The sequence below is a fragment of the Chishuiella sp. genome (genome assembly GCF_032109125.1).
Taxonomy (GTDB): domain Bacteria; phylum Bacteroidota; class Bacteroidia; order Flavobacteriales; family Weeksellaceae; genus Empedobacter.
In genome coordinates, this window is record NZ_DAMCLZ010000001.1 from 230686 (window position 1) to 288356 (window position 57671).

Sequence of the window (57671 nt, forward strand, 5' to 3'; positions counted from 1 at the left end):
AAGAAGGTTCTATTACAGATATAGACAAAGATGATTTAGAGTTATTAGAAGATAAACTTCATTTATTATCATATTACAAAAAAGACACTTATGTTGGAGTTGTTTTCTTAAAAAGAAATTTTAAAGAATTCTATAAAGCAGACCTTGTAGATAAATTAGCAAGCGAAGTTATAAAATCTAGTGCAGGAGAATTAGGAGGTAAAAAAGCAATGCTTATTATAGTGCCTTACACTTATAAAGTGGCACATGATACAGATTGTTTACCAATCGGATTCTCTCAAACAAAAGATAATGATATCGTAAAATATTCAGCTGTAAAAATAGATACCAAGAAAAAATGGTTAAGTAAAGTATTGGGTATTTATACTGAAATACCTAAGCCATTATTTGTAAATAGATATTATAAAATGGCTGATGGTAAAATTATTCAAAGAGCTGAAAGTTCGGTTAAAGATATTAAAGGTTATCCTTTTATTAACAATCTAACATTTTACGAGTCCAAAGGTTATGATGCTATTCGTAGCTTAAATGATGAGTATAAGAATACTAATTTCAAAGAATATCTAGGACTTTATGCTCAATATTTAGAAAAAGCGAATAAACTATACTTTGAGTACACAACAAAAGAAGAACAAGAAGGAAGTATTAACAATGCTAATCTTTGGAAAACTATTTCAACTGACGATTTAGGCAAGTTTAGAGAAATCTATATAGATGATGTAAAATTAACTAATAAATTATGGGAAAAATCTAAAGAATCATGGGCTTGGGGCAGTAAAGTAGAAATATCTTTAAATACTAGTCCAATATTATCAAAACATTTTTACAATTTTGATAAAATGGCGTTGGTTGACGATGTAGTTTATGGTGTAGTAGATGGTGTAGGGCTAATACCAGGTGTTGATACGTTTACCGATCCTTTTGGGGCTGTATATGCAGGTATCCGAGGCGATTATACCAATGCAACTATTTACAGTGCTTCATTTGCAATACCGTTAGCAGGTTCTGCATACATGAAGGGAGCTCTGAAAGTGGGCGAAGATGCTAGCCAGCTAGTTGGTATAGTAGCCAGAAAAGCAGACAATGCCAACGGTTATATCCTAGAAGCCAAAAAGATTAGCGAAATTGGAGCCAACGAAGTTCATGTATCTTCAGTTTATTATGGTGGCGATCAAAAGCTAACACAGAAAGTATTAGATGGTGTTAAAGCCGATTCTAAATATATTGATGGAGATTATGTGAGAAATGCACTGAAATACAGTGATGAAATTAGTCCACTTTTAAAAGATTCTAAAGAATTAATACTAAAAACCTTTGGTAGAGAAACCAAATTTGCGACAGATGATAATACAGTTCGCAAAGTTGCCGAATTTTTAACAGAAAAGAACAAAAAAGCATTATCATATATAGGAGGAGAACAAGGTTTACAAGATATTATCAAAGCCAATGTTCGTGCAGGATGTACTACCTGTGGTACAGCGACAACCAATTTCCTTAAAAATATGGATGAATATTTGGATGATGTATTAGATTTTTCTAATAAGTATTCTAAAAAAGATGGTTTTGATGATGTACTAAAAGAACTTAAAAAAGTTAATAGCGGAGGTTCACCGAACTATGCAATGGAAGGAGCACGTTTATGTTAGATAAGATTAAAAAGACTCCTGAGATTACTACAACTACAGTTAAAAAATTTGATGGAAAATTTGAAGGGGAGATTGATAATATCTGTGAAAAATGTAGATTTGATATTGAATTAAATAATGGAATTAAGTTCGAATACAAGAGTTACAGCGAAGCATCTATCAATAGAATATCAACCAGTGATGCATTCCTAAAACAACATCTGAGCTACCTACAAGATGCAGAAGGCATTAACAAAATAAGATATGAGTTTGATGCTAAAAAATTCGCTAATAGAGAAAAAATTGTAGAGCAGTTTAAAAAAATGTATGAGAAGAATTTAGATAATACATTTGATGTGATATGGAGAAACAAGAATATTAGAAATAGTATATTTGATATGTTATCATATCCAACAAACATCAGTGAAGGACAATTAAAGACTATTTTAATATCAGATTTTAAATCAATAATAAATAAGACAGATAGTAAACTGTATAATTTTATAAAATCAAACTAATGTTATTTAAACAAGTTAATATAATAGATAAAATTAATGATTTTTGTATTTCAAAAAAAAATGTCGCTTTTGAAGATAGTAATAGTCAAATATATTTCAATGGAAATTTGATAGAAATTGAGAACTCAGGATTTTTCTTCTATGAAGATAGTTTTTGTTGTTATACAAATGAAAATACCACGGAGTTTTTTGATATAAATGGTAAGGCTATATATGATATGGACATAGTATTTAAGCCAACTACATTGTATGAGAATAATTTTATTAGTTCTAAAAATATATTTAAGAATGAAAATGGACGTTGGGTAAGTGATTTATACAAATTTCAATTTAAGCCATTTGAGGAATTAGAAAAATTGAATTATACTATTGAAGGGAGTTTTCATAGAATTAATGATTTTTTATTGCAAATTCATACAAAACAAGTACAATTAAATTTTGTCAAAAATGGTTGTGAAATATGGAAATTCGACTTACAATCCATTCCAAACAATCCACATGACGACAATTATGACAAGGCTGCTGATTGGGAAGTAAAGAAGTTTATCGGATTATTGGAGGGAAAACTATGGATTACCTTGAATCATCACACTATCATTGCACTTGATGTGGAAACGGGAAAACTAATCTATCAAATACACGATATACCAAGTTTTCAATGCGAATGGTTACCCCCTGCCATTCCATTGTCTGAAGCCACTGTTATCGACGAGAAAAATAATACACTCATAGGTTTTATGTGGGAGTTCTATTGGGAAATCAATCCGAAAAATGGAGAAATTACTTTATTAGATTTTACAGAGGAATTTTTAGCTCAAAAAATTAGGAATGACTTAAAAGACTTTGTTTTAACTGATAACCACATCTATTTTGGAAGTCATCACGATGTAAAGGTTGCGGCATTTAATCGTCAGACGAAACAAATCGATTGGTTTCATGAGTTTGAAGACGATGGTAATGGATATCAATCACGTATCAGTAAGATAGATGGAAATGATGAAAAATTGGGTGTTTTAACGCAAGGTAAAGTTTTATATATTTTTGATAAAGATAGTTAAGTTTAGATTTCATCATTAGGAAAGGAACTTACAGAAAATCAATTAAACGTGGTAATTTATCATATTTAATGATATGTTTTTTTTTGAAAAGTTACGTTACTAAAAGTCAATGAAAATATTTAATCTAAAAATACAAAAGAGTAGAGATAATCTACTCTTTTGTATTTTTAGATTAAAGAAACAGCCTAAAATGATTAATTTTTCTACCTCGTGTATCAAAGTTAGTGATACTCAAATTTGTCCATTCTGTTATTCCAATAAAATAGTTAAAAATGGTCATACTAAAACAAAAAAGCAACAATTTTTCTGCAAAAAATGTAGGTGTAGATTTTTAGATTATTATAGTTATAAGGCTTATCATCATAGAATTAATAATTATATCGTAGAATTTATAAAAGAGGGATTAGGTATTCGGTCTATTTCAAGAGTCTTAAAACATATCTACCACAACTTTACTAAAAAGAATAGTCTTGATTGCTCAAAAAATCAAACGTCCAATATTAATTTATGGAAAAAGATATGAGATTGATGAAATGAGATTTTATATTCATAAAAAGAAAAATTTACAATGGTTGGTTTATGCTTTAGAACGAGAAACAAAAAAAGTGGTCGGATTTTCATTTGGTAAAAGGACAAATAAAACACTAAATACGGTTGTAAAAACGTTATTAAATGCTAAACCAGAAAGAATTTATACAGATAAACTTGCTAACTATAAATTTCTTATTCCAAAAAATTTTCATTTTACAAGGAAATATGGTACAAATCATATTGAAAGGAAAAATCTTACCATTAAAATATCTTTAAAAAGATTTCAAAGGAAAACAATCTGTTTTTCTAGGAGTATAACAATTACAACAGCTATTTTAAAAATTTATTTTTGGACGTGATTTCTTTTTGTATAATTCAAATTAATCTGGTTTTATTAAATTACTTTCATTTTCAATACGATTAAGTTCAGATTCAATGATACTTAAAGTATCTAGTTTTATCTGTGTATAATTTGCCTCAATTTCTAGCTTCATTTGATCCTTCCCGTTTTTATTTTTAAATGATTGGATTGATGGAATTTTCTGATAGTTTTTAGTTTCAGAAGCAACTTTTTCATTATCAACTATAATTTCAGCATGAAATATTTTTTGTTCAATACGCTCATCAAAATTATCCGAAACAGCTCCTACAAACATTCCTTGCGTAAGAGTAGAGATTTTAGAAGCTGGAATTAAACTATCTAACTGAGTAGAGATAGAAGTAGATTTATCACTTCGATTAATTGTCATGCTTTGACGTTTTTGTAATACTTTTCCAAATCGTTCTGATAAACTTTTAGCCGTTTCTCCAACTACTTGACCACTAAAAATATTTCCTACAGTATTTTGTATCACTTTTGCTTCCTTGTCTCCATAATCACGAATTAACTGAGAGAAATCTTGAAAACCTAAGCATACTGCCACTTTATTACTCCTTGCTGTTGCTATAAGATTATCTAACCCTCGAAAGTAAATTGTAGGTAGCTCATCTATAATAACGGAACTTTTTAATTGTCCTTTCTTGTTAATGAGTTTTACAATTCTTGAATTATATAAACCTAAAGCTGCAGAATAAATATTCTGACGATCGGGATTATTTCCTACACAAAGTATTTTAGGTTCTTTGGGATTATTTATATCAAGTGAAAAATCATTCCCTGTCATTACCCAATATAACTGAGGAGAGATCATCCGTGATAAAGGAATTTTAGCTGAAGCAATTTGACCTTGTAATTGATCTTGTGCACCACCTTGCCAAGCATCCATAAAAGGAGAAAGATAATTTTCTAAATCAGGATAAGATGTTAGAATAGTAAAAAGATCTGAATATTTTTTATTTAATAGCTCAATTGCGTGTGGAAATGTACAGTATTTACCATTTTCATAAATTTTAAGATACCAAATAATAGCTGCTAATAAAATAATCGGACTTTCTACAAAGAAATCCCCTTGTTTTTGTATCCAGCTTCTATTAAGGTTTAGCATAATAGTATATGCTGCTTCATAAGCATCTGAGATATCAGTCATAAAATCAGGATTCAGTGGATTACATCGATGACTTTTACTTGGATCATCAAAATTGATGATATAAAATTTTGGTTGTATTTCGTATTTATCTTGATGTTTTAATAAATGGTTATATGCAATAGTAGAAAGATCATCAAATTTAAAGTCGTAGATGTACATTGAAAATCCTTTTTCAATATGTTGCTTAATGTAGTTATTAATAACAGCATATGATTTTCCAGAACCAGGTGTTCCTAAAACAATAGTTGCTCTAAAAGGATTAACAATATTAATCCAACCCTTATTCCATTTTTCTTTGTAATAAAACTTTGTAGCAAGATTAACAGAATATTCATTTTCCATTAATTTAGTTTCCTGCATAAAGCTTTCGTTTTCATTATTAAAAACATCATTCATTAAATTATTTTTGAGTAATCTACTCATCCAAACTCCAGCAACCATAATAGCGATATAACCTAAACTTGTCGTGAGGAAATATGAAATTGTAGCTACTTTTTGATTGAATTTTAATAATGGAAAATTGAAGAAAAATAAAACAATACCTATAAATAAAAGGCAATATATTTTAGACCAAGTAATCTTTTCATTTTTAACACCTTTTGTTCCTAAACAACTTAGAGCGAGTAATAAAACAGCAAAAATTTTAGTAAAAATAATGGAGGAGAATAATCCTGCTGTACGATTGAAATTAATCAATATTTTATTGATAACTTCAAGAGTTAAACCATTATCTAAAAATAATGAATAGCAAAACCAATAAAAGTGCATGAGGACTAATATAATGCTTACTGCTCGCATAAAACCCATTATTTTAGCTAAACCTCTTAAGTCATCTTCTCCTTGCATGTATAGAATATTTAATATTAAGTTGAGTTAAACTTATATACTCAATGCTTTGATAATAAGATTTGGCATAAAATGGTTGCAATTGGAATGATTTGACAACGAATAAAATTATTGATTTCTTTTCCTTTTGCGTTTTCTATTTGGTTTAATAACAGAATCTAATTCTTCATAATCTTCGTTTTGTGCTTTAGGAAGTAATCCTATATAAATATCAGCTGAAGTTTCTTGTTGTTGAATGTTATCTAAAAAATCAAATAAATGATGATTTTCTTCATTTAGAAAATTAGCATCATCATAATTATAATTCATTGATTGTTGATGTTTATCACTAACATTCATTTCGGATGTATTTTTTTTCCAATAATTATTAAAGATGTTTGCTGAAAATTCTTTACCTAATTGTGAGCCATTGTAAACTATTCTTGAATTATGATCAATGAATGTTACTCCATAAATACGATTCTCACTATTTTTACGAACGATAACATTAATATTCTGCTCCGCTAATGATTCTTTGAAATTTTGTTCATTGTTCGTAGATTTAAAAGCACTTGAAATAGCTAGTTTTAATGTTAATTTACTTGGATGATTTTTTAATTTATTTTTATTCTTTTTAAAAAGAGTCTCTAAACCTATTAGTCCAGCATTTTTACCAAAGAGAGAGGCTTTAAATGGCATACCTATTTTTTCTTTATTTTCATTGATAGGAAAGTATAATAGTCCTTTTTGAATTTTTCCATTTATTTCTCCTTCAACTTTTTCAGCTGTAATATTAAATAATGAAAGTAGCGCATTGTACTCTCCAAAAGTTTGGTATTTATAATAACTAGGTAGATAACGTACCACTGAAGCAATTTGACTTTTTAAATCACCATCAGAATAATTTACGGGCTTGAAAAAATTATTATTTATTTTAAAATCTTTCTTTGTAGCAGGAATTAATCCAAATTTTTGTTCTATTTCTCTGCATATTTTCATAGAACGTTTTTTCTCAAATTTATCCGAAATTTTCTTTCCTTGTTTATCAATACAAACCGATACAATATGAATATGTGTTCTAGTTGTATCAGTATGTTTAAAAACAATAAAAGGCTGCTCACCATACCCCATTTGTTCCATATAGTGCTTTGCAATTTCTTGAAACTGCTTATCACTTACCTTATTTTTTGGATTTGGATTAAGTGAAATATGTAAAGTATGTTTTTCAGTTTTGCGATTAGCAATTAAATAAGATGAGAAAGATTGTATTAACTGACCGATAGAATATTTCCCATTTGAAGTTTCAATCATTTTACTCATATACAAAATCTGTCCATTTTCTTTTTCAACTTTCAAAGTATTGTAGGCTAAAGCTCCATAGAGATTACTACTTCTTCCAATTTTAGCAATCATTTAATCTTACTTTTTCAGATATTTTGTATCAAACTGTTCTGTTATTTGAATAATTTTTTGACATAATGATGCCAGTTCTTTTGTTTGTTTTTCTAATTTATATAAAGAAATAGCTGCTTTTTTTTCAGTAAAATGACTGTATAATATCTTCACAACTTGATTATAATTAACTCCAATAGCACGAAATTGACCGTGAAAAGTTGTTAATCGCATGTAAAAATCAAGTGTTCCTTTATCTATTTTAACTGTTTTTATCTCTTTATTAAACAAAAGAGAAATAATAAACTTTGCTTTATTAGACATTCCAGATTCCTTAAAAAGCGATAATAGTTTAATATTTTCCTCTTTATTTAATCTAAAAACATGGCGATGAATTCTAGGATTTACTTTAGGAATTCGTCCACCTTTGTTTTTACTTTTAGTATTATCCTTGTTATTTTCTTTTCTCATATATCCATTTTTAATTTATACAAAATCTGACTTCGGAAGATTTTCTAAGCCCCGTAGGGCAAGTTGTTTTGAGGCACAAACTTTGTTTTTAGTGCCTCAAAACACAACTTGCAGTGTTCTGATGAACACCTTTTTACACAAAGACTATTTATAACTTCTCTTTAAATAGTTTAATAGACGCTGTATTGTTTGTTAATAGTTATTATTTAACAAAGTAAAAAGTTGTTTACAAGAGTTTTATCATAAAACAACTAGACAAATTCTGCTTTTAAATGCCAAGTCCTACCAGAAATTGAAAGTCCATAAAGTCATTCATTTTATTTGTACATACAAAAGGATGTAGAAAAGTAAATAGGTATCTACGTCACTACGTAATTACCTTTTCAGATAGGTTTATAAGTAATGAGTTATCTATAAAAGTAAATATTGCTATACATGAAGAGGTAGTTAGATTGATACATTAATATATCGGTAGATACATAAAATGATAACCCCTTATAAAAGTACTTAAGTACATTTTTAATAATGCATATACAAACAGATGTAAATATCTAATTATTGACTAAAGTATGTACATGCTAAACCAGATAAGTAACTGTTAAAGTAATTATATATGAAGGCAAAACACGATACAATTTTTATAGCATTTTCTTCTCAAAAAGGAGGCATAGGGAAAAGTACATTTACAACACTTATTGCTAGTGAATTTCATTACCGTTTAGGCTATAATGTAGCAATATTTGATACAGATTTTCCTCAGCATAGTCTTACAAAGATGAGAGAACGTGATTTTAAAATGGTGATGAAAAATGAAGCTTTAAAAAAGCTTGCCTATCAACAATTTACAACGATTAATAAGAAAGCTTATGACATAATACAACATAAATCAGAAAATGTACTAGAAGCCGCTCAAAAGTACATTGATAATTCATCGGTCCCCATTGATGTCATATTCTTTGATTTACCTGGTACGGTAAATACTCCAGGAATATTGAAAGCATTAGCAGGTATGCATCACATTTTTACGCCTATTACAGCTGATCGTTTGATAATGGAAAGTACACTTATTTTCTCTCAAATCTTAAAAGATGTAATTATGAAAAAGGGAGAGACATCTATAAAAACAGTTAATCTATTTTGGAATCAAGTTGATGGTAGAGAAAGTACTTATTTATATGATATATATAATGGCATTATTGAGCAATTAGGATTAGACTTAATGAAAAATTCAATTAAAAACAGCGCTGGATTTCGGAAAGAAAGTGAAGATTATAGTAAAGTTATTTTTCGATCTACTTTACTTCCTCCTGATATTCGTTTGATGAATAATTGTAGATTAGACCTTTTCTTAAATGAATTTTTAAAAATTATAGAATTGTAAGTTGATGGAAAAAGAAAATAATAAAAAAATAACTCCTGAAATCAATGAAGAATTGATGATGAATATTATGGTTGATGGAGTAAAAAAAGATGGTTTAGAGTTACCTCAAGAATCAGTAATAGAAGTTTCTGAAGAACCAGAGAAAAAATCTATTGAAAAACAATCTGCAAAAACCTTTGTCAAAAGTAAAAACAGTTCAAGAAAAAATACTGAAATTGATTATGAAAAGACATTTTTCAGAAAAACTGATACTCATGCTCGCGATGGAAAAACTGTCTACATAAGACCTACTTTTCATGAAAAGTTAACAAGAATAATTCAAGTAATTGGTGAAGATAAAATCTCGATTTATAACTATTTAGATAATTTATTAATACATCATTTCGATGAATTTAGTGACCAGATTATTAAGAATTACAATGATAAACATAAACCAATATTATAAAAGATGGAAACACTAATAGTTTTATGCTTATTGATTATCATTGGTTTGCTTGTATATGATAAGCTACCATTAAATAGAAATCAAACAGCAAAAAAAGAAGATAATATTCTCAATTTACATAATATAATAGGGAAGCCAAAACACACACATTACCATTCAGTTCCAAAGACTACCAATGAAAGTCAAATTCAGGAATTAGAGATAAACCCCGATAATTTAGACATAGAATTTGATGAGAATGAAATTATTCATCATCAAAATTCTAATGAAGAATTGGATGATACTTTTAGTTACGTACCTGATTTTGAAGAGGAGGAAGAAGAATGGAGAAGGAATGAAATAGACAGTGACAATTACGGTCTTGCTCAAGGGGTTACCTTCGAAGAACTTAGTCAAATGGAAAGCTTTTTAGAAACAAATGGGGTTGAAACGTCTAAAAAAGAAACAACAGTTGCTATTGTTCAAAAACTACAAGGAACCGAATTATTCAATCTGTTGGAAGATTCTATAGAAAATGCTTCTACTACAATTTCAAAATTATTAGATAGTCGTGTTTCATCTGAAACTGATTCCAATTCTTCTATTTTAAGAAAACAGAATCTTGACGATTTTGATATAGGGGAGTTTATGTAAAAAAACTCCCTTTTTATATTTGTTCGTCAACTTCCTCTCCAATATTTTTCAAATAGGCATTAAGATTTATAGCTGGAATGGTTCCGATAGCTTGTTGCAAATATCTGGTTAATTGCATAAAGAAAGTTACAAATGAATGATCAGCTTCACTAAATTTCATTTTATTAAATTTACGATTTGCATAAAATTCTAAATAAGCATCTTGTCCAACTATCGTAATTTCTTCGCTTGGATTATAATCTATGTAAAAACTACCATAATCAGCAATACAACCTAAATCAATGCTCTGTAGATTATCTAATGCTTTGATGTGCTTTTCAATAGTATCATTATTCTTATGTGTAAAACCATTAGTGCTACATAGAATCCCACCTACTATTTTTGTTAAAGGACGAGGAGAGAACTTTACACCACCATTAATAAAGCTTGCGGCTTCTCTTTTGAGTACTCTTACACTTTCTATTTTTTCTCCTGTATATTCGATATAAGACTTTTCTCCAACATTCCCTTGTATATCAGGTTTAACTTCAAAAATAGCATATACTCCTTCTGCCGGAATATAGTGAAATCCATTTTGAGTAAAAATAAAGGGAGTAAACCAATTATCATAAATAACAATATCTATTTGTTGGCTAGTATTACCTTCATGGTCTATCACTATTGCTTTGTCAACACAATATCTGTTAGGTAAATATTTTCGCAACCAATCTATCCAAGCATTTTCTAAAGCATCACCTTTAGAACCTGGATGGTCTACAAACTCTCTGTTTGTATTTAGTTGGGCTGACATCTGTTGTTGTAATCCATTGAATAATTGTTTTAAATCTACTTTACTCATATTTATATAATTTATTTTCAAACCAAACGTAAAATCCAAAATCTACCGTTGTCTTTGAGTATCCTATTATCAATAAAACTGGATTTTCGATGGAAGTATTTTTGCTGTTTATAATTGTATTTATTGCGGAAATATCTGTTGCACTTGGTATAGGGCTATTATCTGGATGAGTATGCCATTCCCCGATGTAAATCTTTCTCGGATTCTCTGTGTAAAATTTTATAAGTACATTTTCTATTCCTTTTGTACTTCGTTCAAAAGAATGTTTGTATGCTTGATACTTCTTCGGAAGTATAGTATCTGTAATATGTAAATGCTTATTATCTTCTGAATAATATCCAATTAAAAATCCGCCAAATTCTTTAGGATAGTAAGTTTTACCTACAGCTAAAAGTTTATTTAACAGTTCTTTCTCAACTTCAATACTTAATCCTATTTGTTTTACTTTTAAAATCAAAATTCTTTTATATTAATGTTGAAATTATTTTTATCGTCTGTTTCAATAACAAAATTCCTTAATGTTTTTCCCTGCTTAAACTTTAAATTTATCTGCCTTATTGCTGTCTGTACAAGAACGTTTATATCATTATAAGAAGCTTTAAATGTTGGGCTCCAACAGCCTGTTGGATTATGTAAGTCGTCAACATCAAATTTGAGAATATTTCCACCAAATTGAGATGTTATAAAGTCATATCTATTATGTTCTACCGCACATACCAAATGTTTAGCATGGTTTGATATAGAAAGATTTAAAAGTGTTGAATTTATTTTTAATTGACTTAATATATAAAGCAAATCATTATCTGCAGAGCAGTCAATAATAATATCATAATCTTCAAAATTTTTTTCGATCTCGGATTTAATGCTATGGTCGGTTAAATGTGATTTTATAAAAAAATCTAATAATTCTGAGTATTCATATCCACCACTAATTGGTTCAAAGAAAGGTGAAATCAAACATAATTCGTTTATCAAATCATTTGTCTTATTAGTGATACCAGTAAAGAAAGAATATTCAGATCTGCAAACATTTTCGGGCTCTTTAACATCATACTCTATAAAACCTAATTTTCGACACCCACTTCTTACCAATGTTTTGGCAACTATGCTTCCTATTGCTCCGATTCCAATAATCAATATTTTGCTTTCTGTTATTTGATCGTTTAATTTTCCTCTACCAAAAAAGTATTTATATGAACAATTTCTTGTCATTCCCCATTCAATAGGGAGTTCTTCTTTTATATTTGTAAACCATTGTCTGTTTATTTTTTCACCGTAAATAGGAAAATTACCAATTTCTAATATAGCAGCTTGCCAATGCATTTCTGTTTCGGAAATATTGTATCCAAAAAATAAAGGAAGTGTTTTTCCTTTCTCTTTTATTAACTTTTCCTCGACATTATGAAGGAATTTTAAAAAATCTTGTGGTAATAAAGTCTCAAAATCTTTCCAATTATCAAAAATCCATCGTTGATTTTTACTTGGAATTTCTTTTATAAAAATGAATAAACCAACATTAGAAGGTAAATTTTTAAGTTGAAAATTCCAGTTTAAATCTATTATTTTTTTTCTATCCTTATCAAAAAAAGATTGTAGAATACTATTTTGAATATTCTCTTTAAGGAAAACTCCATTACTCATTATAGAATAGTCTACAAAACCATATTGATTTTGTTGAAAAGTATAATCTACTTCATTGAAAAAGTAAGCAAAATGGTTTTCATTAAATGCTTTTTGTGGGACAATTAAATGTTCATAATGAGTATCAGAATCTTTGTTGATGTAATATTTCTTAATCCAAGCCTTTACAGATTCAATATCATATATTAGTTTTTGGGACAAAACAGGAGTATGTCCTGTATGAATACAGATGGCTCCATTTTGCATAACATGTTTGTGTTCTATCAAATCATCGTTAGAAAACTTAATAGTTTCTGTTTCATGGCTTTTAAACGGGTATTGAGGATGGATAATAACATTGAATTCTAATGGTTTTTCCAACCCTTCAACAAAAACAGTAATACATCCCTCAATGTCAAAATCACCTTGTTCAAATGGCTTTACAATTTTTACATTGGGAATGTTTTCTACTACTGTATTGATTTCATTTACTCTTTGGTTCATTATAATTATCCAAAATTTAAATTCGGTGGAGGAATTGGCATACTGTTATTCTTTCCGTATTGATTATCATTGGTGTCGTCTTTTTTAAACTTCAAATTTTCAGGAAAATATGTTTTTAAATTCTCTTCATTATCCTCAATTCTTTCAAGCATATTTTTCATATCATCTGACAATTGCTGTTTTTCAGTTGAAGTCAAAGTATCAGCTAAATTATTAGAACTATTACCAGGGTCTTTTAAAGTAAACCCATCTTTTGTTACATTATCTCTAATATATTCTAATACAGTTTCTAACTTATCCCAAATACTGCCAGTAATATCTTTATAATCAAATGCTTTGATAGTGATAAGTTCCAAAAAGAAAGATTTAGTAGGGTAATTATATTTGGTAGTTTTCCAAACTTTCAAAAGACGTATTATTTTTCTTATCGAATCTTTTTCAGTTGAAGCTCTATCTTTAATATTATTGATTTGAGCTTTAACATTTGTCTTAATTCGTTCACTACCTGCATCAATATTTCCGTATTTGTAATAGACGTACAGATTCAAATTTTCATCTTCTTTATATTTGTCTTGAGATAATTCACGACCAGGTACAACATCTATCTTAATTATGTCTCCATCATTATCTTCATAAAACTCTAAACCAATTGAAACTTTCTGCTTTTTGACCTCTGCAACATTTTTATATTTTTCGTAAAGAAAATCATATACATCTTCATACATTTCTTTTAATGTTCCATTAGTGCCAAAAGCATTACGTTTGAATGGAGAAACCAAATCAAAATCAAATTTTGTATTGATAGCGGTGTTTTTGGCATACGAACCAGAATTAAATGGAGAATAAATATCGCTTGTGTATTTTTCTTCCAAAGCTTTTTTAATCTCGTTTTTCTTTTTGACATGTTTATCAAAAAGAGCTTCTTCTTTCGTTATTTGATGTGTAGAAATAACAGAATCCAAATGTTTATTTTTATCCATAGTTTATATAGTTTTTTACTAAATGCATCTATTTGCATTCGTAATTAAAGTTACAAAATGTGTACCAATTTATTAATTTGTCAACTAAAGTATGTCAATTGGGTAATTTATTGAAATATATGTCATAATGTCTTGTTAATTTAATGTTTATGATAATATAAATATGACATGAATAAATAAAATGATGTTAAAATGTCATAATTTATGTGTTTTGTAACTTTAAATTGTAACTTTACACTTTAATTATAAATAAAATGGAATCAAAATCACTATTCGCGGAAAGATTTAAATCTGCTCGTATGATGAATGGTTTTTCATTACAAGATGTTGCAGATGGGCTTAATGGTTTATTATCTCGTCAAGCTTTACATCGATATGAAAAGGGAGAGGTAGTTCCTGATCAGGAAAAAATTGAATTAATTAGTAAGGCTTTAAATTTATCTACTGATTTTTTCTACAGAGATACAAAAATTGAACTTGGAGAAATTGAATACCGTATTAATGCGAAAATTTCTCAAAAAGATGAAGCAATAATTAATGAAACGACGAAAGAGTATCTATCAAGATATTTAGAGTTAGAAGAAATTTTAAGTATAGACACAGTATTTAATAATCCAATAAAGAACTTTGGTAGTGTTACAACTTATGAACAAGTTAATCAGGCTGCAAATGAAGTACGTAAAGCATGGTGTTTAGGAACTGGTTCAATATTCAATGTTGTAGAGTTGTTAGAAGATCATAAAATAAAAGTAGTAAAACTAGATGTGTCAGATGATTTTGAGGGTTTGCAAACAGAAGTTATATATAATGACAATATAAAAGTTCCAATTGTCGCTTATAACATAAATAAAACTAATAAACCTGATAGAATTCGTTTAACACTTTTACACGAATTAGCCCATTTAATTTTAGAATTTGGCGATGTAACACATGCTCAAAAAGAAAAACTATGCTTTCAATTTGCTGGCGCAATGTTATTGCCTGAATCTATTATAAAGACTGAGCTTGGAGACCATAGGAATAAATTATCGATGAATGAATTAGGTAACGTTAAGAAACAATATGGCATTTCCATGCAAGCTATTACAATGCGAGCAAAAGATACTAGTATTATTAATGAACATTATACAAAACAGTTTTTCTTTTTATTCAAACAGATGAATTGGAAAATTGATGAACCATTTGATTATAATGGTGTAGAGGAAAGTAATCGTTTTGAACAGATTCTTTTTAGAGCCTTAATAGAAAACCAAATAGATACTCCTAAAGCAGCTTCATTAATGAATATGTCAGAAATAGATTTCAAGAATAAGTACCAAACTTTATTTTTCTAATAATGAATTCCAAACTTTGTCTACATAAGAAAAAATATGGCTTTATGCAGTAATCACTGTATAAAGCTTTTTTATTTTACCACTTAGCAATACGTAAAAAATATTATCTTACTCCTTAAATAGTAAATTAATGTTTTCTATAGTAAGTTAAATTTCATTTTACTAACCTTAAAATAGCTTTTATTTTTGATAGTATTTTATAAATTAATGAAGGTTTATCTTGTTTCTGATTTCTAGTAATTCGAATAGGAGTCTCATTTCTTATGAATTCTTCTAAATTTATCGTGTTAGCATAATCAACTATTTGTTCTGAATTACTTGCCAACGTATAACCTGTGTTCAATTCTACGTCAAATTTAGTAGGAATAGTTATTAAAGTTATACGTTCACAGTCTTCAATATCCATAGGAAAGAAGGCTCCACCAGGTTCTGAATGTAAATAAAAATCACCTTGAATAGCTCCGCAATTTTCACAATGATTTGCCCAATATTCACTCTTTATGGTTTTGGAATATCCTATTTTATAAAAAGGGAATAACTCGTTGATTATATTCTTGACTTCATCATTATTAATCATAGAAATATTATTAAAAAAAGAAAAATAATCATTCAGTAGCCATTTTTCACCGTCATCATCATTATCTAAATTATAAAAATTATTAGATGCTAAAGTAATTACCGTAGTTAGTACAGGGCAATTATAACATTGTCTTTTATTTACAGCGATAAAGAATGGGGATTTTACTATTATGGAGACTTTACTAGTATCAATCCATTGTAGAAAATAGTTAATATTCTTATGATGATCTGGTACAAACCAAGTCTTTTGTTTTGTATCCCAAAAAGCTCCTTTAGATTTTGCAAAATCTTTTTCATGGTATGGTACATTTATTTTTAATGGCATAGATAATCTTTCATTGCGTTTTGTTTTATAAAAATAGAAATAAATTATTAAATCTATACCTATATCTACCAAACACTTCCACCAACTACCATTCTTTAACCCTACTTCCATATTGCTAACATCTTTGTTTTTGAAAGTTCGCAACGTGTGAATATTAAGTAAAGAATTTCAATTATGGAAAAACAAAAAAGCAAGTTTTTATTCTCAGGAATAATTTTACTCTTGGGAATTTCAGTCTTTGCTCAAGGAAATGGAGCAGCTGGAATAAATGAAGCCACCCAAATGGTTACTTCCTACTTTGATCCCGCCACAAAATTAATTTATGCTATCGGTGCTGTAGTTGGACTTATTGGAGGAGTTAAAGTGTATAATAAATTTAGTTCTGGTGATCCTGATACAAGTAAAACAGCTGCTTCATGGTTTGGAGCCTGTATTTTCTTAATCGTTGCTGCAACTATTTTGCGTTCATTCTTCCTTTAAATCTTGATGTATGAAAAACTACAATATAAACAAAGGAATTGGAAGAACCGTAGAATTTAAAGGCTTAAAAGCCCAGTATCTCTTCATTTTTGCTGGTGGAATGCTCGCTATATTATTACTTGTTATGATCATGTACATGGCAAATGTAAATTCTTACATCTGTTTAACTGTAGGGATCACACTCAGTTTAATAATTACATGGTTGACATTCAGCTTAAATAAGAAATACGGAGAGTTTGGACTCATGAAATTAGGAGTTCAAAAAAAGCATCCTCAGTTTATTATTTGTCGAAAAGCGATCAAACGTTATGTGAAGTTTAATTCAAAAAATGGAAAACGATGAAAAATAAATCACGAATTACCACACTTGAAAATAAATTTCCACTTTTAGCTGTCGAAAACAATTGTATCATTTCCAAAGATGCTGATATTACAGCCTGCTTTGAAGTACGTTTACCCGAACTTTTTACTGTAGCTTCAGCAGATTATGAAGCCATTCATTCTGCTTGGCATAAAGCAATTAAAACATTACCCGATTTTACAATTGTTCATAAACAAGATTGGTACATCAAAGAAAACTATGAATCTAATTTAACAGAAGAAAACCAGAGTTTCTTATCAAAATCCTTTCAGCGTCATTTTAATGAACGTCCTTTCTTAAATCACTATTGTTATTTATTTCTAACTAAAACTACAAAAGATAGAATGCGAATGCAAAGTAACTTTAGTTCACTTTGTAAAGGTGTTTTAATTCCAAAAGAAATCCGAGATAAAGAAGTCATTCATCATTTTATGGAAGCTGTTGCTCAATTTGAGCGAATTGTAAATGATAGTACTCTTGTTTATTTAAGAAGATTAGATGAAGAGGAGATTATTGGAACAAATGAAAAACAAGGTTTACTTGAACAGTATTTTACCCTTTCAACAGAAAAAGCAACTTCTATGCAAGATATTGCATTAGCTGCAGAAGAAGTTCGAATAGGAAATAAACGATTAAGCTTACATACTTTATCGGATACTGATGATTTACCAAGCTCCGTTTCAGCAGATGTACGTTACGAAAAATTATCAACAGACAGAAGTGATTGCCGTTTATCTTTTGCCTCTCCAGTAGGATTACTTCTTAACTGTAATCACATTTACAATCAATATTTGTTTTTAGACAACAGCGAAGAAAATCTACAAAAATTCGAAAAGTCTGCACGAAACATGCATTCTTTAGCAAGATATAGTCGAGCAAACCAAATTAACAAAGAATGGATTGAAAATTATCTCAATGAAGCGCACAGCTTTGGACTTTCCTCAATTCGAGCACATTTTAATGTGATGGCATGGTCAGAAGATCCAAATGAGCTCAAACAATTAAAAAATGATTGTGGTAGCGCTTTAGCATTAATGGAATGTAAACCTAGACATAATACCACAGATGTCGCTACTTTGTATTGGGCTGCAATGCCTGGTAATACGGGTGATTTTCCAAGTGAAGAAAGTTTTTACACATTTATAGAACCCGCTTTATGTTTGTTTACAGAAGAAACTAATTACCACAATTCACCTTCTCCATTTGGAATTAAAATGGTTGATAGACTAACAGGAAAACCAATTCATTTAGATATTTCAGATTTACCAATGAAAAAAGGAATTATTACCAATCGTAATAAATTCATATTAGGACCTTCAGGTTCGGGGAAATCTTTTTTTACGAACCACATGGTACGCCAATATTACGAGCAAGGTACACACGTTTTACTTGTTGACACAGGAAACTCGTATCAAGGATTATGTGAGCTGATAAAAGGAAATACAAAAGGAGAAGATGGTGTTTACTTTACCTATACTGAAGATAACCCCATTTCTTTTAATCCTTTTTATACCGATGATGGTGTATTTGATATTGAAAAAAGAGAGAGTATAAAAACACTCATCTTAACATTATGGAAACGTGACGATGAACCGCCAACACGAGCAGAAGAAGTAGCACTTTCGAATGCTGTTAGTGGCTATATTGAACAAATCAAAAAAGAGAACATATTTCCATCCTTTAATGGTTTTTATGAGTATGTAAAAGGAGGTTTCAGAAAGATATTAGAAGAAAAAAACGTCCGAGAAAAGGATTTTGATATAGTTAATTTTCTTAATGTATTAGAGCCTTATTATAAAGGAGGAGAATACGATTACTTACTTAATTCTGACAAAGAATTAGATCTACTTTCAAAACGATTTATCGTTTTTGAAATTGATGCAATCAAAGATCACAAAATTCTTTTTCCTATTGTAACCATTATTATCATGGAAGTGTTTATCAATAAAATGAGAAGACTTAAAGGAGTTCGAAAACTCATTTTAATTGAAGAAGCTTGGAAAGCGATAGCCAAAGAAGGAATGGCTGAATATATCAAATATTTGTTTAAAACTGTTCGTAAATTCTTTGGAGAAGCCATTGTCGTTACACAAGAAGTTGACGACATCATTCAATCACCCATTGTAAAAGAAAGTATTATCAATAATTCAGATTGCAAAATCTTACTCGATCAGCGCAAGTACATGAATAAGTTTGATGAAATACAGGCAATGTTAGGATTGACAGACAAAGAAAAAGCACAAATACTCTCTATCAATATGAACAATGACCCCAACCGCTTGTATAAAGAAGTTTGGATTGGACTTGGAGGAACTCATTCTGCTGTATATGCCACAGAAGTAAGTTTAGAGGAGTACCTCGCTTATACCACTGAAGAAACAGAGAAAATGGAAGTACTACAACTTGCCGAAGAACGAGACAACGATGTCGAAATAGCCATTAAACATATCGCCATGCAAAGGCGGGATAAATCCAATCAATAAAATAATTATTAATCTAAAAAAATATAACAATGAATCTATCTAAAAAAGGAATTGTAGTGTGTTTACTGTTTTTTTTATCTGTAAAACATACAGTAAAAGCTCAATTTGTTGTAACAGATCCAACAAACTTAGCATCAGGTATTCTTAATTCAGCCAATGAAATCGTACAAACATCTTCTACGGTAAGTAATGTCGTGAAAAACTTCAATGAAGTAAAGAAAGTGTATGAACAGGGGAAAGAATATTACGACAAATTAAGAGCAATTAATCATCTTGTGAAAGATGCTCGTAAAGTACAGCAAAGTGTTTTACTAATTGGAGACGTATCTAAAATATATGTTCAGAATTTTGGGAAAATGGTCAATGATCCCAATTTCAAACCACAGGAATTGGTCACAATTGGTAACGGTTATGCTTCACTATTAAATGAAAGCACTGAACTACTAAAAGAATTAAAACAAATTATCACGGCTTCGAGTCTTTCCTTAAATGATAAGGAACGTATGGATATCATCGATAGGGTTTACAAAGAAGTGAAAGAATACCACAGTCTTGTTCGCTATTATACCAATAAAAACATTTCTGTAAGCTACCTGAGAGCAAAAAAGAAAAATGATGCTAAAAGAGTGCTTGATTTGTATGGAAGTTCGAACCAAAAATACTGGTAAAAATGGAATGGGATAATCTTCATGAACTTCTTCGTTCGCTTTACGATGATATGATGCCACTTGCAGCTGATATGTCAGCAGTAGCAAAAGGTTTAGCAGGTTTGGGTGCATTATTTTATGTAGCATTAAAGGTTTGGCAAGCATTAAGTCAAGCAGAACCAATTGATATATTTCCTCTTTTACGTCCTTTTGCACTAGGGCTTTGTATTATGTTTTTTCCAACAATTGTATTAGGAACACTTAATTCAGTATTACATCCAATTGTAACAGGAACACATAGTATTTTAGAAGGTCAAGTCATTGATTTAAATAAATTACAAGAACAAAAAGATATACTGGAATATGAAGCCACTATCCGAAATCCTGAAACAGCCTTTTTAGTTTCCGATGAAGCTTATGATAAAAAGCTTGAAGGCTTAGGATGGTTACCATCTGATATAGGAGCAATGGCAGGTATGTACATGGATCGAGCAACTTATCAGATAGGCAAAACCTTTAAAGATTGGTTTCGTAATCTACTGGAAATACTCTTTCAAGCAGCTGCTTTAGTTATCGATACCATACGAACATTTTTTCTCATTGTCCTTTCAATACTAGGTCCGATCGCTTTTTCAATTTCTATATGGGATGGATTTCAAATCACTTTAACGCAGTGGCTACGAAGATACATCAGCGTTTATCTATGGCTTCCTGTATCAGATTTGTTTAGTTCAATGCTTGCTAGAATACAGTCACTTATTTTAGAACGAGATATTCAAATGCTGTCAGATCCTACTTTTATTCCCGACAATTCCAATACCGTTTATATGATTTTTATGATCATTGGTATCATCGGGTATTTTACGATACCAACAATCACAAGTTGGATTATACAAGCTGGAGGAGCAGGAAACTTTATGAAAAATGTAACAAAAACAGCAGAGAAAGCTGGTAATATCGCTAGTGCTGGTACTGGATCAGTAGCAGGGAATATTGGTGGTCAATTACTAAAATAATCAACGATTAAATTCAAATACAATGGAATTCAAAACATTAAGAAATATAGAAAATAGTTTCAAGCAAATAAGGCTTTATGCGATTATGTTTGTTCTTTTTTGTTGTAGTGTTGTAGGATTTGCCCTGTGGCAATCCTATCATTTTGCAGAAAAACAACGTCAAAAAATATATGTATTAGATCAAGGGAAATCTCTGATGCTTGCTTTATCACAAGATATTAATCTTAATCGTCCTGTAGAAGCTAGAGAACATATAAGAAGATTTCATGAGTTATTTTTCACGCTTGCGCCAGATAAAAACGCGATTGAAGGTAATATGAAAAGAGCATTTTATCTTGCCGATAAAAGTGCGTTTAATTATTACAATGATTTAGCTGAAAAAGGATATTATAATCGAATTATATCAGGAAATGTACAGCAACGACTAGAAGTAGATAGCATCGTTAGTGATTTTAATAACTATCCTTATACAGTAAAAACTTATGCTAAACAGTACATAATTCGCTCGAGTAATATTACAAAACGGAAGCTAATCACATCCTGTGATCTTCTTAATTCAGTTCGATCGGATAATAATCCACAAGGATTCAATATTGAAAAATTTGAAGTATTGGAAAATCAAGATATCGAGATTGTAGAACGCTAAATTATTTAATGATGAAAAATATAAAATTGAAGCTATCATCTTTCTTTGAAACCGCAGAAAAAAAGTGGCAATTGTTGTCTTTAGAAAAGCAACATCAAGTATTATTAACTTTTTTACTAAGCTATGGACTTTTAAGTCTAAGTGTTTTTATAAAGATAGGTTATGATCTCTATACTTCGAATAAGCAATTTCAAATTGAACATATAAAAACTCCTATTCAAAAAAGTAGTGAAATAAGCGTCTTTACAGATTCGATCAACTCAATTCAAAAAAACAATTTGTATGAAAGAGAATAATGAAAAAAGAATCAGATTAATTGTAGGAAATGAATCTAGGAATAAAGAAGAGACATTAGAAAACTTGTCTGAAGAAAAAATCAAGCGATTAGAGAAATTTAAAAAACCGATTATTTTTAGTTTAATGACAATAGTTTGTATGGGATGTTTATACTTAATCTTTCGTCCCTCAGAAAATACAACTGAAATAGATGAACATGGTTTAAATGGAGCTGTTCCACAAGGTACAAATTTAGCAATGCCTTTAGATAAAGGAAAAGCATATGAAGAAGAAATGCTAGCAATTAAAAATCAAGAAAAACAAAAGGCGCTTACAACACTTTCAGATTATTTGAATAGTGAGGGTAATGAAAATGGTTTGATGAACACTTTAAATGAAGAGCAAAATGACGGTTATACAAGTAAAAAAATAGGTGGAAACAATCAAAATAATTCAACCATTAATAGTTACAGAAATATGCAATCAGAGCTCGGTTCATTTTATCAGCCCAGTAATACTGAAACAACAGATTTAAGAAGAGAAATCTCAGAATTGAAAACGCAATTAGCAAATAAAGATTTGCCAAAACCTATTACCATGAATGATCAGGTAGAACTGATGGAAAAATCATATCAACTAGCAGCTAAATATCTTCCAACGTCACAACAAGAACTTCCAGTTGAAAAAAAACAAGAAGCAAAAGAAGATGATATATCGACGGTAAATTCTAACACTCAAGAAAAACAAAATATTACAGCTGTTAGATCTATCAATAAGAATCCTGTATCAATGTTATTTCGAGAGCCAGAAAATCATTCTCTTTTAATTGAAAGTCGTGAATTTATAACACCAAGTAAACTATATGAAGCTGAACAATCAAAAAATAGCATTAGAGCCTGTATACATGAAACGCAAATTATAAAAGGTGATATGAACGTTCGATTACGCTTACTTGAATCAGCTCAAACATCACAGCATTATTTTCCAAAAGGAACGCTTGTTACAGCAAATGCTAAATTACTAAATGGACGTTTACAATTAAAAATCTCATCTATTGAATTAAACGAATCTATTATCCCCGTTGAACTTAATGTTTATGATCTAGATGGGCAACAAGGATTAAGTATTTCAGATTCCCAAGAGATAAGTGCGGTAAAAGAAATGGCTGCAAACATGAGTCAAAATTCTGGAGCTAGTATTATGATGACACAATCAGCAGGACAACAATTAGCATCAGATCTTAGTCGTGGTGTAGTACAAGGAGTTTCAGGTTATTTTTCAAAGAAAATTAAAACACCTAAAGTTACGCTTAAAGCTGGATTGCAAGTTTTACTTGTTGCTAAAAAGTAACTCAAATTATTAATCCTTTAAATTAAAAAAAAATGAAATTTCAATATAAAAACCTTCTATTTTTTCTACTTCTTTTAGGAGTGAGTAAACTTCTTTATGCACAAGAAAATATCCAATTACCACTTTCATTAGGTAAAATAGAACCTTATTTAATGAATGTTACCTACAATAAAACTTCTCATCTTATATTTCCATCTTCAATTCGATACGTAGATTTAGGAAGTGATTATTTAATTGCAGAAAAAGCAGATGATGCGGACAATGTTTTACGCGTTAAAGCTTCTGTGAAAGATTTTGAACCAGAAACAAATTTTTCAGTCATCACAAATGATGGAAACTTTTACAACTTCAATGTCTACTATAGCCAATACCCCGAAAATTTAAGTTTTAATCTTCTAACGATGGAAAAAAAGTTAAAGAAAACAGAGGCAAACGAAGTTCTTTTTAGTGAATTAGGAAAACAATCTCCTTCGTTAACTGCTTTACTGTTAGAAACTATTTACAAGAATAATAAACAGACAATTAAACATATTGGAACAGCTAAATTTGGTATTCAGTTTATATTAAAGGGTCTCTATAATCACAATGGTAAATATTACTTTCATTTAGAAATTAAAAACAGAAGTAATGTTCCATTTAATGTTGATTTCATTCATTTTAAAATAGCCGAAAAAAAATTAGCAAAGCGAACAGTTATACAACATCAACTATTGAAACCGCTCAGAAATTATCAATCTTTGGAGGTGATAAAAGGTAAATCAATTGAACGAAATGTATTTCTACTAGATCAATTTACACTAACAGATGATTATGTTTTATTTATTGAACTCTATGAGAAAAATGGTGGTCGACACCAAACATTACAAGTTGAAAATTCAGACTTAATTCATGCTCAATTAATTGATGAGATGCATTTAAAATTTTAAAAACTCTAAAACCAAATTACGATGATAAAAAAATATTGTTTAACCGTTTTTCTTCTTTTAACTGCGATTTCATATCTACAAGGACAACGAATGATTCCAAAAAAGAAAGGATTAGAAACCAGTTTTGGGCTACTATCCAATTCGAAAATAGGAAATGATTATTTCCTTAATTTAGGATTAACTGTAAATGGTAGAAACGGGAATTATCAGCTTTGGGCTTTTGAATATGCGCATCAATATTACAGCTATAGGGATATTCAAATTCCACATGAGACCTATACCGTAGAAGGTGGTTATAGTTTCTTTCTGTTAGGAGATACCTATAAAAATATTACACTGAATTTAGCTTTAACAGCTACTATTGGTTATGAAAATATTAATAGAGGCGAACAAGTCTTGTATGATGGAGCAAGAATATTGAATGAAGAAAACTTTATTTATGGAGCTGGAACCAGATTATCTTTTGAAACTTATTTAACTGATCATCTTGTTTTTATTCTACTAGGAAAAACTAAAGTTTTTTGGGGAACAGACTTAGAGCAGTTTCGCCCATCTATAGGATTAGGAATACGATTTAACTTTTAAAAACAATTAAAATGAAACTTTTATATAACAGATCAAGTATCACCGTACAATTATTAATTGCTTTAATGTTCATTATTTTAAATTCATGTAGTAATGATAATGAACTAGATATTCAGCAGAATTTTCCTTTTGAGCTTCAAGTGATGCCGGTTCCAAAAGAACTAATCAAAGGACAAACAGTTGAAATACGATTTACGATAATATCAACAGGAAATTTTAAAAATACTACTTATAAACTACGCTATTTTCAATTTGATGGAGAAGGTAGTCTTCAGTATTATGATAATTCTCCATATCAGCCGAACGATTTATATGAATTACCAACCAAAGAATTTAGATTATATTACACATCAACATCATCCGTTTCACAAGCTTTCGATGTTTGGATTTCTGATAATTTTGGAAACGAAAAACAAGTGAGTTTTCAGTTTAATAGTCGTGATAAAGAATAAGTCATAAAATCAAAAGAGTTGTTTTTCGATTAAGAAAATAACTCTTATAATTTGATTTAAAATTAAAAAAATCTAAAACAATAATTGTAGTACATTTAAAAATAAGCTAAATCAATTATGGCAATTAAATATGATATAGTTAGAATTGGAAAAATTCGAAAAGAGTCAAATGCAGAACGAATACTGCATCAAAATGTCAAATTTTTGAAATTTGATATTGAATGTTTTTTGGAAGATTTAGAACTAAAAGATTCCAATATTCTTCCCATTACATTAGTAATACCAGCTCGTGGTTATAATGTCCTTTTTGATATACGAGATATTAACAATAAGGAAGTTCAAACTGCTTTAAGTAAACAATTTAAATCAAGATTATTTGACCGAAACAGAAGTATATTAATTGATAATATTAATAATCAAATCATCTAAAAAATATTTTCAATCTATCGGATAATGGATATCCGAAGCAAAAAAATACAATCGCATGGATAAAAAACTATTTTATCGATGTGATTTTTTCCGTGTTTAGCAAAAATGCGTTTGCGACCATAGGGAGCAAAGGCATTTTTGCCGACCGATTTTTGATTGAGTTTACGTTATACTTTAAGAGGTTTAGTATGGTAATTTTTTAAATTAAGAAAGAAACCTCTGTTCTCAATTTTGCCATAACGAAACATTGACCAAAGTAAAAAACACCCTATTTGAGTGAGTGTAGAATTGATAAATAAATCTTGTTTTTCTAATGCTTCGGCTAAACTACAACTTGGAGTATTATCTAAGATTTCAGATTGTTTTAGTAATTCACCTTATTCATCTGTAATCATTGGCAGACTTGCCACCGTTTGATATTTTTCTGAAATTGGTTGTTTAATTTCTCCAATAGTAGATAATATAACCTGCCCAGTATGTTGACTATTTTCAAAATCTAACCAATATTTTGGAGTGTTTCGACATAATTTATTATCATTTACATCTTTCAGCATTTCTGCTATATCAAATCGAGTTTGTACAGTATCAACACAACTAATATAAATGGTTGCTTTCGTATTTTTGGGTAAATGCCCTAATTCATTACGTTGAAACTTTTGGATTTTAGCTTTGCAATTTGTTCCCATTGTACTTTCGAATTTATATTCGACTGTATCATCTTTAATTTCTGGGGCAGATACTTTTGCCGTTGTGAGTATAGGGTATAAATTAGCATAATAATTTAGTGCGGTTTACTCGCTGTTTCTTGTTCTATAGTTCCAAAAAGATTTGGATTAGAAAATTGGGCTGATAATTGCGATTTTCGTTTCCGTATTTCATCTACTTTTTGAGGAAATTCTGTTGATTCTGGAACTTTTTTCCACGCTTCTCTAAATTTTCCCTCTTTCTCTAATTTATTAACTTTTAACATAGTATCTTCATACTTTTTGTCTTTGGACTGCTTATCATTTTTAGTTTTTTCGGTCTTTTCTTTCTCCTTTGTTGATTGTTTTTTAACTTTTTCCATTTGTTTAAGAAACAGTTCCATATCTACCATTACACTCGAAACAATTTGAATAGGAGAAGATATTTGTTGAATTAATTCTTTGTCAAATTCTTGTGCAGTCGCATTAAATAATAAAGGAGGAATACTATTTTTAGCATTATCATTACAATTATCATTATTAAGTAGTACCGATACAATCAAATTATTTCCTACTCCTTTAGTGATGGTTAATTGAAGATTTCCGATGAAATCCAATTGTGCTATTTGATTAAAAAAATTGCTATTCATAATTTTAAGATTTTGTAAAGCAACCGCCTTGATAGGCGGTCACTTATAGATTTAATTAAAGTTTAAAATTTCAGCACCATTATGCGCAAAATCAGTACATAACTCGAATGCCTTTTGTGATTTTAGTTGAGCTGTCCCACCTAATACAATGCTTTGAAGTTTGGCTTCATTATTTTTATAATTGCGTACATTTTGAAAATAGCCTGTCACAGCGTTATATGCTCCGTATAAAGTTCCTTTTGTCGTGTCCATTTGTTGTGTATCACTTAACATCGCATATTGGAAAGCATCATCAATTGTATTTTTAAATACTGTAGACATTTCATCTTCTGCATCATTTTTAATTAAATCCAATGTTTCTTTGTTTGGACAAAGTGCTAATTGAATAAGTTTTTTAACCTCTTTGTCTGATACTCTAACCTTTGACCAATTGTTAAAAATATTTTCTAACTGTGTACTTAAAGTATTGGCTAATCCCATTATTTTATGAGCATTCTCAATACGTTGTTTTGCTCCCGAAGTATGTTTAATTCTTACAACGTTTGTCATATTTTTAAGTGAAGCATTTAAAGTATTTTGGCAAACGATACGAATAGGAGTAAATGCGGCTGTAATACTTCCGCTACCATCGTGAGAAGTGGTAAGGAAAATATATTTTTCTGTGACATCGTCACCATTTCCAACACGTATATAATCGGGTAATTTTGCCGTAATGAAAATACGTTCTCCATTTCCTAATGCTCCCGCAGTTTCATATAAAATTCCCTGGTCACCGCCTACAATTGCATCAAAGAAGTTAAAGGCTTCACGGTTTTGTACGATATGATAATCTTTTCCAACCACACCCAAAACAGTATTGTTATCGGTGCGAATGTTTGCAAAATACTTCGGAACTTCTAACATCTTATTAACTTCTGTAAATTCAGAATCTGTAATAATTTCAGAACCGTTTGTAAATAATGGCGATTTAATAACTTCATAATCTAAACCTGCATATTTTATCGCTTGTTCACTTGTAGGGTATTCGTTAACAATTTGCCCTAATCCGTGCCAAGCCTTCTCTTTTACACTAAAAAATGAATAACGTCCTGTTTGTTCATTAAAATTGATATTATGTGCCATAATTTTAAATTTTTATGATGAATACTAAATTGATTTTGAATAATTAAAATGGAAGGTCGTCCTCTGAATTTTGTTCACTAGCTTGTGACGTTTCCGTTTTTCTACTACCTCCATGTAACTTGATTTGTGAAGTATGAAAATTTAAACCCGCTCTAGGTTCTCCCTCTGAATTTGTCCACGCTCTTGGGCTTAACCGTCCAATAAGTTCAACTAAAGTTCCTTTGGTTAATAAACTTGCGACTTTAGTAGAAATCCAATAAGAACAATCAAAATAAATGGTTTGTTCTATTCTTTCGCCTTGTTTGTTTTTGTAACTATTATTTATAGCCACTGAGAAGTTTACGACTTGTTTGTCTTGTGATGTTGTTCGTACTTCTGCGTCTCTGGTCAGTCTTCCAATAATGTTCATAATGTTCTAATTTTTAAATTCTACATTTTGTTACTTTCTTCTCTTTAACTTTCTGTGCAAACTTGTAAGGATTTTTTAACCTCGCTTCGCGCATATTTTTCCAAAAGAAAAACCTGAAAAAAGAAAGCAGACTATCAAAGCGGTCAATAGAGAAAGACAAAAGGAAACGGAATAATTGGAGGGTACCTTTAGGGAGGAAGCCGTTTATGCTGTAGTCTTTTGGCAGGGGTGAAGTGTGGGATGGCCGCCATACATTGGCTGCCTTTTTACAGGTTGATGATGGAAAATATTATTACTATCTATTTATTTAAACCTAGATTCAACTAATAAATGCAACAAGGACATATAAAGTTTTTATATATCTAAAGAAAGGTCTTTAAGTAGACCTTTCAAACTAGGAATAAATAAACTTAATTAGCACCCTCTAATGTTGCAAAATATGAGTCATTTAACCTTTGAACAAAAATACACAATAGAAATATTACTTTGTAAAAATTATTCAACACGTAAAATATCTAGTATATTACACAAAGATAGAAGCGTTATTTACAGAGAAGTTAGAAGAAATAGAGATCGTGATAAAGTTTATAAAGCAGACTTAGCTCATCGTAAATATCTTCTTAGGCATAAACAAAAGCCCAAGTTAAAACGATTTACCTATGAGATAAAAGCTACAGTAAATAGATTATAGGCAAAGTACTACAGTCCTGAGCAAATAGTAGGTTATTGTAAAAAGAATAAAATAGCTTGTGTATCTATAGAACGTATCTATCAGTATATTTGGAAGGATAAAAGAATAGAGGAACATTGTACAAGTGTCTAAGAACACAGGGTAAGCGTTATAAGAAGCGAGGAAATACAACCCATTCAAGAGGAGTTTTAACAGATAGAGAACCAATAGAAAATAGACCTAAAATAGTTGAAGAAAAAACTCGATTTGGAGATTTTGAATTAGATACAATAATAGGCAAGAATCATCAGGGAGCAATCGTAACAATCAATGATAGAGCTACTGGATTATTTAGAATAAAGAAAGTTCATAGTAAAGATAGTGAACTTGTAGAACAAGCAATTCTCATGATTCAATTGTTTTAACTTCTAATTTAATTTCTAATCCTAATACATCACACATTTTTTGTAGTGTTTCTAGCGTTGGATTACCTTTGACACTTTCAAATTGTTTTAACGTACGTAAACCAACACCAGAAATCTCGGCTAATGTTTCTTGTGATATAGCTAAAACTTTACGTCTTTCTTTGATTTGCTTAATTATTGATAGTGTCATATAATGCACTTTTAAAGTAAATTTAGAAATAAATTTGATATTAAACAAGAAAAGTGCAATAAAAAGCACTTTTATAGATGTATTACTCTGGTTTTAGTATAAAGTGTAAAAATAGTGCTGTATAACGCACTATTTTGATTAATGATTAAAATCTAAATTGTTAAACTTTTTTATAAAATTGACTACATTAAAATTACATCTTTTCAATTATAAATCATTCAATTTAAATAGTTTGTTGAATTCGTGTCGGTGAGTAACTTAAAAAACACATAAATAATAGCGATAAACATTCAGTTTATCGCTTTTTTTATAAGAATTACTTCGAGAACCTCAGTTACCATTTTCGTTCCCTGAGGGACTCGAAGGGAAGAGAAATGAAATCATATAAAAATAATAACTTCGAGAACCTCAGTTACCATTTTTATAAAAGGATTCCCACTACTATTCCTAACGCAATTCTTATTTATAACGACTCATTCTGTCGTTACAATAAACTATATTTGTTATATCAAAAAAATAAAATTAAAAATGTGATATATATTACGGTTTTCCATAAGGTTTTATCCGTTAATATGTCTTTATTCGCATTTTAACATTTTGTATATTTACACAAACACAAATTATGGACAAACGTAAATTCTCAGAACAAGATATAAGTACAAAATTCATTACTCCAGCTATTGAATCTGCTGGTTGGGATAGAATGAAACAATATGTTGAACAAAAGACGTTTACAGATGGTCGAATTCATATACGTGGTAATTTAACAACTAGAGGAAAAAAGAAAAGAGCAGATTATATACTGTATTATAAACCAAACATACCAATTGGTATTATTGAAGTGAAAGAGAATAACCATTCTGTTGGTGCAGGAATGCAACAAGGCTTGGAATATGCTGAAATATTAAATTTACCATTTATCTTTTCGACGAATGGTGATCGTTTTTTATTTCATGATAAGACCAATACTTCTAAAATAGAAACCGAATTAGAATTAGACGAATTCCCTTCGCCTGAAACTTTATGGAATAAATACCTAAAATATAAAGGAATTGAAACAGAATCCGCAAAAGAAATTGTAGAACAAGATTATTTTTTTGATGGTTCAGGTAAAAGTCCTAGATATTACCAACAAAATGCAATCAATTGTACATTAGAAGCTATTGCTAGAGGGCAAAATCGTATTCTGTTGGTAATGGCAACTGGTACAGGAAAAACGTACACAGCTTTTCAAATAGCTCATAGGTTATGGAAATCTAAAGCAAAAAAACGAATCTTATTTTTAGCAGATAGAAATTCCTTAATCGATCAAACAAAACGTGGCGATTTTAAACATTTCAAAGATAAAATGACTATCGTTCAGAAAAGACAAGTCGATAAATCTTATGAAGTATATTTAGCCATTTATCAAGGTTTAACGGGAAATGAAGAAGATAAAAATATCTTCAAACAATTTAGTCCTGATTTTTTTGATTTAATCATTATTGATGAGTGTCATCGTGGAAGTGCAAAAGAAGAATCTGCATGGAGAGAAGTATTAACATATTTTGGTTCTGCAACTCAAATTGGTTTAACTGCTACACCAAAAGAAACAGAAGAAGTCAGCAATGAAGAATATTTCGGAGAGCCTATATATACTTATTCATTAAAACAAGGAATTTCGGATGGTTTTTTAGCGCCTTATCAAGTCATTAGAATAAGTTTAGATATTGATTTAGAAGGTTGGAGACCTAACGATGGAAAAACGGATAAGGAAGGTAATATCATAGAAGATAGAATCTACAACCGTAAAGATTTTGATCGTACAATGGTTGTAGATGAACGTACTGAAATTGTCGCTCAAAAAGTAACCGAATTCTTAAAAAATACAAATCGTTATAACAAAACCATCATTTTTTGCCGAGATATAGATCATGCTGAACGAATGAGAACTGCAATTGCAAATCTAAATACTGATTTAGTTGCTAAAAATCACAAATACGTAATGCGAATTACGGGTGATAATGATGAAGGAAAACGTGAATTAGATAATTTTATTGATCCTGAACAAACTTATCCTGTAATTGCTACAACCTCTGAGTTAATGACTACTGGTGTAGATGCGCAAACTTGTAAGGTAATTGTGTTAGATACGGAAATAGGTTCTATGACTAAATTTAAACAAATTGTTGGTCGTGGAACTCGGGTTAATGAAGAGTTTGGAAAATTATATTTTACCATTTTAGATTTCAGAAATGCCACAGATCTTTTTGCTGATCCAAATTTTGATGGAGATCCAACAAGAGTAAAAGTTATTGGAGATAATGAACCTATCGATGATGATTTTGAAAATGAAGATAATAATGATGAGTCAACGGATATAATTAATGATCCTAAACCACCTTACAATACTAATGATTCTCCTTTTACAGAAAAAAAGGAAAAACATAAAAAAATCTATGTCAATGGTGTAGATGTAAGTGTATTAAATCAACGTGAATTATACTTTGATAATAATGGAAAACCTATTACAATTGGATTAAAAGATTACACAAAGCAAGTAATTAATGAACAGTTTGAATCGATGGACAAATTTTTAAAAACATGGAGTGAAGCTGATCGAAAGGATGCAATTATAAAAGAATTAGAAGAACAAGGTGTTCCTGTAAATGAATTATTAGAAGCAGTAAACAAAGAATGTGATTTATTTGATATTATTTGTCACGTAGCATTTGAACAACCGCCCTTAACACGTAAGGAACGAGCAAATAATGTAAAAAAACGTAATTATTTTACAAAATATGGAGACAAAGCTACCAAAGTTATTGATGCCTTAATTGATAAATATGCAGATGAAGGAATTGAAAATTTAGAATCGATGGATGTTTTGAAAATCAATCCTATCTCAAGCTTTGGTTCTCCAATGGAAATTGTAAAATCTTTTGGCGGGCGTAATCAATATCTACAAGCCATTAAAGAATTAGAAAACGAAATTTACAGTATTGCGTAATGGATGAAAAAAGATTAAACGAATTGTACTCCAATTTATTAATAGATTCAGATTTTGAGAAGCTTGAGTTAATGAGAAATCAACCGAATATATTTGAAATTTTAGGAGTAAGTCATTTCGAAATACGCCATTCGCATTTTTTAGCTTGGTTGTTTGACCCTAAAGGAAGCCACGGTATCGGCGATTATTTTTTGAAAAGATTTTTGTTAGATATTTTACAGGATAATCGATCATATCTAAATGTTATTGATATTCATTCATTATTAAATGAAAATATTATTATACACCGTGAAAAATATAACATTGATATTTTAATAGAATTTGAAAATACTTTATTGGTAATTGAAAATAAGATAAATGCATCTGAAAGCAATAACCAATTACAGAAATATAAGGATTCTGTTTTAAAAAATTTCGCAAATAAAAAACCAATATTTGTTTATTTAACAAAATATGGAACTGAAGCTTCTCTTAATCAATTTTATATTGAAGCGTCTTATCAAAAACATATATTAGAGTATTTAAATGATTTGATACTGCTTAGAAGTGGAACAATCCAAGATCACGTTTTAATCTACATCAAAGATTATATAGACAACTTAAACAATAATGTTATGCAACAAAGTGAAGCCAACTCATTAGCTGAAAAAATATACCGTCAACATCAAGAGTTATTTGATTTTATTATTGCAAATAGACCTGATTCTATTGCAATCATCAAAGAAAAAATGAACGAATTATTAGTTGCAGATGGATTTATTTTAGGTTCTGATCACAAACATTTTTCAAGATTTTTACCAGTAGAAATTAATAATATAGTTCCCAAAAGCAAACAGAAAAGTGATTGGAAAGAAGGAGAAGCATTTTTATGGGAATTTAGATACCCGACTAATAATGAAGGAGTTGAATTTAAAATAGCTATTTCTCCATATTTTAAAATTCTTAGGAATAAGTTAATTGAATTATTCGAAAATGCTAATCTGAAAAAAGATTATAATAATGACTGGGCTGTTTATGAAATTAAACTCTATGATATTGAATACGCTAGAATTTATGAAGAAGACTACATTGAAAGTATTTATAAACAAATTATGGAGGAACAAAGATCCAAAATTGATAAGTTATCTCAAATTATTTTAGCTAACCAAAACATTTTTAACTAGAAATCATGCCATTAAATATCCTACAAGCGACAAAAAATTATATTCAGCATATTAATCAATTGAATAAAAAACTACTTGATTATTCAGAGGATATAAAATTTAACTCAATAGATTTAACAGAATCAATTAAAACTGGGAAATTAAATCCAGAAATAGGTATGCTTGAAAATTGTATCTATTTTATTCAACTCAATAATATAAAGAATAGTGATGTAGAAACAATTTGCGAACATATTACCAATTTAAAAACCGAAGACAAAACCACTAAATACCCTCGTGTTAATGGTAATATAGGTAATGGATTAAACAATATTTTGTATATCGGAAAATCAAAAGGAAAATTACAAAGCAGATTTAATTCTCATTTAAAACCAACTCCTAAAGGAACATATGGTTTGCATTTGGAAAATTGGCATGAGCAATTTAAACATATTGAATTTAAATTGTATTACGCTTCAGTAGATTTATGTGAGGAAGATAAAGACACTGATATTTTAGAAATACTTGAATCAGGCTTACATTTGCAAGTCAAACCACTTTTAGGAAGAAGTGGACATTAATTATATATATTAAAAAGAACAACAATACAACAATGAGTATATCAGGAATTTTAGATAGCATCAGAAAAACAATGAGGCAAGACAATGGACTAAACGGTGATGCACAACGTTTAGAACAATTAGGTTGGATGCTTTTCTTAAAAATTTTTTCCGATAAAGATCAAGAATTAGAGTTATTAAACGATAATTATATATCGCCTATACCAACAGAATACCGTTGGGAAAACTGGGCAAGTGATGATGAAGGTATCACGGGTGATGAATTATTAGAGTTCATCGACCAAAAGTTGTTTCCAGCTTTGCGCAACTTAGATATTAGTACGGGCAATAAACGTGCAGTGATTGTACGTGAAGTGTTTGAGGGCAACAACAACTACATGAAAAAAGGTGTGCACATTCGTCAGGTGTTGAATAAGTTGAACGAAATCGACTTCAACAGCACCAAAGACAAACACGCTTTTGGAGATATTTATGAAACATTATTAAAAAATCTGCAAAGTGCTGGTTCATCAGGTGAGTATTACACGCCTCGTGCCATTACGCAGTTTATTACAAAAACGCTAAATCCACAATTGGGCGAGCGTATTCTAGATCCAGCTTGTGGTACGGGAGGCTATCTTACAGCGGCTATCGAGCACATTTATCAACAAGTCGATTCTGTAGAAGATCGTCAGACCTTACAAGACAACATCATTGGTTGGGAACACAAACCTTTGCCATATTTGTTAGCAACGACCAATTTGATTTTACACGATATCGAAGTACCAAATATTACGTATCGTGATTCGTTAGATCAACCGTTGACTGAATACAAACAAAAAGACCGTGTAGATGTCATTTTGGCGAATCCTCCCTTTGGTGGTGTAGTATCTAACAACAACGAAAATAACTTTCCGCAAAACTACCGTACCAAAGAATCGGCAGATTTGTTTTTGATTTTGATGATTCACTTGCTAAAAGTAGGTGGACGCGCAGGGATTGTATTGCCTGATGGTTCGCTAACGGGTGATGGCGTAAAACAACGCATCCGCGAAAAGCTATTGAAAGATTGCCGTTTGCATACCATAGTGCGTTTGCCGAACTCGGTGTTTCAGCCGTATGCCACGGTAGCGACGAACTTATTGTTTTTTGAGAAAGTACACCACAACAACGAAACAGCAGATTACGCGACTCAAGAAGTATGGTATTACGAACACCGTTTGCCTGAAGGACAAAAAGCTTACAACAAAACCAAACCGATAAAAGAAAGCGAGTTTGAGCCGATTACCTCGTGGTTGAACAACCGCCAAGAATCTGAGGTTTGTTGGAAAGTAACGATAGACGAATTAAAAGCCCGAAACTTTGATTTGGACATTAAAAACCCGCACAAAGCAGAAGAAGTACAAGAATTTTCTTCTGCCGAGTTGATGGAGCAATTAGCCACGTCTTTGCAACAAACACAAACCTTAATGGGACAACTTAAACAAGCGATTGGTTAATGGAATTTAAAAGTTATAAGCTATCTCAACTTGTTAAAAGGAAAAAAGTATCAGCTAAAATAGAACCTGAAAAACTTTATAAAAGAGTCACTGTAAAACTTTACCATAAAGGAGTAATACAACGTGATGAAGAATTAGGTGTAAATATAAAATCAAGTATGTTTTATGTTTCAAGCGGTGATTTTATCTTATCGGGTATTGATGCAAGAAACGGTGCTTTTGGAATCGTTCCAGAAGAATTAGAAGGTGCTATTATTACAAATGACTTTTGGTGTTTAGAGCCTAATGCCGAATTATTAAATAAAGAATTCTTTTTGTTCTTGACATCAACATCATTCTTTGATTATATATGTAAAATATGTAGTGATGGTACAACTCAAAGAATAAGATTACAAAAAGATAAATTTTTTGATTTCGAAATATCTATTCCAAGTGTAAAAAATCAATTGATTTTAGTTGAAAAATTAAAGTTAGTTAATTCCGTAGGAAGTAACATTTCTTCAGAAATCAATCATCAACTGGATTTAATAAAAGACTTGCGTCAAGCATTTTTGCGTGAAGCGATGCAAGGTGTATTGGTCAGCAATGAAACCCAAAATGGAGCAACAGGTGCCGACCTTTTGGTGGAAATACAAGCCGAAAAAGCCCAATTGGTAAAAGAGAAAAAAATAAAGAAAGGTAAACTTCAAGAAGCAGAAATGCTTGAAGGGTTAATGTTTAATGTTCCTGAAAATTGGATTTGGTCAAAATTAGATGATTTGACAGTCTACATTACTGATGGTACTCATCAAACACCTAATTATACTGAAAAAGGTCGTATATTTTTATCCGCTCAAAATGTAAAACCATTTAAGTTTAAACCTGAATTACATAGATTTGTAAGTGAGGAAGATTATCAAAATTATATATTGAATCGAACTCCCGAAAAAGGAGATTTATTAGTAGCTCGAGTTGGTGCTGGTATTGGAGAAACAGCTGTTATTGACAGAGATATTGAATTTGCTTTTTATGTAAGTTTAGGATTAGTTAAACCATTCAAAAGCCATTTATCTTCAGAATATTTAGCATATGTATTTAATTCCCCTTATGGTGTAAAATATGCAAAAGGAAATATTTCTAGTAAAGGAGGTTCTGCTGGTAATTTTAATTTAGGTAGAATTAGATCATTCTTAATTCCACTTCCACCATTAGAAATTCAAGAACGCATAGTAGCCAAATTGGATGAGCTGATGGCGGTTTGCGACGCTTTAGAAACCCAAGTAAAACAAAGCCAACTTACCAACGAGCAACTGCTACAACAGGTGTTGAGAGAAGCGTTGGGGGCTTAGTGTAAAATTAATTTATGAAGAAATTATTATATAATTTAGAAGAGTTTAAATTAGACATTGATTTAACTCTTGATAAAAAGGGGGCAAAAAGAATTGGTTATAAAAGATTATTGAAGATATTTGGTTATAGCAATAACGTAAAAGAAGCTCGAGAAAAAATAAAGATTTTTTTTGATACTAATAATTTATATTTCTCACCTATTCCTACTGAAAATCTTTCAAAAGAAGAAAAAATATGTATTACAAATCATATTATAAACAAAACTAAAGATGATTTCGAGTCAGAAAGAGAATTAGAAAATTTTATAATAAAACACAAACTATTAAAAAAAATAGGTATTAAAGAATTTGATAATCAAAAATTATTAAGAGGTACAGAAGATAAAGTTGATTACATCGGTAAAGATAAAGAAAATAACACAATAATTGTTGAACTTAAGAAAAGTAAAAATTCCATAGGAATTATCGAACAATTATTGAGATATAAAGGTATTTTACTAGAAAATAATATTGAAAAAAATTCTTCTAAAATAAAAATGTATTTAATTACTGGTGAAGAAAATTTAAAGATAAAATATGCTTTTAAAGGATTGTTAGGAAGCCAAAGAAAACATTTTAAGTGGTTTGTTTATAAATATGATAAATCTATTAAAGATATTAATGAGCAATTAAAATTTCATCAAATAGAAATATAATTATGTTAACACAACTTATAGAAAACCTAGAAAATTATCAATTAAAAGGAAACTTTATTTTTAAACAAAATTCCAAACTGAGTGGAATTTGTAACATTCCAAATACAAATGAATTAGCAGGCTTGTATCTATTTTATGATGATGATACCAACGAGCTACTTTATATTGGCATTAGTGGTAGAACATCTAAAGAAGGAAATATCGTTTTTAGAAAAGATGGTTTAAGAGGTCGTTTTTTAAAAGGAAAACAATTTGGAGATTTTCGTCGTAATTCTTTACCAAAACAGATGGTTATAGAAAGTATTAATTCTTTAAAAATTAAATGGTATGGAACATATCATTCAGAGTGTTTTGATCATCCAAGAGCTTTAGAAGTTAACTTACTTCAAACTTTTTTAAAGGAAAATAATCGATTACCACGTTGGAACAAAGAAATTTAATTAAACTAGAGGTTATGCTGTAATATTAGTAGATGGTAGACCAATTTGTATTCCATCAAATAAAGGTTTTTAATCTATATAAAAACCAATTGAACAGTATATTATCTTAAAAAGAAGGCTAAAATATCCTCTAAAAAGGAATATACAACTACTGAAATTATTAATTCGTGGACTTGTAATTTTAGTTTTTTGGAAGAAGATATAGATCAATTAAAAACTGAATTTGAAACAATTTGTTATCAAATGGAATTAGTATTAATACAGATGGATTATAATAATTATAAAAGAGTAAAATAAAATTAATCAAATGGCAACTCTATTTAAAGACGTAAAATATAATTTAAACTCATTAATTCAAAATATCGATTTAGGTACAATAGGATTACCTGATATTCAACGCCCTTTCGTATGGAAAGATACCAAAGTAAGGGATTTGTTTGATAGTTTATACAAAGGTTATCCTGTTGGCTATTTTCTGTTTTGGGAAAATGCTAATATTGATGGAGTTAAAGGGATTGGAACAGATGAAAAACAAAAATTTGCTAATCTATTAATTGTTGATGGTCAACAACGTTTAACTTCATTATATGCCGTTTTGAAAGGGCAGGAGGTGATCCGAGAAAATTACGAAACAGCTCGTATCATTATTACTTTTAATCCTTTGGAAGAAAAGTTTGAAGTACCAGATGCAGCGATACGTAAAAACCCAAGGTATTATCAAAATATTTCAGATTTATGGCAACCGAATATTAATATCTTTAAGGTAATTATGGATTTTGTTACGAATTTAAAAAATCATATCGAAGTTTCAGATGAATTAGAAACTAAAATTCAAGAAGCTTTTATGCGTTTAAAAAATTTAGAAAATTATCCATTTTCTGTATTAGAACTTTCGCAAGAAATTAATGAAGAACAAGTAGCAGACGTTTTTGTGCGTATTAATTCGGAAGGAAAAGCTTTAAATCAAGCTGACTTTATCTTAACTTTAATGAGTGTGTTTTGGGATGAAGGTCGTACAAATTTAGAAAATTTTTGTCGTGATGCGAGAAAACCAACTACAACCAATGCAACCCCATTTAATTATCTTATTGTTCCAAAACCCGAACAAATGCTACGTGCATCTGTTGGTTTAGCTTTTAGACGTGCACGTTTACAGTATATTTATAGTATTTTACGAGGAAAAGATTTAGATACAGGATTATTTAGTGAAGAAAGACGCGAGTTACAATTTGAAAAACTAAAAGTTGCTCAAAAACATGCCTTAGATATACAGCATTGGCACGAGTTTATTAAAGCTCTAAAACAAGCAGGATATAATAACGAAAGTTTTATATCATCAAATAATAATATTTTATATTCTTATGTATTCTTCTTAATCGGACGTGTCGATTTTAAAGTAGATTTATTTGAATTAAAGAAATTAATAGCCAAATGGTTTTTTATGTGTACGATAACAGGTCGTTATACAGGATCACCAGAAACAGCAATGGAAATGGATTTAGCTAAATTTAGATCAATAACCAATGCTCAAGAGTTTATAGATGAATTAAATACCGTCATAGATTCACAATTGACAAATGATTTTTGGAGTGTTACTTTACCTTTAGATTTAGCTACTTCATCATTTCGTTCTCCTTCTTTATTTGCTTACTATGCATCATTAAACATTTTAAATGCATTGGGCTTATTTTCTAAATTACAAGTAAAAGAATTATTAGAGTCAGGATTACGTGCTAATAAGTCGCCTTTAGAGCGTCACCATTTATTTCCAAAAGCTTGGTTAATGCGTAACGGTGTGACGGAGAGTAGGGATTATAATCAAATTGCTAATTTTGCTTTAGTAGAATGGAGCGATAATATTGCGATAAGCGATAAAGAGCCTAAAGTTTATTTGTCATACTACAAAGAACGCTTTGATGATGCAGAATATAAACAAATGGAGTTTTGGCATGCTTTACCAACTGATTGGGAATTGATGGATTATAAAACTTTTTTATTAGAACGTAGAAAGTTAATTGCTGAAGTAGTAAAAGTTGCTTATCAAAAATTGAATTAAAAAAAATGAATAATCACGAACTATATTCTTATTTTTCATTATTGGAGAACAAGTTAGATTTTATCAACGAGATGAAAACTAATTTTAATAATAAGCTTGCTTTGGGGTTTAATTCTTTTGATTTTTGGAAATTAAATGAAAATAAAGTTTCTCAAATTCTTTGCTTTTTTTTAGATCCTAATAAAGAGCATGGACAAGAAGATTTATATTTAAAACTTTTTTTTAAAGAATTTCATATCAAATTACCCATTACATATAGTAATGATTTAATTGTTAAATGTGAGCAATTAACTAATACAAACAGACGAATAGATTTATTTATCCATGATAAAAGAAACAATGCTATTATAAGTATTGAAAATAAAATTGAGTATACTACAATTGACGGAATTAATCAAGTCAACGATTATATCACTTACATTAAAAGTATAAGTGATGATAATCAATATCTTCAAATTTATCTTGCGCCAAAGTATAAGGAACTCTCTTATCTAAGTTTTGACCAATCTTTATACACAAATAAGGAAATAGAACAACATTTTAAAAAATTAAATTATGAAGATGATCTAATTCCTTTAATTCATCAATTTGGATTACATACAGAAAATGAAAGAGTTCGCTCATTTTTATTTGATTTTGAAAAAGCATTAAAAAAGAAATACATGGGAATAGAAGATATTAATGAACAAAGTACTATTAAATCATATCTGCTAGAAAACGAAAAACATTTAGCAATATCTATAAAAATAGCAGATACATTGCCAACAATATTAAGTAATTTACAAGAACAGTTCTGGCTACAGATGGAAGAAATTGCTAACGAACTTAAATTGGAAATGAATGAAAGTAAAGATGCTTGGTATGTTTTTGAAAATCGTAATTATGTAGTTTGTGTAGAAATTGATGCTAACGAATTAGCGTATGGTATTTTTACTACCACAAAGGATCATGAATTTGAAAAGCAATTCTATAAAATAATTTTAGAAAATCTCAAATCATCAAACAGTTGGCCTATATATAGAACAAGATTTAGTAAACCGTTTCAAGCTGATTTTTATACTTCTATTTATAATCATTCTCTAAAAGAAGAAATAAAATCATTTATCTTACAACTAAAAAAATTAAAAATTCAATAAATAATACCCCATTAATTAATGGGGTATTTATATTCTCTTATTTCTCAGGAATTTTCACAGTAACATCTCCAATAAATTCTTCTTTATAACCTTTTACCGTCATCATATGAGTAAAAGGCAATAAATCAATTTCTATCGAACTTCCATTAAAAGTTTCTCCTTCTAAATCCAAAGTTCCGTTGTAATTCAACGTTTCTTTTATTTTTTCTAATTGTTCATCAGACAATTCTATTGTAATTGTTGGCATATTTTGTTCTTCTTAATTTATTTACTAAAGATAATTATTTATAAAGCCAAACTATGTCTTCGAATATTTTTTTTAAAAAATTTAAACCACTATCATTATCTGATAGTAGTCAGGTTATAAGTTTGCTTCATAATTATAAATAAACATATTATGAAGTTAGAATTTCATTATGAAGTCGAAACAGTTTTCGATCAAAAGAAAGAAAAAGTAACAATCAATTCGTTTGATAACGAAGACCCTTTAATTTCCCGAAAAGATGCATTTTCTTTTTTAAGAAATTATATCAATATTCTAAAACACGAAGGACAAGTTATAGTTAAAACAAAAGAATCAAGCGTACGAAATCAAGCTCAATTTAGATACGATTCTCGTACACCAAACTTCGAACATAATCTACAAGCTTGTTTTGTAAGCCATTTGATTTTTAAAGATCAAAGATTAAACAATGGGCTTAAAATTTATCTTGTTGTTGATAAATCTAATCATGAAAATATCAAAAATGATGAACGATTATTAATTTATCAATTGGGTAATTACACAAAACAATCTTTGGATGAAATGCTAAACGGTTTGGTTAAAGAATATTACATTCATTCCATAATTGATACTTGCATACACCGAAATACACAAGAAATTGATATTTCTGCCTTTTGGTATTTCATTAACAAAGAATCATTAGAATCTCGAATTATTTCTATTTTAAAAACTCCTATTCATTTTGATTCTTCTTATTTTGGTAAATTATTTTCTGTTTTTAATCCCAAAAAAATATTTCCTTTTAAATTGATTAAAGATCATTATGTTGGGTATTACGAAGATGATTTTATCAAATTAGAAAATTTTGATTTTAAGGACGTCTTTAAAGACGCTTCTTCTTTATTTTATACTTCAGGTGGATTACTTGCTCTAAAAATTGATTCGCTGAATGGAGAGAAAGAAGCTACTCAACTTTTAACTGAGTTTAATACGTTTTTTACAAATATGTATTTTTATAAAGCTTTAAAAAATATTGAATATAAAGTGGTTAATTGTAAAAATAAAAAAGGTGAATTATTCTTGTGTTTATTGATAGAGCATTATACAACCAAAGATCATTTTACACCTAAAATTCCAACCAAATTATATTATCGCAAAAATGGTTATAGAGAATGTATAACTGATGTAAACGAAATCTTAATCTATTTAAATCAAAACTTATAAAAAATAAAAGTATGCTAACAGATAAAATTGAAGAAGAAATTAAAAAGGTAAAAAGAAGAGTTCCAAAATGGTTTCGAGAAGGAGAAACTCAAATCAATAGTTTAATACTTTTTAAATATTTAGAATTACACAAGGAAGGAAAACCAATTTCGAAAAATCGATTGAAATATGAATGTGAAGAATTTGTGAATTTTGATGGAAATTTTAATCAAATGGTAAATTTTGGTGAAAAAAATCATGCTAAAGTATTCCATATAATCAATGGAAAAGTTGTTTTATGGAAACCTGTTTCAGAATTCATTCTGTTTGAATATGAAAAAATTAAATAATTCTATTGATTTCTCAAATAAGCATCTTTCAAAATTTTAGAAACTTCATGACGTAAGCTAACTGGCTTAACTACATTTAAACTCCACGCTCGTGACATGATTTCCATGATAAAATCGGGCGTGGTTTTTAATTTTAAAGTTACACGAACACCATTTTCTGTCTTTTCAATCATTTGAGAATGATGAATAGGAAAACTTTTAATGTAATTTCCATCTCGTTGATCAAATTCTAATATAATTTCCTCTACTTCTTTATTTTCAGCATCAAACATAGCAAATAATGAGTCATATTTAGCCTTAATTTCGTTTAGTGTATATTTTGGAGAAAAATTGATTCCAAAATAAGTAACAGCAGAAATTCTGTCAAAACCAAAAGCTCGTAAACCTTTATCTAATTTATGGTCATTTCCAATAATATACCATCTTTCTTTACTTTCTTTTATTGCCAAAGGCTCGATTGTACGGACTTCGGTTTCATTTGTATCATACTTTGAGTAACTAAATTGAATAACATGTTTGTTATTGATATGAGAAACTACATTACTAATTTGATTTAATCCTAATGATTTTCTATCCGAAATCCAAAAAATATCTGGTAAAGCATTCGCTTGCGTCAAAATGGAAAACATCTCATAGTAATCTAAGGAAGATTCAAGTAAGCCAACTTGATCAGAAGAATCAATATAATATTGATATTTTTTATTGCATTTTAGATCAATTCCTAATTCCTCTCGAATTTTTAATTTATCTCGATCAAATTGTTGTACATTATAAATTTCATCAGGAAATTGATTTTTTATATGAGATATAATATCTTTTTTAAGAGGTAATATTCTCTTTACATTACATTCATTGATGTATTGTACTACTTGAATTATGCGGATTGTAGGTATTGTTTTTCTCATTAAGTAAATGTATTCTTATTTTAAGAATTAAAAGATAAAAAAAAGTGCAACTAATGGCATATTTGATAATTTAAAGTATTAGAAGTAAAATTACTGCAATATAATGTACTAATAAGAACGTTTTAAATAAAACTTTTTAATATGTGGATTTTAGATATTCTATTTTTAAAATACACAACTTAAAACATCCGTTATTTTATACAAAACAACTCAAATTGTATAGAATAACGGACATTTATTTTAGAATTAATGATTTTCTTAGTTTCTTGAATCAACGCTGAAAACTATTCTAAATAATTACGCAAAATTCAAAGAATATGATTTTAATGCATTATAAATTAACTAATTAATCTAATTGCTTCTGAATTTCTTCATTTTTTATTTTACGATGTGATGCATTGTACACACATTTTCCATCTTTTATAATAAGGATTTGTGGTGATTCGTGTAGAACATTGTAACGGCGTTCAACCTCATTAGAGAGAGGTCTATACGTTAATAAATCTAAATAATTCAATTCGAAATCGCTTTCTTTTACAATATCCCAAATAGGCTCGTAAACGTAGAAAATTAACAGCAATTCAAATTGCCGAATGTGCTGGTATTTCTAGATCAACATTAAGTTTAATAGAAAAAGGAGGATTTAGTGTTGCTATGGGAGCTTATTTTAATGTTTTAAGAGTATTAGGTTTACATGATGATTTCTTTCAATTAGCAGCAGCAGATGAGTTTGGTAGAAAATTACAAGATATAGAATTACTGTAATTACATTTTTTAAATTAAATTTTGTCACAAATTTTCACTAAATTTGTGACATGGAATTAACCAAAAATAAAATGAAATCATCTAAAAATCAAATAGAAACAAAGATTTCAAAATCATCTTTTGGCGAAATATTTTTTTTAGATGATTTCTCAAAATATGGCTCTTCAGATAACATCCGTAAAGTACTTTCTCGTTTAGAAAATGAAGGTTTAGTTGAGCGTTTAGCTCAAGGTATTTATCTTAAACCTAAAAAAGATCCGTTGTTAGGTACTATTTATCCCACAACTGAAGAAATCGCGAAACAAATCGCACAACGAGATAAGACACGTATTTCTCCCACAGGAGTTTTGGCTTTATATTTATTAGGTTTAACAACTCAGATTCCTTTAAAAGCTGTGTATCTAACAGATGGATCACAACGTGAAATCAAAATAGGAAATCGTACCATTCAATTCAAAAAAACAGTTCCTAAAAGCTTTGCTATTAAAGATGAATTGTTACACTTAATTGTTCAGGCTTTTAAAGAAATAGGTCAAAAAAAGGTGACAGATGAATTCTTAAATCAAATACAACCTAGCGTGCAACAATTGAATAATGAAGTAGTTCAAAAACAATTAAAGTACGTTCCTGTTTGGATTCAAAAACAAATTATTAATCTAACGAAAGACAGTAACAATGTGGATTAACCTTACGAAAGAACAAAAAATTCAGATACTTGAGCAAACAGGTATAGCCAAAGGTTTACCAGCGTTTGTAATAGAGAAAGATTGGTGGGTTTGTATTTTGTTGAAAGCTATTTTTCAATCTCAATATGCTGATTCAATTATCTTTAAAGGTGGGACATCTTTAAGTAAAGCTTATCATTTAATTGATCGATTTTCTGAAGATATAGATTTAATTATTGATCGGCATTTATTAGGATTTGAAGAATTAAATTCAAAATCTCAAATTTAAAAATTACGAAAAGCTTCAGGTGGATTTATTATCAATGAGTTTAGAGAAGAATTAATTCAGCAATTGGATCAATTAGGAATTAGCAAAGAATTATATGAAATCAAATACAACGAACATGTTGATGATACTACTGATCCCAATACATTAGAAATTCATTATCATTCCGTAGTTCCTGTCAACAATGCTTATATTCAACAAAGAGTATTATTAGAAATTGGTGCAAGATCTTTAACAGAGCCATCTGAAACAAAATCTATTATTTCTTTTATTGATGAAAACTATAAAAATTTACCTTTTACTGAACCTGATTTTAATGTCCAAGTAGTAATTCCAACACGTACTTTTATTGAAAAAGTTTTATTACTTCATGAAGAATTTTCAAAACCCATAGACAAAATCAGAACAGATAGATTAACTCGTCACTTTTATGATTTAGACAAAATGATGCAAGCAGATTTTGGTGAAAAAGCTATAGCTGATGACAATTTATTTCAGACTATTGTAGATCATCGTAAAACAGTAAATCCATTAAGAGGTTTAGATTATTCTAATCACGAAAAAGGAAAATTAAGCATTATTCCTCCTGATGAAATTCTATCAAAATGGGAACAGGATTATAAAACAATGCAAGAACATATGATTGTTGGAGATAGTTTGAGCTGGTTAAATTTGTTAGATCAAATGAAAAAGATTCAAGAATTATTTAATCAATAAATTTTATGTCGAGATAATAAAAGTGCAATTAATTGCACTTTTTAGGGTTTAATATAAGTTATGAATATAATTGGTATCAGTTAGTGGCATATATAGCACTATTTAAATAATTCTCAATACTGATAGATTACAAATTAACTAATTGATCTAATTGCTTCTGAATTTCTTCATTTTTTATTTTACGATGTGATGCATTGTATACACATTTTCCATCTTTTATAATAAGTATTTGTGGAGATTCGTGTAGAACATTGTAACGGCGTTCAATCTCATTAGAGAGTGATCTATACGTTAATAAATCTAAATAATTCAATTCAAAATCGCTTTCTTTTACAATATCCCAAATAATATCACATAGTCCACAAGTTGTACTGTGTTTATAAATAATTTTTGGTTGATTAAAAGATGCTTGATCAATTTGGTCTAAGTGATCTAAAGTTGTAATATCTATTTTTTTCATTTTTGTTTCTATTATTTCAGTTATAAAATTACGTCGAAAAGTAGGAATAACCTATAAAATGATAAATTATAAAAAAGAAAATAAAGTTTCTTCAAATTGTTTTAATGTTCGTAAACCAACACCCGAAATTTCAGCTAATGTTTCTTGTGTAATAGCTAAAACTTTACGACGTTTTTTTATCTGTTTAATTAATAATAGTGTCATATAATGCACTAATTAATATTGTTTTTTAAAATTGTATAATAATTTTTCAATATTCTCTTTTCCTACAGGATTTTGACTGTGAACGATAAATTCAGGTAGTTTTAATTGATAATCTAGACAATAATTTACTAAAAATTTAGCACAATCGTAACCCGTTTCTTCTAATCCTAAATCATGATCAAACGATATAAAATCTGGAATTCCTTTATTTTGTATAAAATCAATAAACTCTTTATAAGAATACACTCTTTGATATCCTATTGGTGTAGTTCGTAGATCATCTATATATAGCTTTACCAATGCATTATTTTTCATTAACAGTATATCTTTTATTTGTCAATTCCATTAAATGTAATTTTTTAAATCGTTCATTAAAAGCTAATTCATATTGTTGTAAATTAATTAATCGGGTTACTTCTTCTTGATTAAATTCATTTTGATTTTCAATTTTATCTATCATTCTTGATTGATAATTCTTTTGATCAAAATACCTAAAAATATTCTCGAATAATTCGAAATTATTTAAAGAAATTGTTCTTTTAAGTGTATAATTCCATAGTCTAGTTTGTTCGTTTTGAATTGATCGTTCCACTTTACGAATTTGTATGTGTAAATTTCTAGCTCTAGAGTAGCATTTTATTTGTAAAGCATGTTTTTTTTCAGATTGTAATTCTGTTCGAAGTAACTCTAAATTTCTAATTTTTATCATAACTAAATTTTTTGTTTTTTTTTAAAGAAACATTAATTAAAAAAAGAGCTTTTAATAAAGCTCTTTTTCTAGTATAAATTTTCTTAGCTGATGAAGTTCGTTAATTTTAATCGTTAATTTTTCGCAATTATCTTGTAAAAAAAGATTATCAATTTCCTTATTAACAATTGATAATTGAGTTGATATTTTGGTGTACAAAAGGGATTTATAATTGAGCTGATCAAAATATTTGTAAATTTCAATGAGATAATCAATGTTATTAGTATTTACTTTTACTGATAAAGTGTAATTCCAAAGCTTTTCTTGTTCTTGTAATATCTCTTTATTTAATTGTTTTAGTTGTATATGACTATTCCTTGCTTTTACATAATTCTTACAATAAATTGCATGTTTTTTATCAACTTGAAGTTCTACTCGAATTAATTCTAAATGTTTGATTTTCTTTGTTTCCATAATTTTAAAAAAATAAATTACAAGCAAGTTTTTTCAACGTCTAAAAACCACGTCTATTAATTATTCTACTTCATTACTAATTCTTTGAAACAATTTAATCACTTCTTCATTATTTGTATATTTTTCTAAAATAGCCGATAGTTTATTTATTAGAACTTCTGAATTATTCGCAATTTCCCAAGCCGCTTCTTCCTCGGTTTCAAACTTGATATTATCTTTTAAAATCATAACATAATTATCAGTATTGTCTAAATAATCAAAGTCAGCAGAAAAAATACTTTTAAACTTATCTTTATATTCATTTTTATGGGTATAAAAATCACTTTTCCATATCTGTAATCCTTTAAATGGTTCATAAATAAAACAGATTTGATTCCAGTCTCCAAAAGTCTATCTAAAGTCATTATAATATTTAGCTTGATAATAATCTCTATCAAAATAAAATCTATTTGTATTAAAGATTATTCGACCTAATTTATCTGAGAATAAGTTTAACCATTCTTTTTTTAAATCATTAATCTCAGCAAGAGTTTTATTCAAAGTTTTCCAATCTTCTTTGTTATTATTTTCTTTAAAGTAATTATTTAAGTTTTCCATATAAAATTTATTTTTTAGTGATTGTTTATCCCAAAATTGGATGTAGTTCAATAAAAAGAATTTAAACCAACTGTTTTCTTCAAGTATATCAGCACATTCTGTTAGCCAATCTCTTAATTCAGTAACAAATGACCAATTTGTAATAAAACCTTTTGTTTCATCCAATTTTTGATAATCTAAACTAATATTATCTGGTTTTTGTAATGACAATTCTGTGTAAGTTTTCTCACTAAATCCACTGAGATAAACCAAACGTGATATTTGCTTATTTTCAGCTTTATCCAAATCTTTATCATGAAATGTGTAAATATGATCATACCAATAGCGATACAATTGATTTGCTTGATCTTTGGCTTCATTGGATTTATTCTCAATGACGACACAAATTCTTTTTGGACTTGTTGCTTTAATTACAATATCAGAATTCTTATCTTCTGAGGTAATTTCCCAATTGTACTTTATATTTTCATCATAATCTATTCCTATTTTATTGAGAAACGAATTCAAAAAAAATGTTCCTAAACCATGATTAGCAGATGGATTTAAAAAGTATGCTACGATTTTAGAATGTTTTGTTTCTGTAATTCCAAAAACAGAATGCATAAAATCAAAAACATTGAACTCATCACCTTTGGTTTCTTTTTCGCTCCATTGCTTTTCTATTGCTTTATATTTTTCAATAAAATCCAATATTAATTTATTATTCATTTATAGATAGTTAAATATTATTTAGTATATATTTTATATAAATTATTTATTGTTGTTTTCATTTCTTCTCGATAAAAACTTGGTTCTAATACTTCACAATAATCTCCAAATTTTAAAATTTCCATTTTCAATTCATGTGTTGGATGAACAAATAAATTTACCGTAAATGTATTAGCGTCTTTATTGATAATTTCTTGAGAATGATGCAATGGTAAAGATGTTAAATAATTGAATTGCGTATTATCAAACCGTAAAATAACATTTATAGGATCATAATAGTTTTCAATTCCAAAAGCATGTTGATATATTTCATTTATATCATAGGTTGCTGGAGAAAATTTCTCGTCTAAAATTCTAAAATTGGATATTCTGTCCAATCCATAATTTCTTATTTCTTTTTTATCAATATCATAAGCTATTAAATAGAATCTTTTCATCGCTTCTTTTATCGCAATTGGAGAACATTTTCTTTTTGTCGCTTCACCCCAATAACTGTTCAGTGTAAATGATAAAACATATTTATTTTCAATGGCTTCAATAATGTCATTTAAATAATCTGTACCTCCTGTTTGTTTACGATCCAAATGTATATATTTATTTATATTTTTAGATTGTTGTAAAATATTCATTAAAGTAATTGATTCTAATAATTTATCTTTATAAATATCATCAACTACTTTTTCAATCTTATATACCCTTTGCTTTTTATCATATTCTATTTCATAACCAAATAATTCTTCAATACTATGAAAATCACGTCGAATTGTTTTTTCATTTCTAATATAATTAGAATTTAATCTTGATAAATAATCTTGAATCTCAATCATTGTTGATGGATTATTTTTTAGAAATCGAATGACGTTATACATACGTTGTATAGAATAGCTATTTGACATAAAATTATTTTTGACAAATATATCTATAGACTCGTACATTTTATGTCCTCTTTAAAAAATAATTAATAATCGTTATAAAACTTTTTAATAGATAGATTTGTGATATTTTAGGAAAACAAAATCAAATGAAAAAAGAAGATTTAAATTACACTGTAATCTGATTTAGTTTTTAAACTTTCTACTTTTATAATATATCTATTTACATATAGTTTATTAAATAATAATTTAATTATATCTATTTACATATAAAATTCTATATTTACTTTAAATAACTGTAAAAGCATATAATTATGGTTCAGAATTTAGCTGATTTTGTGAAACAGAAAAGAAAAGAAGTCAATTTGACACAAGAAGAATTTGCAGAAAGAGCAGGAGTAGCCTTAACAGTTATTCGTAAAATAGAGCAAGGAAAAGAGAATTTAAGTCTTTCTAAAGTCAATGATGTACTTGCTATGTTTGGAAGTAAACTAGTTCCTATGAATATAAAAAAAATTGAATAACCAGACAGGGAAAAGTATTAATTTATCTAAGTACTATAAATAGGGGGGACTTTACGTATCGGCAAATAAATGTTGAATATTAAAAAATGCACGAAGAAATTTCCTCATACATTTTTCTCTATTACAGTTTTAGTTTCTTTAATCTACGCTGATAACCTTGTAAATAATTGCGTTTTAGTTTCTCTGATAAGTAAGATCTTTTGATTAAATCCGCCACTAAATCCTCTTTCGAAGTTAAATTTTGAATGACTTTAGTAATCGATTTTTCTGTCATTCCTGCCTTCTCTCCCAATACCATCAATTGATCAATAACTTTTCCTTTTGAGATTGATTTGGGTAATATTCCTTCTTTTAATGCAAAATCAGCATCCTCTATATGAATTTTAGTATTCAGTAAATCATAAGATGGACTTAATTTAAAATCGCCTTGTTGAGTTTCTATTAAAGAAAAATTCTTTAAATGAGCATCTCCATTAGAAAAAAGATAATTGAAAACAATTAAAGTAAGTAATTTAGGAGCTTCTACTTTCCACGCAGGGACATATTTTTTCAATACTTCAAATAACTCCAAATAATTACCTTCGTATTTATATTGTTCTCCATTTGTTGCAGGTGATTTGCCTAATAATGAAGCAAAATCTTCTACGGCTAATTTATTTTTACTCTCATCATAATCAAAACGCTTGGTAAGATAAGCAGGACTTCCATCTTCAAAAAATACTAATGCATTTTCTGCTGTTTCAATTTTAAAAATTTGTTTCGCAATTTGCATCGTCAAATGTTCATTAGCTGGTGCAAATTCACTATTTTTTGGTAAATCAGAGATAGGTTTCAAAATATATTGACCGCTCTCATTTTCATTTGTTAATCGTAATTCATTTCCATCAAGTACTAAAGAATACTTTTCTTGAAATCCAGAAATTGAAATATGCGTTTGATTTTGATTAAATCTACTTTGATCCTTTCTATTTGTTGGTGATGTATATTTTAAAAATGGTGATACCTTTTTACCATTAAACATTTTCTGTAGAACAACAGAACTGTAAGTATTAATATTTTCTTTTAAAGAACCTGGACAATTTTTCAATTCTATATTCATATTACATTCTTTCTATTGTTACTGCACCCACTGTATCTACTTTTGAAGCTTGTAGTAAAATACCAAAAGCATCATTTTCATCAATCTTATATGTTTTACAAATCATTCGTTTGTTTATTCCCTCTGGTAATAAATGATAGAAAAAAGGAAACAAAGCTTCAGATTCGAATTCAATTTGGCTTTTAGGCAGCGTTAAACTTATCGAAGGTTTTGAATTATCAGACAACCAATCTTCATTATAAGTAAAATGAAAACTACCATTATTCAGTTGAGTTAGAATTCCAGCTCTTTCTCCTTTATATAAAATTTGAGCAATTCTCATGATTCAATTGTTTTAACTTCTAATTTAATTTCTAATCCTAATGCATCACACATTTTTTGTAGTGTTTCTAGCGTTGGATTACCTTTGCCACTTTCAAATTGTTTTAACGTACGTAAACCAACACCAGAAATCTCAGCTAATGTTTCTTGTGATATAGCTAAAACTTTACGTCTTTCTTTGATTTCATTAATTATTGATAGTGTCATATAATGCACTTTTAAAGTAAATTTAGAAATAAATTTGATATTAAACAAGAAAAGTGCAATAAAAAGCACTTTTAAGATGGTATTGTAATTTTAAAGTATCGAAAAGCAAAATTAGTGCATTATAATGCACTAAACAGATAATATATTTATATTTATATTTTTATAATAATATACCCTTTAGGGTATGAATAAAACTATTTAATATTATTTATACCCTATAAGGTATAAGTAAATAATAGGCAAATTGATCTATCAATATACTAAAAACAGTGGATTAGAAGCTCAAAGATTATTTGAAATAGTACTATTCAATTATTTAGTAGCTAATGCAGATATGCATCTCAAGAATTATTCATTAATTGAAAATGAAAATGAATTTAATGAATATGAACTATCTCCAGCTTATGATTTATTAAATACACTAATCCTTATTCCAGATGATAAAGAAGAAACAGCATTAACAATTAATGGGAAGAAAAATAGACTAAAAATTGAAGATTTTGATAAATTAGCAAAATCACTTAAAATCTCGGAGAAATCTTTAGAATCTATTTATAAAAAATTTATCAAGGTAAAACCAAAATGGGATGAATTTATTCAACTAAGTTTTTTAAACGATGATGTTAAACTAGAATATCAAGAAATAGTTAATAACAGATTTAAGAATATTTTCTATTAATTTCTATGAAATAATGTTAAAATTTTAATAAATTCACTCCACCAAAACTACATCTTTTTAATTGTAAATAGTTGTATTTAAGTTGTTTGATAGATTTTGTATCGCAACAAAAAGCCAAATACTTCCTTTGAATTCAACTTTAAAAATATTTTAAGTATCTAACTCCAGAAATAAATAGTTAGAATAGCTGATAAGACATTCATATTTTTGGAATAGCAAATTGTTTTGCGGTTTAATCGTTTCAAATGAGTTCGTAAACTGAGATGATTCCGTTAGATATGATGATTGAACTAAATCGTGTTGAATGAAATTCTGAAGGAATTACTGAACTATATGTATTGAGTTTATCAGTGTAAATAATTTTTGGTTTGGTTTTTATAATAGGAGTAAGTAATTTGTTGAAAATTTCTATTGTTCGATAGCCAACATGAAAAGCATATATTTTTCTGGTTTTAAGTGAAAAGGTATAGGTAATACAAATGGGGTTTAAGCGTTTTTTGTGGAAGGTTCTCAATTCATCGACTTGAAATTTCCCCTATCTTCTATGGTTAGTTTCGGTGGGATTATTTTTGAAGCGATTTATAAAATTCGTTTAAGTAGTGTGGTTGTAGAGATTTTTAAGTAACTAGCTAGCTGTACTTCTTATTCCCAAACCTTCTTTTGTTAGTTGAACAATATTATAATTTATTGTAGTGAGATAAGCGATGTTTAAGTGTATAAAAATACCCAATAGTAGAGAATCGTCTACCATTAGGTAAAATTATTTTATTGTTAAGACATTTTTTTTGTGTTTTTTACGAGTTACCAACACATCTAATACACTACCCATCGGCAAAGAATTGATATAGTTCAAATGGTGAATAATCCTTGATTTCGCTACTCTTCATTTTTTAAATTTATTAGACTAAAAATTTAAAGTGAGAACATTTAAATTAATATTTATTCTGCTTTAAAAACTCTTTTAAAGAAATCGTTGTTATACCTAATCCTTTAGACTTAATCTGTAATCCATTATCAGAAGTAAGCATTATTGGATTATCATTATGAAATTGTAGTGCAACTGATAGAATAAAATTATCTGGAGATCTTTTATCGAAATCAGCAGGTAATAAGCTTAAATCAGCAGTAACCATTTTTAAATCTTTTATATCTATATTTCTATTAATTGAGCTAAGTGCTTTTTGTACATTTTTTTGTTGATCTTGCGATAATTTAATTTTTAAATTATCAAGTTCATCAATCACTTTTGCAGATAGAACTATTTGGTATTGATTGTCTATTTTATTAATAATTTCAGGATAATCAACAAACACGTTTGTATCAATTATATAAATGTTCTTTTTATCATTTACTATTTCCTTTTTCTTTTTACTAAATGTACTTAAATCAATCTTATCAATGACTTTAACTTGAAGATTTTTAGTTTCTATCGTATGATTCTTAGATTCCTTTGTAGTCTTTGAATATTCAGAAACTTTATCAAAAAGTAATTTATATTTTAGAAAATATGTTGCAGAAAACTGCAATAATTTCGTTTCTTTATTATATTTTTTTTCACCATTATAATATTCAAATAAATGTTCTAGAAAAGGTAATCCTCCTGCATCTTTCGTATAACTAGCCACGTCACATTGATAATATATACTTAAATAATAAAAAATTTTATTTAGTTCTAGTCCTGTTTCAATATACTTACTCGTAATTTCGTTGAAAGCAATATCCAATGAAACCTTCGACTCCATATATTTACCTAATGAATTACATTCTAAAAAACATTTATAAATTTTATAATGAATATCTGATATATTTAATTGAGATTTAAAATTATCCAATAATATAATTGATTCTTCATATTGTTTCTCCCTATTTCCTGCCTTAAATGCAGGTGATTTCCCTATGTCATGTAGAAGTAAAAAAATTCTAAACCAATTAATATCATTATGATTAAAATCTTCAGAAAAATATTTTTCAAATTGATTATATACGTTTCTTATATGATCCTTAATTATATTATGTCGAACTCTAGCGTTATACAATGGTACAAACGAAGGTACTTTAGTACAAATTTGGTCTAATTGAATCTCAAAACTCATAATAATTTTATTTGTTTATCCATACCTCCTTCATCTCTTGTATTTAGAACATACTGAAAAGCTTTTTCTAATGTTTTTTCTCCAATACCTTCGTAATTTGCTAAGCCTATCATAGAATTAATTTCTCCGGAACTTATAATATCAGTAATTTTTTTAGCATACTGAGCTTGTATTTTTGTTTTTTCCTTAATTGTTTTATCATCTAATGGCAACCAAGTGTTTTTAAATGTGTTATACAAATCGTCAGGTGCATTTGGATCATAGTCATATATTTCAATTTCACAATCACATTTACTTAAATAAAAATCCATTAATTGTTTAACCTGTAACGTTTCTAATCCACCATTATGAGTACCTAATAAAGGAAATGCAATAGACTTGATACCTTTTTTTTCATAAGTATCAACAAATTTTTGTAATCCTTGTTCTATCCATTCTATTTTACTTGGATATTTCCAATGCTGTTTTGTTGGAAAATTTAAAATCCAAGGGGCATTTTCTTGTTTTGTATATAACCATAAAGAACCTGTTTTAATTAATTTATTTTTACAGTGATCTTTATATTCTTCATACATTTTTGGATATCTTAACTTATGAACTAAAGCTATACCTTTACCCATTACACCAACACAATTAACAGTGTTTACTATTGTTTGGCACTTTGTATTGAATATGTTTCCTTTTATATGTTTAATTGCCATTATTTTTTATATTAATTAGAATAGATAAACCAATTACGTTTACTTTCATCAATAAAACATAATTTGATTTTGTTTCTAATATTTTTAATTGAAATATACGAATCAAATAAAATATTATTAGCTGATAAACGTTTTACATCTCCAGCCAATATTTCTATTTCATTAAGTTTATCCCCAATAAGTTCGAAATATCCATCTCCATTAAATTTATTCTTAATATGAATTTCATTTTCATTTTCTTCTACTAAAACTCTCGGATTTTCATTATTATAATAACTACCATCTACAACAATTTTATTCAAAATATCATCTGTATGATCATCTAATAAATTTATCAAAAGATTTCTATCATTCTCTGTTGGACAAATAATTTCGAAATCAAGTATATCGTCAAATGAAAATTCGTCTTTAACAAGAAATTCTTGTTGAGAATACTCTTTATACATTTCATAATTTTCATTGATATTTGTATATAAATGATCGAAATTAAAAATATCAAACATCTTATCAACTGAATCAAAACGAGTATAATTCTTTTGCATATTTCCATTACTCAAACAACATTTTTCAAATTTACTACTTAATACTTCCTTCAAAGAGAATTTAAAAAATATTGGGATTGGACATTTAGGATTACCCAATTTATTAGCAGTTTGATAATATCTATCATTCGTATTTTTACCTAAAAATTCATTATAAA

The 57671-nt window shown here is 28.6% G+C and carries 64 protein-coding genes and 4 pseudogenes (2 of these 68 only partly in view); 36 read left to right on the plus strand and 32 right to left on the minus strand.

Annotated elements, in window-relative coordinates; all coding sequences use genetic code 11:
• From RT575_RS00945 to RT575_RS00960, 4 genes are all read left to right on the plus strand, one after another.
• A protein-coding gene (locus tag RT575_RS00945) for a hypothetical protein (RefSeq protein WP_313578089.1) crosses the window boundary here: on the plus strand, nt 1-1646 show its 3' portion. 685 nt of this gene lie to the left of the window's left edge; only the last 1646 of its 2331 coding nucleotides appear in the window; its start codon lies beyond the left edge, outside the window; it ends in the stop codon at nt 1644-1646.
• The gene (locus RT575_RS00950) at nt 1640-2143 is read left to right on the plus strand and encodes a hypothetical protein (RefSeq protein ID WP_313578091.1); all 504 of its coding nucleotides are present in this window, start codon (nt 1640-1642) and stop codon (nt 2141-2143) included. Before RT575_RS00945 ends, RT575_RS00950 begins: the two co-directional genes overlap by 7 nt.
• Nucleotides 2143-3201: a hypothetical protein gene (locus tag RT575_RS00955; protein WP_313578093.1), complete on the plus strand. Its 1059-nt coding sequence runs from the start codon at nt 2143-2145 to the stop codon at nt 3199-3201. Before RT575_RS00950 ends, RT575_RS00955 begins: the two co-directional genes overlap by 1 nt.
• 470 nt (nt 3202-3671) lie before the next feature.
• A complete protein-coding gene (locus RT575_RS00960; protein ID WP_313578095.1) occupies nt 3672-4091 on the plus strand; it encodes an IS1 family transposase in 420 nt (139 codons plus the stop codon).
• A gap of 21 nt (nt 4092-4112) precedes the next feature.
• Here RT575_RS00960 and mobC read toward each other — a convergent pair whose 3' ends face one another.
• The 3 genes from mobC to mobA form a co-directional block, all read right to left on the minus strand.
• The gene (gene mobC / locus RT575_RS00965; protein WP_313578097.1) at nt 4113-6104 is read right to left on the minus strand and encodes a conjugal transfer protein MobC; all 1992 of its coding nucleotides are present in this window, start codon (nt 6102-6104) and stop codon (nt 4113-4115) included.
• A 108-nt stretch (nt 6105-6212) separates the two neighbouring features.
• Complete coding sequence (gene mobB, locus RT575_RS00970; RefSeq protein ID WP_313578099.1) at nt 6213-7496, minus strand: conjugal transfer protein MobB; 1284 nt, start codon at nt 7494-7496, stop codon at nt 6213-6215.
• A gap of 6 nt (nt 7497-7502) precedes the next feature.
• Complete coding sequence (mobA, locus tag RT575_RS00975) at nt 7503-7946, minus strand: conjugal transfer protein MobA (RefSeq protein ID WP_313578101.1); 444 nt, start codon at nt 7944-7946, stop codon at nt 7503-7505.
• 613 nt (nt 7947-8559) lie between these two features.
• Between mobA and RT575_RS00980 the strand changes: the two genes are divergently transcribed.
• Genes RT575_RS00980 through RT575_RS00990 form a run of 3 tightly spaced genes read left to right on the plus strand, consistent with a single transcriptional unit; the run spans nt 8560 to nt 10405 of the window.
• A complete protein-coding gene (locus tag RT575_RS00980) occupies nt 8560-9327 on the plus strand; it encodes a ParA family protein (protein WP_313578103.1) in 768 nt (255 codons plus the stop codon).
• Nucleotides 9328-9331: 4 nt separating this feature from the next.
• A complete protein-coding gene (locus RT575_RS00985) occupies nt 9332-9772 on the plus strand; it encodes a DUF3408 domain-containing protein (RefSeq protein ID WP_313578105.1) in 441 nt (146 codons plus the stop codon).
• A 3-nt stretch (nt 9773-9775) separates the two neighbouring features.
• Nucleotides 9776-10405 carry a conjugal transfer protein TraD gene (locus tag RT575_RS00990; protein WP_313578108.1) on the plus strand — a complete coding sequence of 210 codons (630 nt, stop codon included), beginning with the start codon at nt 9776-9778 and terminating at the stop codon, nt 10403-10405.
• Nucleotides 10406-10418: 13 nt separating this feature from the next.
• Here RT575_RS00990 and RT575_RS00995 read toward each other — a convergent pair whose 3' ends face one another.
• From RT575_RS00995 to RT575_RS01010, 4 genes are read right to left on the minus strand one after another with little or no spacing between them, the layout of a single operon-like run.
• The gene (locus tag RT575_RS00995; protein ID WP_313578110.1) at nt 10419-11243 is read right to left on the minus strand and encodes a DUF6602 domain-containing protein; all 825 of its coding nucleotides are present in this window, start codon (nt 11241-11243) and stop codon (nt 10419-10421) included.
• The gene (locus RT575_RS01000) at nt 11236-11700 is read right to left on the minus strand and encodes a Mov34/MPN/PAD-1 family protein (RefSeq protein WP_313578112.1); all 465 of its coding nucleotides are present in this window, start codon (nt 11698-11700) and stop codon (nt 11236-11238) included. The genes RT575_RS00995 and RT575_RS01000 overlap by 8 nt, the downstream gene beginning before the upstream one ends.
• Nucleotides 11697-13367: a ThiF family adenylyltransferase gene (locus RT575_RS01005; RefSeq protein ID WP_313578114.1), complete on the minus strand. Its 1671-nt coding sequence runs from the start codon at nt 13365-13367 to the stop codon at nt 11697-11699. Before RT575_RS01005 ends, RT575_RS01000 begins: the two co-directional genes overlap by 4 nt.
• 5 nt (nt 13368-13372) lie before the next feature.
• On the minus strand, nt 13373-14347 hold the full coding sequence (locus tag RT575_RS01010; RefSeq protein ID WP_313578116.1) for a nucleotidyltransferase: 975 nt from the start codon (nt 14345-14347) through the stop codon (nt 13373-13375).
• A gap of 254 nt (nt 14348-14601) precedes the next feature.
• Between RT575_RS01010 and RT575_RS01015 the strand changes: the two genes are divergently transcribed.
• Nucleotides 14602-15681 carry an XRE family transcriptional regulator gene (locus tag RT575_RS01015; RefSeq protein ID WP_313578118.1) on the plus strand — a complete coding sequence of 360 codons (1080 nt, stop codon included), beginning with the start codon at nt 14602-14604 and terminating at the stop codon, nt 15679-15681.
• Nucleotides 15682-15835: 154 nt separating this feature from the next.
• On the opposite strand, the gene RT575_RS01020 is transcribed toward RT575_RS01015, so the two are convergent.
• A complete protein-coding gene (locus tag RT575_RS01020) occupies nt 15836-16696 on the minus strand; it encodes a DUF5710 domain-containing protein (RefSeq protein ID WP_313578120.1) in 861 nt (286 codons plus the stop codon).
• A gap of 63 nt (nt 16697-16759) precedes the next feature.
• Here RT575_RS01020 and RT575_RS01025 point away from each other — a divergent pair, with 63 nt between their 5' ends.
• From RT575_RS01025 to RT575_RS01075, 11 genes are all read left to right on the plus strand, one after another.
• Nucleotides 16760-17065, plus strand: coding sequence for a DUF4134 domain-containing protein (locus tag RT575_RS01025; RefSeq protein ID WP_313375287.1), 306 nt, complete (start codon nt 16760-16762; stop codon nt 17063-17065).
• Between the two features lie 10 nt (nt 17066-17075).
• Entirely contained in the window at nt 17076-17408 is a 333-nt protein-coding gene (locus RT575_RS01030; protein WP_313375286.1) for a DUF4133 domain-containing protein, read from the plus strand.
• Nucleotides 17405-19909, plus strand: coding sequence for a TraG family conjugative transposon ATPase (locus RT575_RS01035; protein WP_313578122.1), 2505 nt, complete (start codon nt 17405-17407; stop codon nt 19907-19909). Before RT575_RS01030 ends, RT575_RS01035 begins: the two co-directional genes overlap by 4 nt.
• 29 nt (nt 19910-19938) lie before the next feature.
• Nucleotides 19939-20577 carry a DUF4141 domain-containing protein gene (locus RT575_RS01040; protein ID WP_313578124.1) on the plus strand — a complete coding sequence of 213 codons (639 nt, stop codon included), beginning with the start codon at nt 19939-19941 and terminating at the stop codon, nt 20575-20577.
• 2 nt (nt 20578-20579) lie between these two features.
• On the plus strand, nt 20580-21572 hold the full coding sequence (gene traJ / locus RT575_RS01045) for a conjugative transposon protein TraJ (RefSeq protein WP_313578126.1): 993 nt from the start codon (nt 20580-20582) through the stop codon (nt 21570-21572).
• A 22-nt stretch (nt 21573-21594) separates the two neighbouring features.
• Entirely contained in the window at nt 21595-22218 is a 624-nt protein-coding gene (gene traK / locus RT575_RS01050; protein WP_313578128.1) for a conjugative transposon protein TraK, read from the plus strand.
• A gap of 282 nt (nt 22219-22500) precedes the next feature.
• Complete coding sequence (gene traM / locus RT575_RS01055; RefSeq protein ID WP_313578130.1) at nt 22501-23844, plus strand: conjugative transposon protein TraM; 1344 nt, start codon at nt 22501-22503, stop codon at nt 23842-23844.
• A gap of 32 nt (nt 23845-23876) precedes the next feature.
• Nucleotides 23877-24770, plus strand: a complete 894-nt coding sequence (traN, locus tag RT575_RS01060) for a conjugative transposon protein TraN (protein ID WP_313375279.1) — start codon at nt 23877-23879, stop codon at nt 24768-24770.
• 21 nt (nt 24771-24791) lie between these two features.
• Nucleotides 24792-25355: a conjugal transfer protein TraO gene (locus tag RT575_RS01065; RefSeq protein WP_313578132.1), complete on the plus strand. Its 564-nt coding sequence runs from the start codon at nt 24792-24794 to the stop codon at nt 25353-25355.
• A gap of 11 nt (nt 25356-25366) precedes the next feature.
• Entirely contained in the window at nt 25367-25807 is a 441-nt protein-coding gene (locus tag RT575_RS01070; protein WP_313578134.1) for a DUF3872 domain-containing protein, read from the plus strand.
• A 117-nt stretch (nt 25808-25924) separates the two neighbouring features.
• Nucleotides 25925-26236: a hypothetical protein gene (locus RT575_RS01075; RefSeq protein WP_313578136.1), complete on the plus strand. Its 312-nt coding sequence runs from the start codon at nt 25925-25927 to the stop codon at nt 26234-26236.
• A gap of 167 nt (nt 26237-26403) precedes the next feature.
• Here the strand turns inward: RT575_RS01075 and RT575_RS01080 are convergent.
• The 5 genes and pseudogenes from RT575_RS01080 to RT575_RS01100 form a co-directional block, all read right to left on the minus strand.
• A pseudogene (locus tag RT575_RS01080) lies at nt 26404-26919 on the minus strand (hypothetical protein); the annotation flags it as partial.
• Nucleotides 26914-27021, minus strand: a pseudogene (locus tag RT575_RS01085) (PRTRC system protein C); the annotation flags it as partial. The pseudogenes RT575_RS01085 and RT575_RS01080, both read right to left, overlap by 6 nt.
• Nucleotides 27018-27569 carry a prtrc system protein e gene (locus RT575_RS01090; RefSeq protein ID WP_313578138.1) on the minus strand — a complete coding sequence of 184 codons (552 nt, stop codon included), beginning with the start codon at nt 27567-27569 and terminating at the stop codon, nt 27018-27020. The gene RT575_RS01090 and the pseudogene RT575_RS01085, both read right to left, overlap by 4 nt.
• Nucleotides 27570-27620: 51 nt before the next feature.
• Nucleotides 27621-28691, minus strand: coding sequence for a DUF932 domain-containing protein (locus RT575_RS01095; protein ID WP_313578140.1), 1071 nt, complete (start codon nt 28689-28691; stop codon nt 27621-27623).
• A gap of 43 nt (nt 28692-28734) precedes the next feature.
• Nucleotides 28735-29100, minus strand: a complete 366-nt coding sequence (locus tag RT575_RS01100; RefSeq protein WP_313578142.1) for a single-stranded DNA-binding protein — start codon at nt 29098-29100, stop codon at nt 28735-28737.
• Between the two features lie 439 nt (nt 29101-29539).
• Here RT575_RS01100 and RT575_RS01105 point away from each other — a divergent pair, with 439 nt between their 5' ends.
• Together RT575_RS01105 and RT575_RS01110 are read left to right on the plus strand one after the other, a co-directional pair.
• Nucleotides 29540-29791, plus strand: coding sequence for a helix-turn-helix domain-containing protein (locus RT575_RS01105; protein ID WP_313578143.1), 252 nt, complete (start codon nt 29540-29542; stop codon nt 29789-29791).
• A gap of 116 nt (nt 29792-29907) precedes the next feature.
• Nucleotides 29908-30195, plus strand: a complete 288-nt coding sequence (locus tag RT575_RS01110) for an IS30 family transposase (RefSeq protein WP_313578145.1) — start codon at nt 29908-29910, stop codon at nt 30193-30195.
• Here the strand turns inward: RT575_RS01110 and RT575_RS01115 are convergent.
• Complete coding sequence (locus RT575_RS01115) at nt 30176-30385, minus strand: helix-turn-helix transcriptional regulator (RefSeq protein WP_313578147.1); 210 nt, start codon at nt 30383-30385, stop codon at nt 30176-30178. The genes RT575_RS01110 and RT575_RS01115 overlap by 20 nt on opposite strands.
• A 622-nt stretch (nt 30386-31007) precedes the next feature.
• Here RT575_RS01115 and hsdR point away from each other — a divergent pair.
• The 9 genes from hsdR to RT575_RS01160 all read left to right on the plus strand — a co-directional run bounded on the left by hsdR (nt 31008) and on the right by RT575_RS01160 (nt 42230).
• Nucleotides 31008-33374 carry an EcoAI/FtnUII family type I restriction enzme subunit R gene (hsdR, locus tag RT575_RS01120; RefSeq protein ID WP_313578149.1) on the plus strand — a complete coding sequence of 789 codons (2367 nt, stop codon included), beginning with the start codon at nt 31008-31010 and terminating at the stop codon, nt 33372-33374.
• A gap of 71 nt (nt 33375-33445) precedes the next feature.
• The gene (locus RT575_RS01125) at nt 33446-34537 is read left to right on the plus strand and encodes a PD-(D/E)XK nuclease family protein (RefSeq protein WP_313578150.1); all 1092 of its coding nucleotides are present in this window, start codon (nt 33446-33448) and stop codon (nt 34535-34537) included.
• 5 nt (nt 34538-34542) lie between these two features.
• A complete protein-coding gene (locus tag RT575_RS01130) occupies nt 34543-35097 on the plus strand; it encodes a hypothetical protein (RefSeq protein WP_313578152.1) in 555 nt (184 codons plus the stop codon).
• 32 nt (nt 35098-35129) lie between these two features.
• Nucleotides 35130-36575: a class I SAM-dependent DNA methyltransferase gene (locus RT575_RS01135; RefSeq protein WP_313578154.1), complete on the plus strand. Its 1446-nt coding sequence runs from the start codon at nt 35130-35132 to the stop codon at nt 36573-36575.
• Nucleotides 36575-37903: a restriction endonuclease subunit S gene (locus RT575_RS01140; RefSeq protein WP_313578156.1), complete on the plus strand. Its 1329-nt coding sequence runs from the start codon at nt 36575-36577 to the stop codon at nt 37901-37903. Before RT575_RS01135 ends, RT575_RS01140 begins: the two co-directional genes overlap by 1 nt.
• 14 nt (nt 37904-37917) lie before the next feature.
• Complete coding sequence (locus RT575_RS01145; RefSeq protein ID WP_313578158.1) at nt 37918-38598, plus strand: endonuclease NucS domain-containing protein; 681 nt, start codon at nt 37918-37920, stop codon at nt 38596-38598.
• A 2-nt stretch (nt 38599-38600) separates the two neighbouring features.
• Nucleotides 38601-39038, plus strand: coding sequence for a hypothetical protein (locus RT575_RS01150; protein WP_313578160.1), 438 nt, complete (start codon nt 38601-38603; stop codon nt 39036-39038).
• A 307-nt stretch (nt 39039-39345) separates the two neighbouring features.
• The gene (locus RT575_RS01155; protein ID WP_313578162.1) at nt 39346-41094 is read left to right on the plus strand and encodes a DUF262 domain-containing protein; all 1749 of its coding nucleotides are present in this window, start codon (nt 39346-39348) and stop codon (nt 41092-41094) included.
• Between the two features lie 5 nt (nt 41095-41099).
• Nucleotides 41100-42230 carry a PD-(D/E)XK nuclease family protein gene (locus RT575_RS01160; RefSeq protein ID WP_313578164.1) on the plus strand — a complete coding sequence of 377 codons (1131 nt, stop codon included), beginning with the start codon at nt 41100-41102 and terminating at the stop codon, nt 42228-42230.
• Nucleotides 42231-42267: 37 nt separating this feature from the next.
• Here RT575_RS01160 and RT575_RS01165 read toward each other — a convergent pair whose 3' ends face one another.
• On the minus strand, nt 42268-42477 hold the full coding sequence (locus RT575_RS01165; protein ID WP_313578166.1) for a hypothetical protein: 210 nt from the start codon (nt 42475-42477) through the stop codon (nt 42268-42270).
• A gap of 150 nt (nt 42478-42627) precedes the next feature.
• Between RT575_RS01165 and RT575_RS01170 the strand changes: the two genes are divergently transcribed.
• On the plus strand, nt 42628-43677 hold the full coding sequence (locus tag RT575_RS01170; protein WP_313578168.1) for a hypothetical protein: 1050 nt from the start codon (nt 42628-42630) through the stop codon (nt 43675-43677).
• 11 nt (nt 43678-43688) lie between these two features.
• Nucleotides 43689-44006 (plus strand): hypothetical protein, encoded by a 318-nt coding sequence (locus tag RT575_RS01175; RefSeq protein ID WP_313375252.1) that lies wholly within the window; start codon nt 43689-43691, stop codon nt 44004-44006.
• A gap of 2 nt (nt 44007-44008) precedes the next feature.
• Here RT575_RS01175 and RT575_RS01180 read toward each other — a convergent pair whose 3' ends face one another.
• Nucleotides 44009-44911, minus strand: coding sequence for a WYL domain-containing protein (locus RT575_RS01180; RefSeq protein WP_313578170.1), 903 nt, complete (start codon nt 44909-44911; stop codon nt 44009-44011).
• A 346-nt stretch (nt 44912-45257) separates the two neighbouring features.
• Nucleotides 45258-45491 carry a monothiol bacilliredoxin BrxC family protein gene (locus RT575_RS01185; RefSeq protein WP_313578172.1) on the minus strand — a complete coding sequence of 78 codons (234 nt, stop codon included), beginning with the start codon at nt 45489-45491 and terminating at the stop codon, nt 45258-45260.
• Nucleotides 45492-45747: 256 nt separating this feature from the next.
• On the opposite strand from RT575_RS01185, the gene RT575_RS01190 reads away from it, so the two are divergent.
• Together RT575_RS01190 and RT575_RS01195 are read left to right on the plus strand one after the other, a co-directional pair.
• Nucleotides 45748-46362 carry a DUF6088 family protein gene (locus tag RT575_RS01190; protein ID WP_313578174.1) on the plus strand — a complete coding sequence of 205 codons (615 nt, stop codon included), beginning with the start codon at nt 45748-45750 and terminating at the stop codon, nt 46360-46362.
• Nucleotides 46352-47344: pseudogene (locus RT575_RS01195) on the plus strand (nucleotidyl transferase AbiEii/AbiGii toxin family protein). Before RT575_RS01190 ends, RT575_RS01195 begins: the two are co-directional and overlap by 11 nt.
• Nucleotides 47345-47471: 127 nt before the next feature.
• On the opposite strand, the gene ytxJ reads toward RT575_RS01195, so the two are convergent.
• The 8 genes from ytxJ to RT575_RS01235 form a co-directional block, all read right to left on the minus strand.
• A complete protein-coding gene (ytxJ, locus tag RT575_RS01200; RefSeq protein ID WP_313578176.1) occupies nt 47472-47804 on the minus strand; it encodes a bacillithiol system redox-active protein YtxJ in 333 nt (110 codons plus the stop codon).
• 66 nt (nt 47805-47870) lie between these two features.
• Nucleotides 47871-48008 carry a hypothetical protein gene (locus tag RT575_RS01205; RefSeq protein ID WP_313578178.1) on the minus strand — a complete coding sequence of 46 codons (138 nt, stop codon included), beginning with the start codon at nt 48006-48008 and terminating at the stop codon, nt 47871-47873.
• Between the two features lie 12 nt (nt 48009-48020).
• Entirely contained in the window at nt 48021-48323 is a 303-nt protein-coding gene (locus tag RT575_RS01210) for a cyclic-phosphate processing receiver domain-containing protein (RefSeq protein WP_313578180.1), read from the minus strand.
• Nucleotides 48313-48717 carry a hypothetical protein gene (locus RT575_RS01215; RefSeq protein WP_313578182.1) on the minus strand — a complete coding sequence of 135 codons (405 nt, stop codon included), beginning with the start codon at nt 48715-48717 and terminating at the stop codon, nt 48313-48315. The genes RT575_RS01210 and RT575_RS01215 overlap by 11 nt, the downstream gene beginning before the upstream one ends.
• A 51-nt stretch (nt 48718-48768) precedes the next feature.
• Entirely contained in the window at nt 48769-49170 is a 402-nt protein-coding gene (locus RT575_RS01220) for a hypothetical protein (protein ID WP_313578184.1), read from the minus strand.
• A 60-nt stretch (nt 49171-49230) separates the two neighbouring features.
• On the minus strand, nt 49231-49398 hold the full coding sequence (locus RT575_RS01225; protein WP_313578186.1) for a hypothetical protein: 168 nt from the start codon (nt 49396-49398) through the stop codon (nt 49231-49233).
• Between the two features lie 162 nt (nt 49399-49560).
• The gene (locus RT575_RS01230; protein WP_313578187.1) at nt 49561-50475 is read right to left on the minus strand and encodes a PD-(D/E)XK nuclease family protein; all 915 of its coding nucleotides are present in this window, start codon (nt 50473-50475) and stop codon (nt 49561-49563) included.
• A 17-nt stretch (nt 50476-50492) separates the two neighbouring features.
• Nucleotides 50493-51371, minus strand: a complete 879-nt coding sequence (locus RT575_RS01235; RefSeq protein ID WP_313578188.1) for a WYL domain-containing protein — start codon at nt 51369-51371, stop codon at nt 50493-50495.
• Nucleotides 51372-51661: 290 nt separating this feature from the next.
• Here RT575_RS01235 and RT575_RS01240 point away from each other — a divergent pair, with 290 nt between their 5' ends.
• Nucleotides 51662-51871, plus strand: a complete 210-nt coding sequence (locus tag RT575_RS01240; protein WP_313578189.1) for a helix-turn-helix domain-containing protein — start codon at nt 51662-51664, stop codon at nt 51869-51871.
• 121 nt (nt 51872-51992) lie between these two features.
• Here the strand turns inward: RT575_RS01240 and RT575_RS01245 are convergent, their stop codons facing one another.
• From RT575_RS01245 to RT575_RS01255, 3 genes are read right to left on the minus strand one after another with little or no spacing between them, the layout of a single operon-like run.
• Nucleotides 51993-52970: a HipA domain-containing protein gene (locus tag RT575_RS01245; protein WP_313578191.1), complete on the minus strand. Its 978-nt coding sequence runs from the start codon at nt 52968-52970 to the stop codon at nt 51993-51995.
• Between the two features lies 1 nt (nt 52971).
• A complete protein-coding gene (locus RT575_RS01250; RefSeq protein ID WP_312193988.1) occupies nt 52972-53292 on the minus strand; it encodes a HipA N-terminal domain-containing protein in 321 nt (106 codons plus the stop codon).
• A complete protein-coding gene (locus RT575_RS01255; protein ID WP_313578193.1) occupies nt 53289-53498 on the minus strand; it encodes a helix-turn-helix domain-containing protein in 210 nt (69 codons plus the stop codon). Before RT575_RS01255 ends, RT575_RS01250 begins: the two co-directional genes overlap by 4 nt.
• A 244-nt stretch (nt 53499-53742) precedes the next feature.
• Here RT575_RS01255 and RT575_RS01260 point away from each other — a divergent pair, with 244 nt between their 5' ends.
• Nucleotides 53743-54177: a HipA domain-containing protein gene (locus RT575_RS01260; RefSeq protein WP_313578195.1), complete on the plus strand. Its 435-nt coding sequence runs from the start codon at nt 53743-53745 to the stop codon at nt 54175-54177.
• Nucleotides 54178-54335: 158 nt separating this feature from the next.
• Here RT575_RS01260 and RT575_RS15560 read toward each other — a convergent pair.
• The 4 genes and pseudogenes from RT575_RS15560 to RT575_RS01275 all read right to left on the minus strand — a co-directional run.
• A pseudogene (locus tag RT575_RS15560) lies at nt 54336-54437 on the minus strand (transposase); the annotation flags it as partial.
• A gap of 672 nt (nt 54438-55109) precedes the next feature.
• The gene (locus RT575_RS01265; RefSeq protein WP_313578197.1) at nt 55110-56270 is read right to left on the minus strand and encodes a PIN domain-containing protein; all 1161 of its coding nucleotides are present in this window, start codon (nt 56268-56270) and stop codon (nt 55110-55112) included.
• Complete coding sequence (locus RT575_RS01270; RefSeq protein ID WP_313578199.1) at nt 56267-56971, minus strand: macro domain-containing protein; 705 nt, start codon at nt 56969-56971, stop codon at nt 56267-56269. Before RT575_RS01270 ends, RT575_RS01265 begins: the two co-directional genes overlap by 4 nt.
• A gap of 11 nt (nt 56972-56982) precedes the next feature.
• Nucleotides 56983-57671, minus strand: the 3' portion of a protein-coding gene (locus RT575_RS01275) for a DarT ssDNA thymidine ADP-ribosyltransferase family protein (protein ID WP_313578201.1). 3706 nt of this gene lie beyond the right edge of the window; the window shows 689 of its 4395 coding nt (coding positions 3707-4395); the start codon falls outside the window, past its right edge; its stop codon occupies nt 56983-56985.

What these genes read in the sequence shown, in the direction of transcription:
- RT575_RS01160 (WP_313578164.1), top strand. Translation starts at nt 41,100, where the DNA reads ATGAATAATCACGAACTATATTCTTATTTTTCATTATTGGAGAACAAG.
- RT575_RS01210 (WP_313578180.1), bottom strand. Translation starts at nt 48,323, where the DNA reads ATGAAAAATAATGCATTGGTAAAGCTATATATAGATGATCTACGAACT.
- RT575_RS01250 (WP_312193988.1), bottom strand. Translation starts at nt 53,292, where the DNA reads ATGAGAATTGCTCAAATTTTATATAAAGGAGAAAGAGCTGGAATTCTA.
- traK (WP_313578128.1), top strand. Translation starts at nt 21,595, where the DNA reads ATGGAATTCAAAACATTAAGAAATATAGAAAATAGTTTCAAGCAAATA.
- RT575_RS01030 (WP_313375286.1), top strand. Translation starts at nt 17,076, where the DNA reads ATGAAAAACTACAATATAAACAAAGGAATTGGAAGAACCGTAGAATTT.
- RT575_RS01105 (WP_313578143.1), top strand. Translation starts at nt 29,540, where the DNA reads ATGAGTCATTTAACCTTTGAACAAAAATACACAATAGAAATATTACTT.
- RT575_RS00990 (WP_313578108.1), top strand. Translation starts at nt 9,776, where the DNA reads ATGGAAACACTAATAGTTTTATGCTTATTGATTATCATTGGTTTGCTT.
- RT575_RS01145 (WP_313578158.1), top strand. Translation starts at nt 37,918, where the DNA reads ATGAAGAAATTATTATATAATTTAGAAGAGTTTAAATTAGACATTGAT.
- RT575_RS01020 (WP_313578120.1), bottom strand. Translation starts at nt 16,696, where the DNA reads ATGGAAGTAGGGTTAAAGAATGGTAGTTGGTGGAAGTGTTTGGTAGAT.
- RT575_RS01180 (WP_313578170.1), bottom strand. Translation starts at nt 44,911, where the DNA reads ATGAGAAAAACAATACCTACAATCCGCATAATTCAAGTAGTACAATAC.
- RT575_RS01265 (WP_313578197.1), bottom strand. Translation starts at nt 56,270, where the DNA reads ATGAGTTTTGAGATTCAATTAGACCAAATTTGTACTAAAGTACCTTCG.
- RT575_RS01035 (WP_313578122.1), top strand. Translation starts at nt 17,405, where the DNA reads ATGAAAAATAAATCACGAATTACCACACTTGAAAATAAATTTCCACTT.
- mobA (WP_313578101.1), bottom strand. Translation starts at nt 7,946, where the DNA reads ATGAGAAAAGAAAATAACAAGGATAATACTAAAAGTAAAAACAAAGGT.
- RT575_RS01240 (WP_313578189.1), top strand. Translation starts at nt 51,662, where the DNA reads ATGGTTCAGAATTTAGCTGATTTTGTGAAACAGAAAAGAAAAGAAGTC.
- RT575_RS00980 (WP_313578103.1), top strand. Translation starts at nt 8,560, where the DNA reads ATGAAGGCAAAACACGATACAATTTTTATAGCATTTTCTTCTCAAAAA.
- RT575_RS01245 (WP_313578191.1), bottom strand. Translation starts at nt 52,970, where the DNA reads ATGAATATAGAATTGAAAAATTGTCCAGGTTCTTTAAAAGAAAATATT.
- RT575_RS01140 (WP_313578156.1), top strand. Translation starts at nt 36,575, where the DNA reads ATGGAATTTAAAAGTTATAAGCTATCTCAACTTGTTAAAAGGAAAAAA.
- traN (WP_313375279.1), top strand. Translation starts at nt 23,877, where the DNA reads ATGAAATTTCAATATAAAAACCTTCTATTTTTTCTACTTCTTTTAGGA.
- RT575_RS01025 (WP_313375287.1), top strand. Translation starts at nt 16,760, where the DNA reads ATGGAAAAACAAAAAAGCAAGTTTTTATTCTCAGGAATAATTTTACTC.
- RT575_RS01130 (WP_313578152.1), top strand. Translation starts at nt 34,543, where the DNA reads ATGCCATTAAATATCCTACAAGCGACAAAAAATTATATTCAGCATATT.
- RT575_RS01100 (WP_313578142.1), bottom strand. Translation starts at nt 29,100, where the DNA reads ATGAACATTATTGGAAGACTGACCAGAGACGCAGAAGTACGAACAACA.
- RT575_RS01065 (WP_313578132.1), top strand. Translation starts at nt 24,792, where the DNA reads ATGATAAAAAAATATTGTTTAACCGTTTTTCTTCTTTTAACTGCGATT.
- RT575_RS01015 (WP_313578118.1), top strand. Translation starts at nt 14,602, where the DNA reads ATGGAATCAAAATCACTATTCGCGGAAAGATTTAAATCTGCTCGTATG.
- RT575_RS00995 (WP_313578110.1), bottom strand. Translation starts at nt 11,243, where the DNA reads ATGAGTAAAGTAGATTTAAAACAATTATTCAATGGATTACAACAACAG.
- RT575_RS01190 (WP_313578174.1), top strand. Translation starts at nt 45,748, where the DNA reads ATGAAATCATCTAAAAATCAAATAGAAACAAAGATTTCAAAATCATCT.
- RT575_RS01095 (WP_313578140.1), bottom strand. Translation starts at nt 28,691, where the DNA reads ATGGCACATAATATCAATTTTAATGAACAAACAGGACGTTATTCATTT.
- RT575_RS01235 (WP_313578188.1), bottom strand. Translation starts at nt 51,371, where the DNA reads ATGTCAAATAGCTATTCTATACAACGTATGTATAACGTCATTCGATTT.
- RT575_RS00985 (WP_313578105.1), top strand. Translation starts at nt 9,332, where the DNA reads ATGGAAAAAGAAAATAATAAAAAAATAACTCCTGAAATCAATGAAGAA.
- RT575_RS01040 (WP_313578124.1), top strand. Translation starts at nt 19,939, where the DNA reads ATGAATCTATCTAAAAAAGGAATTGTAGTGTGTTTACTGTTTTTTTTA.
- RT575_RS01205 (WP_313578178.1), bottom strand. Translation starts at nt 48,008, where the DNA reads ATGACACTATTATTAATTAAACAGATAAAAAAACGTCGTAAAGTTTTA.
- RT575_RS01090 (WP_313578138.1), bottom strand. Translation starts at nt 27,569, where the DNA reads ATGAATAGCAATTTTTTTAATCAAATAGCACAATTGGATTTCATCGGA.
- RT575_RS01150 (WP_313578160.1), top strand. Translation starts at nt 38,601, where the DNA reads ATGTTAACACAACTTATAGAAAACCTAGAAAATTATCAATTAAAAGGA.
- RT575_RS01220 (WP_313578184.1), bottom strand. Translation starts at nt 49,170, where the DNA reads ATGGAAACAAAGAAAATCAAACATTTAGAATTAATTCGAGTAGAACTT.
- RT575_RS01225 (WP_313578186.1), bottom strand. Translation starts at nt 49,398, where the DNA reads ATGATTTTAAAAGATAATATCAAGTTTGAAACCGAGGAAGAAGCGGCT.
- RT575_RS01230 (WP_313578187.1), bottom strand. Translation starts at nt 50,475, where the DNA reads ATGAATAATAAATTAATATTGGATTTTATTGAAAAATATAAAGCAATA.
- RT575_RS01155 (WP_313578162.1), top strand. Translation starts at nt 39,346, where the DNA reads ATGGCAACTCTATTTAAAGACGTAAAATATAATTTAAACTCATTAATT.
- RT575_RS01135 (WP_313578154.1), top strand. Translation starts at nt 35,130, where the DNA reads ATGAGTATATCAGGAATTTTAGATAGCATCAGAAAAACAATGAGGCAA.
- RT575_RS01010 (WP_313578116.1), bottom strand. Translation starts at nt 14,347, where the DNA reads ATGGATAAAAATAAACATTTGGATTCTGTTATTTCTACACATCAAATA.
- mobB (WP_313578099.1), bottom strand. Translation starts at nt 7,496, where the DNA reads ATGATTGCTAAAATTGGAAGAAGTAGTAATCTCTATGGAGCTTTAGCC.
- RT575_RS01170 (WP_313578168.1), top strand. Translation starts at nt 42,628, where the DNA reads ATGAAGTTAGAATTTCATTATGAAGTCGAAACAGTTTTCGATCAAAAG.
- traJ (WP_313578126.1), top strand. Translation starts at nt 20,580, where the DNA reads ATGGAATGGGATAATCTTCATGAACTTCTTCGTTCGCTTTACGATGAT.
- RT575_RS01115 (WP_313578147.1), bottom strand. Translation starts at nt 30,385, where the DNA reads ATGACACTATCAATAATTAAGCAAATCAAAGAAAGACGTAAAGTTTTA.
- hsdR (WP_313578149.1), top strand. Translation starts at nt 31,008, where the DNA reads ATGGACAAACGTAAATTCTCAGAACAAGATATAAGTACAAAATTCATT.
- RT575_RS01125 (WP_313578150.1), top strand. Translation starts at nt 33,446, where the DNA reads ATGAGAAATCAACCGAATATATTTGAAATTTTAGGAGTAAGTCATTTC.
- RT575_RS01070 (WP_313578134.1), top strand. Translation starts at nt 25,367, where the DNA reads ATGAAACTTTTATATAACAGATCAAGTATCACCGTACAATTATTAATT.
- traM (WP_313578130.1), top strand. Translation starts at nt 22,501, where the DNA reads ATGAAAGAGAATAATGAAAAAAGAATCAGATTAATTGTAGGAAATGAA.
- RT575_RS00955 (WP_313578093.1), top strand. Translation starts at nt 2,143, where the DNA reads ATGTTATTTAAACAAGTTAATATAATAGATAAAATTAATGATTTTTGT.
- mobC (WP_313578097.1), bottom strand. Translation starts at nt 6,104, where the DNA reads ATGCAAGGAGAAGATGACTTAAGAGGTTTAGCTAAAATAATGGGTTTT.
- RT575_RS01270 (WP_313578199.1), bottom strand. Translation starts at nt 56,971, where the DNA reads ATGGCAATTAAACATATAAAAGGAAACATATTCAATACAAAGTGCCAA.
- RT575_RS01005 (WP_313578114.1), bottom strand. Translation starts at nt 13,367, where the DNA reads ATGAACCAAAGAGTAAATGAAATCAATACAGTAGTAGAAAACATTCCC.
- RT575_RS01075 (WP_313578136.1), top strand. Translation starts at nt 25,925, where the DNA reads ATGGCAATTAAATATGATATAGTTAGAATTGGAAAAATTCGAAAAGAG.
- RT575_RS01165 (WP_313578166.1), bottom strand. Translation starts at nt 42,477, where the DNA reads ATGCCAACAATTACAATAGAATTGTCTGATGAACAATTAGAAAAAATA.
- RT575_RS01255 (WP_313578193.1), bottom strand. Translation starts at nt 53,498, where the DNA reads ATGACACTATCAATAATTAATGAAATCAAAGAAAGACGTAAAGTTTTA.
- RT575_RS01175 (WP_313375252.1), top strand. Translation starts at nt 43,689, where the DNA reads ATGCTAACAGATAAAATTGAAGAAGAAATTAAAAAGGTAAAAAGAAGA.
- RT575_RS00950 (WP_313578091.1), top strand. Translation starts at nt 1,640, where the DNA reads ATGTTAGATAAGATTAAAAAGACTCCTGAGATTACTACAACTACAGTT.
- RT575_RS01215 (WP_313578182.1), bottom strand. Translation starts at nt 48,717, where the DNA reads ATGATAAAAATTAGAAATTTAGAGTTACTTCGAACAGAATTACAATCT.
- ytxJ (WP_313578176.1), bottom strand. Translation starts at nt 47,804, where the DNA reads ATGAAAAAAATAGATATTACAACTTTAGATCACTTAGACCAAATTGAT.